At 74.8% G+C, this 57,671-nt stretch carries 36 protein-coding genes (1 of these 36 only partly in view); 17 read left to right on the forward strand and 19 right to left on the reverse strand.

Annotated elements, in window-relative coordinates; genetic code table 11:
- From ACIO5D_RS30175 to ACIO5D_RS30205, 7 genes are all read right to left on the reverse strand, one after another.
- Nucleotides 1-3,008: beta strand repeat-containing protein (locus ACIO5D_RS30175; protein ID WP_400799054.1), on the reverse strand; the 3,008-nt coding region annotated here is incomplete at its 3' end.
- 552 nt (nucleotides 3,009-3,560) lie between these two features.
- On the reverse strand, nucleotides 3,561-3,977 hold the full coding sequence (locus tag ACIO5D_RS30180; RefSeq protein WP_400799056.1) for a nuclear transport factor 2 family protein: 417 nt from the start codon (nucleotides 3,975-3,977) through the stop codon (nucleotides 3,561-3,563).
- A 28-nt stretch (nucleotides 3,978-4,005) separates the two neighbouring features.
- Nucleotides 4,006-5,115 (reverse strand): alpha/beta fold hydrolase, encoded by a 1,110-nt coding sequence (locus ACIO5D_RS30185; RefSeq protein WP_400799058.1) that lies wholly within the window; start codon nucleotides 5,113-5,115, stop codon nucleotides 4,006-4,008.
- Between the two features lie 10 nt (nucleotides 5,116-5,125).
- A complete protein-coding gene (locus ACIO5D_RS30190; RefSeq protein ID WP_400799061.1) occupies nucleotides 5,126-7,957 on the reverse strand; it encodes a type I polyketide synthase in 2,832 nt (943 codons plus the stop codon).
- A 50-nt stretch (nucleotides 7,958-8,007) separates the two neighbouring features.
- Nucleotides 8,008-10,293 carry a zinc-binding dehydrogenase gene (locus ACIO5D_RS30195; protein ID WP_400799064.1) on the reverse strand — a complete coding sequence of 762 codons (2,286 nt, stop codon included), beginning with the start codon at nucleotides 10,291-10,293 and terminating at the stop codon, nucleotides 8,008-8,010.
- Nucleotides 10,290-23,771: a type I polyketide synthase gene (locus ACIO5D_RS30200; protein ID WP_400799067.1), complete on the reverse strand. Its 13,482-nt coding sequence runs from the start codon at nucleotides 23,769-23,771 to the stop codon at nucleotides 10,290-10,292. Before ACIO5D_RS30200 ends, ACIO5D_RS30195 begins: the two co-directional genes overlap by 4 nt.
- Nucleotides 23,772-23,835: 64 nt before the next feature.
- Nucleotides 23,836-24,060, reverse strand: coding sequence for a DUF5988 family protein (locus ACIO5D_RS30205; RefSeq protein ID WP_363605143.1), 225 nt, complete (start codon nucleotides 24,058-24,060; stop codon nucleotides 23,836-23,838).
- A gap of 489 nt (nucleotides 24,061-24,549) precedes the next feature.
- Between ACIO5D_RS30205 and ACIO5D_RS30210 the strand changes: the two genes are divergently transcribed.
- Entirely contained in the window at nucleotides 24,550-24,819 is a 270-nt protein-coding gene (locus tag ACIO5D_RS30210) for a hypothetical protein (protein WP_363605141.1), read from the forward strand.
- Nucleotides 24,820-24,891: 72 nt separating this feature from the next.
- On the opposite strand, the gene ACIO5D_RS30215 is transcribed toward ACIO5D_RS30210, so the two are convergent.
- On the reverse strand, nucleotides 24,892-25,809 hold the full coding sequence (locus ACIO5D_RS30215; RefSeq protein WP_400799070.1) for an LLM class flavin-dependent oxidoreductase: 918 nt from the start codon (nucleotides 25,807-25,809) through the stop codon (nucleotides 24,892-24,894).
- A gap of 503 nt (nucleotides 25,810-26,312) precedes the next feature.
- Here ACIO5D_RS30215 and ACIO5D_RS30220 point away from each other — a divergent pair.
- The 4 genes from ACIO5D_RS30220 (at nucleotide 26,313) to ACIO5D_RS30235 (ending at nucleotide 31,277) form a co-directional block, all read left to right on the forward strand.
- Complete coding sequence (locus tag ACIO5D_RS30220; RefSeq protein WP_400799073.1) at nucleotides 26,313-27,815, forward strand: NAD(P)/FAD-dependent oxidoreductase; 1,503 nt, start codon at nucleotides 26,313-26,315, stop codon at nucleotides 27,813-27,815.
- On the forward strand, nucleotides 27,812-29,230 hold the full coding sequence (locus ACIO5D_RS30225; protein ID WP_363605137.1) for an aminotransferase class III-fold pyridoxal phosphate-dependent enzyme: 1,419 nt from the start codon (nucleotides 27,812-27,814) through the stop codon (nucleotides 29,228-29,230). The genes ACIO5D_RS30220 and ACIO5D_RS30225 overlap by 4 nt, the downstream gene beginning before the upstream one ends.
- Before the next feature lie 131 nt (nucleotides 29,231-29,361).
- Nucleotides 29,362-29,817, forward strand: coding sequence for a hypothetical protein (locus tag ACIO5D_RS30230; protein ID WP_400650691.1), 456 nt, complete (start codon nucleotides 29,362-29,364; stop codon nucleotides 29,815-29,817).
- The gene (locus ACIO5D_RS30235) at nucleotides 29,814-31,277 is read left to right on the forward strand and encodes a GMC family oxidoreductase N-terminal domain-containing protein (RefSeq protein ID WP_400799076.1); all 1,464 of its coding nucleotides are present in this window, start codon (nucleotides 29,814-29,816) and stop codon (nucleotides 31,275-31,277) included. The genes ACIO5D_RS30230 and ACIO5D_RS30235 overlap by 4 nt, the downstream gene beginning before the upstream one ends.
- 32 nt (nucleotides 31,278-31,309) lie before the next feature.
- Here the strand turns inward: ACIO5D_RS30235 and ACIO5D_RS30240 are convergent, their stop codons facing one another.
- The gene (locus ACIO5D_RS30240) at nucleotides 31,310-32,830 is read right to left on the reverse strand and encodes a hypothetical protein (RefSeq protein ID WP_400762216.1); all 1,521 of its coding nucleotides are present in this window, start codon (nucleotides 32,828-32,830) and stop codon (nucleotides 31,310-31,312) included.
- Between the two features lie 278 nt (nucleotides 32,831-33,108).
- Between ACIO5D_RS30240 and ACIO5D_RS30245 the strand changes: the two genes are divergently transcribed.
- The 3 genes from ACIO5D_RS30245 to ACIO5D_RS30255 all read left to right on the forward strand — a co-directional run bounded on the left by ACIO5D_RS30245 (nucleotide 33,109) and on the right by ACIO5D_RS30255 (nucleotide 35,800).
- The gene (locus tag ACIO5D_RS30245; protein WP_400650684.1) at nucleotides 33,109-33,708 is read left to right on the forward strand and encodes a hypothetical protein; all 600 of its coding nucleotides are present in this window, start codon (nucleotides 33,109-33,111) and stop codon (nucleotides 33,706-33,708) included.
- 252 nt (nucleotides 33,709-33,960) lie between these two features.
- Nucleotides 33,961-34,644 (forward strand): hypothetical protein, encoded by a 684-nt coding sequence (locus ACIO5D_RS30250; RefSeq protein ID WP_400799079.1) that lies wholly within the window; start codon nucleotides 33,961-33,963, stop codon nucleotides 34,642-34,644.
- A 199-nt stretch (nucleotides 34,645-34,843) separates the two neighbouring features.
- Complete coding sequence (locus tag ACIO5D_RS30255) at nucleotides 34,844-35,800, forward strand: sporulation protein (protein ID WP_400799082.1); 957 nt, start codon at nucleotides 34,844-34,846, stop codon at nucleotides 35,798-35,800.
- A 78-nt stretch (nucleotides 35,801-35,878) separates the two neighbouring features.
- Here the strand turns inward: ACIO5D_RS30255 and ACIO5D_RS30260 are convergent, their stop codons facing one another.
- Entirely contained in the window at nucleotides 35,879-36,385 is a 507-nt protein-coding gene (locus ACIO5D_RS30260; protein WP_400799084.1) for a DUF6328 family protein, read from the reverse strand.
- Between the two features lie 181 nt (nucleotides 36,386-36,566).
- Between ACIO5D_RS30260 and ACIO5D_RS30265 the strand changes: the two genes are divergently transcribed.
- Entirely contained in the window at nucleotides 36,567-37,751 is a 1,185-nt protein-coding gene (locus ACIO5D_RS30265) for an alpha/beta hydrolase (protein WP_400799087.1), read from the forward strand.
- A gap of 27 nt (nucleotides 37,752-37,778) precedes the next feature.
- Here ACIO5D_RS30265 and ACIO5D_RS30270 read toward each other — a convergent pair whose 3' ends face one another.
- Genes ACIO5D_RS30270 through ACIO5D_RS30290 form a run of 5 tightly spaced genes read right to left on the reverse strand, consistent with a single transcriptional unit; the run spans nucleotide 37,779 to nucleotide 43,744 of the window.
- Nucleotides 37,779-39,254 carry an MATE family efflux transporter gene (locus tag ACIO5D_RS30270; protein WP_400651144.1) on the reverse strand — a complete coding sequence of 492 codons (1,476 nt, stop codon included), beginning with the start codon at nucleotides 39,252-39,254 and terminating at the stop codon, nucleotides 37,779-37,781.
- A gap of 24 nt (nucleotides 39,255-39,278) precedes the next feature.
- On the reverse strand, nucleotides 39,279-40,307 hold the full coding sequence (locus tag ACIO5D_RS30275; RefSeq protein WP_400650674.1) for a cysteine synthase family protein: 1,029 nt from the start codon (nucleotides 40,305-40,307) through the stop codon (nucleotides 39,279-39,281).
- Nucleotides 40,308-40,352: 45 nt separating this feature from the next.
- Nucleotides 40,353-41,735 (reverse strand): Y4yA family PLP-dependent enzyme, encoded by a 1,383-nt coding sequence (locus ACIO5D_RS30280; protein WP_400799090.1) that lies wholly within the window; start codon nucleotides 41,733-41,735, stop codon nucleotides 40,353-40,355.
- On the reverse strand, nucleotides 41,726-42,718 hold the full coding sequence (locus ACIO5D_RS30285; RefSeq protein ID WP_400799092.1) for an ornithine cyclodeaminase family protein: 993 nt from the start codon (nucleotides 42,716-42,718) through the stop codon (nucleotides 41,726-41,728). Before ACIO5D_RS30285 ends, ACIO5D_RS30280 begins: the two co-directional genes overlap by 10 nt.
- A 36-nt stretch (nucleotides 42,719-42,754) precedes the next feature.
- The gene (locus tag ACIO5D_RS30290; RefSeq protein ID WP_400799094.1) at nucleotides 42,755-43,744 is read right to left on the reverse strand and encodes a TauD/TfdA family dioxygenase; all 990 of its coding nucleotides are present in this window, start codon (nucleotides 43,742-43,744) and stop codon (nucleotides 42,755-42,757) included.
- A 429-nt stretch (nucleotides 43,745-44,173) separates the two neighbouring features.
- Here ACIO5D_RS30290 and ACIO5D_RS30295 point away from each other — a divergent pair, with 429 nt between their 5' ends.
- From ACIO5D_RS30295 to ACIO5D_RS30310, 4 genes are read left to right on the forward strand one after another with little or no spacing between them, the layout of a single operon-like run.
- Entirely contained in the window at nucleotides 44,174-45,739 is a 1,566-nt protein-coding gene (locus ACIO5D_RS30295; RefSeq protein WP_400799097.1) for an ABC transporter substrate-binding protein, read from the forward strand.
- Nucleotides 45,724-46,740: an ABC transporter permease gene (locus ACIO5D_RS30300; protein WP_400799193.1), complete on the forward strand. Its 1,017-nt coding sequence runs from the start codon at nucleotides 45,724-45,726 to the stop codon at nucleotides 46,738-46,740. The genes ACIO5D_RS30295 and ACIO5D_RS30300 overlap by 16 nt, the downstream gene beginning before the upstream one ends.
- On the forward strand, nucleotides 46,737-47,642 hold the full coding sequence (locus ACIO5D_RS30305; RefSeq protein WP_400799099.1) for an ABC transporter permease: 906 nt from the start codon (nucleotides 46,737-46,739) through the stop codon (nucleotides 47,640-47,642). Before ACIO5D_RS30300 ends, ACIO5D_RS30305 begins: the two co-directional genes overlap by 4 nt.
- A complete protein-coding gene (locus ACIO5D_RS30310) occupies nucleotides 47,639-49,147 on the forward strand; it encodes an ATP-binding cassette domain-containing protein (RefSeq protein WP_363605122.1) in 1,509 nt (502 codons plus the stop codon). The genes ACIO5D_RS30305 and ACIO5D_RS30310 overlap by 4 nt, the downstream gene beginning before the upstream one ends.
- A gap of 33 nt (nucleotides 49,148-49,180) precedes the next feature.
- Here ACIO5D_RS30310 and ACIO5D_RS30315 read toward each other — a convergent pair whose 3' ends face one another.
- Both ACIO5D_RS30315 and ACIO5D_RS30320 read right to left on the reverse strand, forming a co-directional pair.
- Nucleotides 49,181-49,708 carry a universal stress protein gene (locus tag ACIO5D_RS30315; protein WP_400799103.1) on the reverse strand — a complete coding sequence of 176 codons (528 nt, stop codon included), beginning with the start codon at nucleotides 49,706-49,708 and terminating at the stop codon, nucleotides 49,181-49,183.
- A gap of 320 nt (nucleotides 49,709-50,028) precedes the next feature.
- The gene (locus ACIO5D_RS30320; RefSeq protein WP_363605120.1) at nucleotides 50,029-50,415 is read right to left on the reverse strand and encodes an SAV_915 family protein; all 387 of its coding nucleotides are present in this window, start codon (nucleotides 50,413-50,415) and stop codon (nucleotides 50,029-50,031) included.
- 371 nt (nucleotides 50,416-50,786) lie between these two features.
- Here ACIO5D_RS30320 and ACIO5D_RS30325 point away from each other — a divergent pair, with 371 nt between their 5' ends.
- Together ACIO5D_RS30325 and lysA are read left to right on the forward strand one after the other, a co-directional pair.
- Entirely contained in the window at nucleotides 50,787-51,008 is a 222-nt protein-coding gene (locus tag ACIO5D_RS30325; RefSeq protein ID WP_400799109.1) for a hypothetical protein, read from the forward strand.
- An 88-nt stretch (nucleotides 51,009-51,096) separates the two neighbouring features.
- The gene (gene lysA / locus ACIO5D_RS30330) at nucleotides 51,097-52,563 is read left to right on the forward strand and encodes a diaminopimelate decarboxylase (RefSeq protein ID WP_400799113.1); all 1,467 of its coding nucleotides are present in this window, start codon (nucleotides 51,097-51,099) and stop codon (nucleotides 52,561-52,563) included.
- Between the two features lie 40 nt (nucleotides 52,564-52,603).
- On the opposite strand, the gene ACIO5D_RS30335 is transcribed toward lysA, so the two are convergent.
- Nucleotides 52,604-53,263 carry an NADPH-dependent F420 reductase gene (locus ACIO5D_RS30335; RefSeq protein WP_400799115.1) on the reverse strand — a complete coding sequence of 220 codons (660 nt, stop codon included), beginning with the start codon at nucleotides 53,261-53,263 and terminating at the stop codon, nucleotides 52,604-52,606.
- A 213-nt stretch (nucleotides 53,264-53,476) separates the two neighbouring features.
- On the opposite strand from ACIO5D_RS30335, the gene ACIO5D_RS30340 reads away from it, so the two are divergent.
- Nucleotides 53,477-56,401, forward strand: a complete 2,925-nt coding sequence (locus ACIO5D_RS30340) for an NACHT domain-containing protein (protein ID WP_400799118.1) — start codon at nucleotides 53,477-53,479, stop codon at nucleotides 56,399-56,401.
- 189 nt (nucleotides 56,402-56,590) lie between these two features.
- Complete coding sequence (locus ACIO5D_RS30345; RefSeq protein ID WP_363605113.1) at nucleotides 56,591-57,484, forward strand: helix-turn-helix transcriptional regulator; 894 nt, start codon at nucleotides 56,591-56,593, stop codon at nucleotides 57,482-57,484.
- A 61-nt stretch (nucleotides 57,485-57,545) separates the two neighbouring features.
- On the opposite strand, the gene ACIO5D_RS30350 is transcribed toward ACIO5D_RS30345, so the two are convergent.
- Nucleotides 57,546-57,671, reverse strand: partial view of a PLP-dependent aminotransferase family protein gene (locus ACIO5D_RS30350; RefSeq protein WP_363605112.1) — the end only. Its footprint extends 1,302 nt past the window's final position; only the last 126 of its 1,428 coding nucleotides appear in the window; its start codon lies beyond the right edge, outside the window — the gene reads right to left on this strand; the stop codon is at nucleotides 57,546-57,548.

Consider the following 57,671-nt stretch of genomic DNA (forward strand, 5'->3'; position numbering starts at 1 on the left):
TCGACGTCGCCGGTGTTGGTGACCACGAAGCTGTAGTTGATGGTCTGGCCGGCGGCGGTGACGGTCGACGGCGTGGCCGACTTGGTCACGGTCAGGGTGGAGGTCTGGGCCAGGGGAACCGTCGCGGTGGAGGGCGGGCTGGTGACCGGGCTGCCGGTGGGTGGGGTGCCGGTTGCGGTGGCGGTGTTGGTGACGGAGCCCGCGTCCACGTCGGCCTGGGTGACGGTGTAGGTCGCGGTGCAGGTCATCGAGGCGCCGACGGCGAGGGTGGTGGAGGGGCAGGAGATCGAGGGTGGGGTGCCGGTGCCGGAGAACGCCGTCTCGGTGACGGTGACGTTGGTGAGGTCGACGTTGCCGGTGTTGGTGACCACGAAGGAGTAGTCGATGGTGTCGCCGGCTGCGCGGTTCGTCTTCAGCGCCGGGCGGGAGTTGCCGCCGCTGCTGCCGCCTCCGTTGTTGCCGCCGCCGTTGTTGCCGCCTCCGTTGTTGCCACCGCCGTTGTTTCCGCCGCCGCCTCCGCCGTTCACGCTGCCGGTCTTGGTCAGGGTGAGTGCGGGGTTCTGGGTGGCGGTCACGGTGGCGCTGGAGGGCGGGCTGGTGACGGGGGTGCCGCTGGGGGGTGTGCCGGTGGCGGTGGCGGTGTTGGTGATCGAGCCGGAGTCGATGTCGGCCTGGGTGACGGTGTAGGTCGCGGTGCAGGTGACCGAGGCGTTGGGTGCCAGGGTGGTGGAGGGGCAGGAGATCGACGGCGGGGTGTTGGTGCCGGAGAACGCGGTGTCGGTGACGCTCACGTTGGTGAGGTCGACGTCGCCGGTGTTGGTGACCACGAAGCTGTAGTTGATGGTCTGGCCGGCGGCGGTGACGGTCGACGGCGTGGCCGACTTGGTCACGGTCAGGGCGGGGGTTTGGGTGAGGGGAACCGTCGCGGTGGAGGGCGGGGAGGTGACCGGGCTGCCGGTGGGCGGGGTGCCGGTTGCGGTGGCGGTGTTGGTGACGGAGCCCGCGTCCACGTCCGCCTGGGTGACGGTGTAGGTCGCGGTGCAGGTCATCGAGGCGCCGACCGCGAGGGTGGTGGCCGGGCAGGAGACCGAGGGTGGGGTGCCGGTGCCGGAGAATGCCGTCTCGGTGACGTTCACGTTGGTGAGGTCGACGTCGCCGGTGTTGGTGACGACGAACGAGTAGTCGATGGTGTCACCGGCTGCGCGGTTCGTCTTCAGCGCCGGGCGGGAGTTGCCGCCGCTGCTGCCTCCGCCGTCGCTCACGCTGCCGGTCTTGGTCAGGGTGAGGGCGGGGGTTTGGGTGAGGGGGACGGTGGCGGTGGAGGGCGGGGAGGTGACGGGGCTGCCGGTGGGTGGGGTGCCGGTTGCGGTGGCGGTGTTGGTGACGGAGCCAGCGTCCACGTCCGCCTGGGTGACGGTGTACGTCGCGGTGCAGGTCATCGAGGCGCCGACCGCGAGGGTGGTGGAGGGGCAGGAGACCGAGGGGGGAGTACCCGTCCCGGAGAACGCCGTCTCGGTGACGCTCACGTTCGTCAGGTCGACGTCGCCGGTGTTGGTGACGACGAACGAGTAGTCGATGGTGTCACCGGCTGCGCGGTTCGTCTTCAGCGCCGGGCGGGAGTTGCCGCCGCTGCTGCCTCCGCCGTCGCTCACGCTGCCGGTCTTGGTCAGGGTGAGGGCGGGGGTTTGGGTGAGGGGGACGGTGGCGGTGGAGGGTGGGCTGGTGACCGGGCTGCCGGTGGGTGGGGTGCCGGTTGCGGTGGCGGTGTTGGTGACGGAGCCCGCGTCGACATCCGCCTGGGTGACGGTGTAGGTCGCGGTGCAGGTCATGGACGCGCCGACGGCGAGGGTGGTGGAGGGGCAGGAGATCGACGGCGGGGTGCCGGTGCCGGAGAACGCCGTCTCGGTGACGTTCACGTTGGTCAGGTCCACGTTGCCGGTGTTGGTGACTACGAAGGAGTAGTCGATGGTGTCGCCGGCTGCGCGGTTCGTCTTCAGCGCCGGGCGGGAGTTGCCGCCGCTGCTGCCGCCTCCGTTGTTGCCGCCTCCGTTGTTGCCACCGCCGTTGTTTCCGCCGCCGCCTCCGCCGTTCACGCTGCCGGTCTTGGTCAGGGTGAGTGCGGGGCTCTGCGTGGTGACCACGGTCGCGGTGGAGGGTGGCGAGGTGACCGGTGGGCCGGTGGGTGGGGTGCCGGTGGCGGTGGCGGTGTTGTTGATGGCGCCGGAGTCGATGTCGGCCTGGGTGACGGTGTAGCCGGCGGTGCAGGTCATCGACGCCCCCACCGCGAGCGAGGTGGAGGGGCAGGAGATCGACGGCGGGGTGCCGGTGCCGGAGAACGCCGTGTCGGTGACGCCCACGTTCGTCAGGTCGACGTTGCCGGTGTTGGTGACGACGAACGAGTAGTCGATGGTCTGGCCGGCGGCGCTGACGTTCGACGGCGTGGCCGACTTCACCACGGAGAGGGCGGCGCTCTGCGCGGCGGGCACGGTGACGGTGGACGGCGGAGAGGTGGCCGGGAGGCCGGCGCTCGGCTGCCCGGTCGCGGTGGCGGTGTTGGTGATGCTGCCGGCGTCGACGTCCGCCTGGGTCGTGGTGTACGACGCCGTGCAGGTCATCGAGGCGCCGGGTGCCAGGCTGGTGGACGGACAGGAGATCGATGGGGGAGTACCCGTTCCGGAGAACGCCGTCTCCGTGACCGCGACACTGAACAGGGGATCGGTGCCGTTGTTCGTCACCAGGAACGAGTAGTCGATCGTCTGGCCGGCCGCGCTGAAGGACGACTGCGCGGACGTCTTCACCAGTGCCAGGGACGGCGCACGGACCGCGGCCGGCACGGTCGTCGGGAAGACGACGACGAGTGCCGCCGCCATGGCCACGGTCGTCACCAGCGCCGCGAGGCCCCGGAATGTGGTGGTCGTGGTTCTGACCAGGCCCGCCAGACGCTCGGCCACGGCGGTGACGCCGTTCGCCGAGGCTCTTGACGACCCTCGCACCTTGCCGACTCTCATCGAGGTTCTCCTCAACTCGTCATGAACGCGGGGGCGGCCGGCAAGGGCAGCGCAACCCGCGTGGATTTCTATGAAGGCCGCCTTCGCGCCGACCGTTGGCGGCCCCCAGGAGTGCTCTGGGCCGGGTGCCTTCCCGTAGCGCGCGAAACGCCGATCTCAAGCCGCATCCACCCCGGCCGTACCAGTCGGCTGTCAGGGCGGAAAGAAGCACAGCGCATTAGCTATGGGCTTCTCGGCCTGCTGTGCTATCGCACCGGTGGGGTCGGGCCACCTATTCGGGCGCAGAAATTCATATCAACGGCGCTGGGGTGGGGCTGCTTGCCGTGCTTGCCGTGCTTGCCGCACCGGACCGGTCGGAGGGTTTGCCGAATGGCGGTACCGGGCCCACCCCGTCGGCCGACTGACGCTTCGTCGGCCCGGGGCCGGCCGGATGCCGGAGGCGTCCGAACGTGCGGCAGGGCCCCGCCGGCATTCGGCGGGGCCCTGTGGGGGTGGTGCTCGGCGGTGCGGCCCGGAGCAGGTGCGACTCCGGATCGCGCCGTCCGTGGCGGATCAGCCGGGAATCTGTCCGAGTTGGGAGAGCATGGTCATGGTGTCCCAGTGGTAGACGGCCTCTGACATGAGGCCGTCGGAGTCCAGCCTGGCGATGACCGCGACCGGTACCGAGAATGTCCGGCCGACGCTGTCGGCAGGCCACAGGCCGGCGATTTCCTTGACGACGGTGGCGGTCATGGTGAACACGAACGCGCCCCGGTCCCCGGCGGTGAAGGCGTCGTCAAGTCTGGCCTTGAGATCGGCGTTGGTGAGCCAGGACGTGTACAGCCGGTGGACCTGGTCGCGGCCGTGGAGGTTGCAGTTGATCCCGGGCTCCGCGTAGTGCACGTCTTCGCTGTAGCAGTTGGCCGCGCCATCGATGTCCTTGTCGTTGACGGCGTCCATCAGCCGTCCGAAGATGTCGGTGCCGGTCATCGGGGCTCCTCCTGGGAGGGGGCGGGGGTCAGATCCACTGGGCGGTGAGGTCCGCGGCGTCGGCCGCGTGGGCGACCATGATCGAGTAGTGGTCGGCCGCCACGTCGGCGCTCTTCAGGCTGTCGGGCCAGCGGTTGTTCAGCCGGACGCCGTCGGTGTACGGGAGGGGCTCGGTGGCCCGGATGGAGAAGACGGGGGTGGTGACCGCGGGGAGCGGTTGGCCCCGGAGCATGCTGTAGTGCCAGCCGAAGGCCGTGAGTGCCGGGGTCTCCAGCGAGACGACGTCCGGCCAGGAGGCCAGCAGGGACTTCGTCCCGCCGTTGAAGACCTCGTCGGAGAGGTCCTCGGGGACGGGGGTGTCGATCAGCACGATCGCCTCCGGCCCGGCGCCGCGGGATTCGAGCTCGGCGGCCACCAGCAGGGAGGCCCAGCCGCCGGAGCAGTACCCGACGAGCACGAACGGGGCGCCGTCGGCGCAGCGCTCCACCGCGGGGGCCATGGCCTTGCCCAGGGCGGCGGGCGACTCGGGTACCGGGTCCGGCCCCGCGTAGCCGGGGTAGCGGAGCGCGTAGAGGTCGTGCGTGCCGAGGAAGCGTTTGGCGAAGCGCCCGTAGGTGAAGTTGCCGAGGAACGGGCCCAGCGAGTCCAGGCAGATGATCTTCTTGCTCTCGGTGCCGCGGGAGAGGCGGGCCGGGGGTGGCGGAGGTCCCGCGTCGTCGGCGCCGGTGTACCGGGGGCGCAGCCGGGCGGCGGCGGCCAGGAAGTCGAGCGCCTCGACCGCTCGGCCCGCGTCGACGGTCTGCCGGAAGAGCTCGCCGATGCCGTCGGCCTGCGGTGGCGGGGCGGCCGGCTCGGGCTGCTCGCGCCGGGCGAGGGCCGCGCAGAGGAAGGCGGCGAGGTCGGCCGGGGTGGGGTTCTCGCTGACCACGCCGAGTTCGAGGGTGAGCCCGGTGGTCTGTTCGAGGCTGTTGACCAGCCGGACCGTCATCAGGGAGTCGAAGCCGAGTTCCGGGAAGAGCTGGTGGCTGTCGATCTGGTCGACCGGGAGGTCGGAGATGGCGGAGGCGTGTGTCTTCACCAGGGAGATCATCAGGTCCAGTTGCATGGGCGCGGACGTGGCGGCGGATTCCTGGTTCATGGTCTGCCTTCTATGCGGTCGGGGGCGGTGGCACGGTTGCGTTCAGGTGGCGGGGGGCTCCGGGGGTCAGCCAGTAGGCGTGGTGCTGGAACGGGTAGGTGGGGAGGTCCGCCGGGAGGACGGAGCCGCCGGGGAGCGCCGGGGTCCAGTCGACCGGGGCACCGGCCGCCCAGAGGGTGGCCAGGGCCAGCAGGAACTCGGCGGGTTCGTCGCTGTCGCGGCGCAGCGTGCCGGTGACGGTGACCGGATCGCCGCGCCCCGTCGTGGAGTGGGCGGCGCGGTAGGCGTGGTAGGTCTCGGTGACGGCCGGGACGAGGATGGGCTGGGGGCCGAGGTCGACGAAGTAGCGGTAGCCCGCGGTCAGCAGGGCGCGGATGCTCTCGTCGAACCGGACCGGTTCGCGCATGTTGGCGTACCAGTAGGCGGCGTCCAGGAGTTGGTGGTCGATCGGCTCGGCGGTGATGGTCGAGTGCAGGGGGACGGTGCCCTTGCGGGGGTGCAGGCCGGCCGCGGAGGCCAGCAGTTCGGGCCGGACGGCCTCGATGGCCGAGGTGTGCGCGGCGACGGTGACGAGGAGGCGCTGGGCGCCGATCCGTTCGGTCCGGCAGCGGTCGAGGAGTTGCTCCAGGTCGTCGTCGGGGCCCGCGACGACCACCGAGGCGGGGCTGTTGACCGCGGCGACGGACAGCGCGGAGCGCCACGACGCGAGCAGGGCCTCGGTCCGGTCGAGGGACAGCGGGAGCGTCACCATGCCGCCGGTGCCCGCGATCCGGCCGAGCGCCCGGCTGCGCAGGGCGACCAGCGCGGCCGCGTCGTCGAGGGTGAGGGCGCCGGCGGTGTACGCGGCGGCGATCTCGCCCTGGGAGTGCCCGATCACGAGGTCCGGCTCGACGCCGTGGCCGCGCCAGAGTGCCGCCAGCGCGACCATGGTGGCGAACAGCAGTGGCTGGACGATGTCGGGTTGCGCGAGGTCCACCGTGGGCGGGTCGGTGCCGAACAGGTCGCTCAGGTTCCACCCGATGTGCGGGCGCAGGGCCCGGTCGCAGGCCTCGAACTGCTCCCGGAACGCGGCCGAGCTGTGGAACAACTGCCGCCCCCCGGTGGAGGACTGGGCGCCCTGGCCGGGGAAGACGAAGACCGTGCCGCCGGGTTTGCGGCCGGCCGTGCCGATCACCAGGCGCCGGTGCGGGTGGCCCTCGGCGAGTGCGCGCAGGGCGCCGAGGAGCTGGGTGCGGTCCGCGGCGACGACGGTCGCCCGGTGCCGCAGCAGGGCGCGGGTGGTGGCGAGGTCGGTGGCGGCGTCCGCGGGCCGCAGCCCCGGGTGGGCCTCGGCGTAGTCGGCCAGGCGTGCGCCCTGGGCGTGCAGGGCGGCGGTGTTCCTGGCGGAGATCAGCCAGGGTACGGGGCCGTCGTGGTCGTGCGTCCGGGCGGCCGGGGCCCCGGCGGGCGGGGTCTCGACCGGGGGAGCCTCTTCGACGATGAGGTGGGCGTTGGTGCCGCTGATGCCGAAGGAGGACACCGCCGCCCGCGCGGGGTGGCCGCTGTCGGGCCAGGGCCTGGCGGCGGTGACGAGTTCCACGGCGCCGGCGGACCAGTCGATGTAGGCGCTCGGCCGGTCGGCGTGCAGGGTGCGGGGGACGGTCCGCCGCTGGATGGCCAGGACCATCTTGATGACGGAGGCGACCCCGGCGGCGGCCTGGGCGTGGCCGATGTTGGACTTGAGCGAGCCGAGCAGCAGCGGGCGGTCGGGCGGGCGGCCCTGCCCGTAGGTGGCGAGGACGGCCTGTGCCTCGATCGGGTCGCCCAGCTTGGTTCCCGTCCCGTGCGCCTCCAGGACGTCGACCTCTGCGGGGGTCAGCCCGGCGTCCGCCAACGCCCGCCGGATGACCCGCTGTTGGGCCGGTCCGTTGGGGGCGGTGAGGCCGTTGCTGGCGCCGTCCTGGTTGAGGGCGGAGCCCCGGAGCAGGGCGAGCACGGGGTGGCCGTGGCGCCGGGCGTCGGAGAGCCGCTCCAGGACCAGCAGGCCCGCGCCCTCGGCCATGCCCATGCCGTCGGCGGCGTCGGAGAACGCCTTGCAGCGGCCGTCGGCGGCCAGGCCGCGCTGGCGGGAGAAGCCGATGAAGGGGCGCGGGGTGGCCATCACGGTGACGCCGCCGGCGAGGGCGAGGGAGCACTCGCCCTCGCACAGGGCCTGGCGGGCGAGGTGGATGGCGACCAGCGAGGAGGAGCAGGCGGTGTCGACGGAGAGGGTGGGGCCCTCCAGCCCGAGCAGGTAGGCGATCCGGCCGGAGACGACGCTGACGGCGCTTCCGGTGACGAGGTGTCCTTCGACGCGGCTGTCGCTCCAGGAGCCCTCCCCGTAGTCCTGCCAGGACACCCCGGCGTAGACGCCGGTGTTGCTGCCGCGCAGTGAGGCCGGGTCGATGCGGGCGTGTTCGAGGGACTCCCAGGCCACTTCGAGCAGGATGCGCTGCTGTGGGTCCATGGCGAGGGCCTCGCGCGGGGTGATGCCGAAGAAGCTTCCGTCGAAGTCCTGCGGGCGGGAGAGGAAGCCGCCGTGCCCGGTGGAGGAGGTGCCGGAGTGGTCCGGGTCGGGGGAGAACAGCGTGTCGAGAGGCCAGCCCCGGTTGTCGGGGAACGGGGTGACGGCGTCGCGGCCGTCGACGACCAGCTGCCAGAGGTCGGCCGGTGAGGCGACCCCGCCGGGGAGTCGACAGCCGAAACCGATGACGGCCACCGGGTCGTCGCGGCCCGCCTCGGCGGCGCTCAGACGCTCGCGGAGCCGTTCGATCTCGGCGACGGCGCGTTTGAGGTAGGTGCGGATTTCCTCCTGCTCCGCCATGGTTCGGTCCTTTCCGGTCGCCGGGTGTCGGTGGGCGGCTGCTGGTGCGGTCAGCCGCCGTCGTGGGGGTCGCTCCGGGCGGTGGGCCGCCCGTCCGGTGCCGCCCCGGCCACGGTCAGCACGGGGGCGTCGGTGTGGCGGGCGGTGTCGTAGAGGGAGGTGAGGACGGTGGGCCGGGCCCCTTCGGGCGGCAGCACGACCAGGGTGGCGGCCAGGCCCAGCGAATGGCGGTGCCGGACCAGGGACTCCAGCCCGGGGTGGCCGCGGGTGGGGTCGCCCGGGTCGTGGCCCCGGCTGTCGGACCGCGCGGTGGCGATCAGCAGGAAGGTGTCCAGCGGAAGCTCCCCGGTCAGCCGGTGCAGCAGCTCGGCGGCCGCGTCGGACCCGTCGGACCCGTCTGGCTCATCGGGCTTGGCAGGCTTGTCGGCGGCCGGGGCCGGGTGGGCGTCGGCGGCGGTGTGGACGACGGCGGTCAGCGGAGCCTCGGCCGGCACGGCCTCGACGGCCCGCCGCAGCGCTTCGGGGTCGGCGGGGTCGGCGTCCACCGGGTGGAGCTCGACGGGCAGGCCCTCCAGCTGGGACCGGAGCCGCGCGAGGGCGCGGCCGTCCCCGTCCGGCGGCCCGACCAGCCAGAGGTGCCGGGCGCCCTGTCCGGCGGCGATGTGCCGGGCCAGCGGTGCGGTGCGGGCGAGCGGACCGGCGAGCAGGACGCTGCCCTGCCCGCCGTCGGGCGGCGGAATGCGCAGGACGAGCTTGCCGGTGTGCCGGGCCCGGCTCATGTGGTGGAACGCGGCCGCGGCGTCCTGGACGTCGAAGACGTGGACGGTGGGCGGGTGGAGCACCCGGGTGGCGAAGAGCCGTTGGAGGTCGCGCAGGATCCCGGCCAGCCGCTGCGGGCCGGCCGCCTCCCTGAGGTCGAAGGCGAGGTAGGCGACGCCCGGGTGGTCCCGGGCGATGTCGGCCGGGTCGCGCGGGTCGGTCTTGCCCATCTCCACGAACCGGCCGCCCGGGCCGAGCAGGCGCAGGGAGGCGTCGGTGGCCTCGTGGGCCAGGGCGTTGAGGACGACGTCGACGCCCTGCCCGGAGGTGGCGTCCCGGAACTCCCGCTCGAAGTCCGTGGTGCGGGAGGACGCGATGTGGTCGTCGTCCAGGCCCAGCCGCCGCAGCTCCGGCTGCTTGGGCGGGCTCGCCGTGGCGAACACCTCGGCGCCCGCGTGCCGGGCGAGCTGGACGGCGGCGCTGCCGACCCCGCCGGTGGCGCAGTGGACGAGGACGCGTTCGCCGGCCGTCAGCCGGCCGAGGTCGAACAGCCCGTAGGAGGCGGTGGCGAAGGCCGCCGGGACGGCGGCGGCCCGGGCGGCCGGCCAGCCCGGGGGAACGGGGACCAGCAGGTGTTCGTCGGTCACGGCGACGGGGCCGAAGGCGCCGGTCAGCAGGCCCGTCACGTGGTCCCCGGGCTTCAGGACGGTGGCGTCCGGGCCGGTGTCGAGCACGGTGCCGGTGCCCTCGGCGCCCAGCGGTCCCGGGTCGCCGGGGTAGAGCCCGAGGGTGTCCAGGACGTCCCGGAAGTTGACCCCGGCGGCCTGTACGGCCAGCCGGACCTGGCTGCCCACCAGCGGTTCGGCGACCTCGTCGCAGAGGTCCAGGGCGAGGTTCTCCAGCGTCCCCTTGCCGATCAGGGTGAGCCGCCAGGGCGGTGGGCCCGGCAGGGCGAGCCGGACGTGGCCGGCGGGCAGGGGCAGCAGCGCGGCCGGGGCGCTCTCCGGTGCGAGGACGGTGCCCGTCCTGATCGCCAGCTGGGAGCGGGTGGAGCCGAGGGCCGCGGCGACGGCCGTGAGGGAGGCCGGGTCCGCGTCAAGGTCGATCAGGGTGAACCGGCCGGGCCGTTCGGCGGCCGCGGCCAGCACCAGCCGCCGCAGCGCCTCCTGTTCCGGATCCGTCGCCGGGTCGGTGTCACGGGCGGACACCGCGCCCCGGGTGAGCAGGGCCAGCCGGGCGCCCGGCCGGTCCGGTGCGGCGAGCGCGGCCCGGACCAGGGCGAGGGCCTGCTCGGGCGCCTCGTCGGCCGGCACCGCCAGGACGGCCGGTGCGGCCGGTCCGGCGGGTGCGCCGGAGGCCGACAGGGGGATGCCCGGGTGGGCCGCGCGCAGTTCCTCGGTCAGGGCCGAGGGCGCGGCCGTCGGGGTGAGAACGGACCAGCCGGGTGGCGGTCCGGTGACCGGGACGGGTTCCCAGCGGACCTGGAGCAGCGGCGGCCCGGACAGCACGGGGTCTGCCGTGCCGACGGCGCCGGCGGTGGTGCCGAAGGGGCGGGCGCGGGGCGTGGTGGTGGTCATTCCTGGATCCCATCGATGGCGGCGAACAGCTCGGCGTCCTCGGCGGTGTCGGCCCAGTGGGCCGCCGGTTCGGGCTCCGGTTCGGGGGCGGGCGGCTCCGGCTCGGCGGCGTCGGGCAGCAGGTCCGCCAGGAGACGGGCGGCGAGCGCCGCGGGTGTCGGATGGTCGAAGACGGCGGTGACCGGCAGGGTCGCCCCGGTGGCCCGGTTGATCCGGTTGCGCAGCTCGACGGCGGTGAGCGAGTCGAAGCCGAGGTCGGCGAAGGCGGCGTCGGGGTCGATGTCGTCCACCGAGGAGTGGCCGAGCACCTGGACGACCTCGCCGCGTACCAGGTCGGTGAGGATCGTCCGGGCCTCCTGCGGCCCGGCCTCGGCGAGCCGGCCGGGGAGCTGCCGCTCGTCGGCCTCGGTGACCGCCGCGGACCGCTCGGACTGCTGCCTGGGCCGGATCAGGTCGCGCAGCAGCGGCGATGTGTCGTTGCCGTGCAGGGCGGCCCCGCTCAGCCGCAGCGGCAGCAGGACGGCCTCGTCGAGGCGCTGGGCCTCGTCGAGCAGCGCGAGGTTGTGTGCGGCGGGCAGTTCGGCGATGCCCAGGTGCTCCAGGCGGCGCAGCGCGGTGGCGTCCAGGTGGCCGGTCATGGCGCTGCGTTCGGCCCACAGGCCCCAGGGCAGCGAGAGCGCGGGGAGGTGCCGGGCACGCCGGTACTCGGCGAAGGCGTCGAGGAAGCAGTTGGCCGCCGCGTAGTGGGCCTGCCCCGGTGTCCCGAAGGTGCCGGCGGCGCCCGAGAAGAGGAGGAAGACGGCCGGGTTCCGGGCCAGCGTGGCCAGATGGAGGTTGAGCGCGCCGTCGGCCTTGGGCCGCAGCACCGCGTCGACCTGACGGTCCGTCAAGGTGGTGACGGTGCTGTCGTCCAGGGTGCCGGCGGCATGGACGACGGCGCTGAGCGGCCGGTCGCCGAGGTGGGTGGCGAGGACGGCGTCCAGGGCGGCGCGGTCGGCGGTGTCGCAGGCGGCGACGGTGCACTGCGCGCCGAGCGCGGCGAGCTCGTCCCGGAGGGTGTCGGCGCCGGGGGCGGCCGCACCGCCCCGGCTGAGCAGCAGCAGGTGCCGGACGCCGTGCTCGGTGACGAGGTGGCGGGCGAGCAGCCGGCCGATGGTACCGGTGCCGCCGGAGATCAGGACGGTGCCGTCCGGGTCGTAGGGGAGTGGCGCGGGCGGCGGGGTGGCGGCCCGGGTGAGCCTGGGCGCGTACAGCAGGCCTTCGCGCAGGGCGAGTTGGGGTTCGGTGCCGAGCGGGAGCGCGGCCAGGGCCGGTGCGTCGGGTTGTTCGGGGCCGGGGTCGGCGATGTCGAGGAGGGTGAACTGGCCCGGGTTCTCGCTCTGTGCGGAGCGGACCAGCCCCCAGAGCGCGGCGCCGACCGGGTCGGGGGTCTCGCCGGGAAGCGCCGCGACGGCCCGGTGGGTGAGCAGGACCAGCCGGGTGGTGGCCAGTTTCTCCTGGGCGAGCCAGCTCTGCAGCAGGGCCAGGGTGCGCTGGACGGCGGCGTGCACGGCCGGGGCGAGGTCGTCCGGGCCGGGGGCCGGGTCCTCGGCCGGGGTCAGGGTGTGCAGCACGAGGTCGGGGGCGGGCCGGTCGGGGCCGAGGCTCTCGGCGAGCGCGGCCGGGTCGGCGTACAGCGGCCACGGCCGGTCGCCGTTCGGCGGCTGGGCGGGACCGGTGCCGAGGCCGGCCGGGCGGAGCGGCCGGGCGGGTGCGGGGCCGGTGGCGACGGGCTTCCAGGAGAGGCGGTAGAGGCCCTCGCCGCCGAGCAGGTGACGCGGCGCCTGGGTGCCGGCCGACCGCATGGTGAGGGTCTCGATCCGGGCCACCGGGCGGCCGCCCCCGTCGGTGATGTCGACGGTGACGCTCTGCTGGTCCAGCGGCCGGATGCGGGTGCGCAGGGTGGTCGCGCCGCTGCCGTGGAACTGGACACCGCCCCAGTGGAAGGGCAGTTCGACGGTGGTGGGGCGGCGGACCAGCAGGCCCTGGAGGGCCGCGTCGAGCAGCGCGGGGTGGAGGTCGAAGGCCGGGTCCTGGTGGTCCAGCCCTTCGGGCATCCTGGCCTCGGTGAAGATGTCCTGGCCGCGCCGCCAGATGCCGGTCAGCCCCTGGAAGGCCGGGCCGTAGCCGTAACCGCGCACGCCCGCACCGGCGTAGAACTCGTCGACGTCCACCGGGACGCTGTGCTCGGGCGGCCAGGGGGCGGCCGCCGGGGTGTCGGTCGCCGGGGTGTCGGCCGAGGGGGCGGAGGGGGCGGACGGGGAGAGCAGGCCGCGCGCGTGCAGGGCCCACGGCTCCCCGGTGAGGGCGGTGTGCGGGCGCGAACGGATGGTGACGTTCCGCCGGCCCGCCGGGTCGGGGCCGCCGACGGTGAGGTGCAGCTGGGTGCCGTCCTCCTCGCCCAGGTGGAGCGGGGCGAGCAGGGTCAGCTCGGCCAGGTGCGGGCAGCCGGTCTCGCGGCCCGCGCGCAGGGCGAGGTCGACGAACGCGGTGCCGGGCAGCAGGAGGTCTCCGCCGACGGCGTGGTCGCGCAGCCAGGGGTGGGTGCGCGGGCTCGCCCGGCCGGTCAGGACGATGCCGTCGTTCTCGGGGTCGGGCAGGCCGATGTCGAGGATCGGATGGTCGGCGGAGGTCGCGCCCAGGGTGGCGGCCAGCTCCTGCCGGGTGCCGCCGCGGGAGGTGTCGACCCAGTAGCGCTGGCGCTGGAAGGCGTAGGTGGGCAGGGCCGGCGGCTCCTCCCCGGGGCGGTGGGGGTTGAGCGCGCCGGTGTCGACGGGGACGCCCTCGACGTGGGCCCTGGCGAGGGCGGCCGTGAAGTGGCGCAGCCCGCCCTCGTCGCGGTGCAGGGTGGGCAGGGCGGCGGCGGGCCGGGCCTCGGCGTCCGCGGTCTCCAGCACGGCGCCGCACAGCAGCGGGTGGACGCTGGGTTCGACGAAGAACCGGTGGCCGTCCTGGAGGAGGGCCCGGGTGGCCAGATCGAACCGGACGGGCTCGCGCAGGTTCCGGAACCAGTAGGCGGCGTCCAGCGTGCTGGTGTCGAGGGCGGCTCCGGTCACCGAGGAGTAGAACTCCTGCTCCCCGGCCCTGGGGGCCACCGGGGCCAGCGACTCCAGCAGGGCGGTGCGCAGTTCGTCGACCTGCGGCGAGTGGGCGGCGTAGCTGACCCGGATCCGGCGGGCTCTGACCTGCTCGGCCTTGCACTCCCCGTACAGGGCGTCGAGCGCGGCCGCCGGACCGGCGACCACCACGGCCCGGGGGCTGTTGACGGTGGCGACGGTGAGCGCGGGGTACCGGTCGAGCCGCCGCAGCACCTCCTCGTGGGAGAGCTGGAGGGCGAGCAGACCGTGATCGCCCTCCAGCCTGGTCAGCACCTTGCTGCGCAGCGCGACGACGCGGCAGGCGTCCTCCAGGGAGAGCGCCCCGGCGAAGCAGGCGGCGGCGATCTCGCCCTGGGAGTGGCCGACCACGGCGGCCGGCCGGACCCCGGCCGCGGACCAGAGCCGGGCCAGTGACAGCTGGACGGCGAAGAGCGCGGGCTGGACCACGTCGACGCGGTCCAGCGCCTCGGCACCGGCCCCGGGCCGCAGGACGTCGTCCAGCGACCAGTCGGTGTGCGGGGCCAGGGCGCGGGCGCAGTCGGCGATGCCGGCGGCGAAGACCGGGCTCTCCTCGATCAGCCGGGCCGCCATGCCGGGCCACTGGGAGCCCTGCCCGGCGAAGACGAACGCCGTCCGGCCCTCGGCGGCGCGGCCGGTGATCAGGTCCGGGTCACCGGCTCCGTCGGCCAGCGCGCGCAGCGCCCGCAGGCAGCCGTCCAGGTCGGGTGCGGTGATGGCGGCCCGGTGGGTCAGCTGGGCGCGGGTGGTCGCCAGGGCGTGGCCGACGGCCTCGGCGGAGGGCGGCGGCGAGGCCGTCAGGTGGGCGTACAGGCGCTGTGCCTGGGCGCCCAGGGCGGCTTCGGTGTGCCCGCTGAGGAGCCAGACGGGCGGCGCCACGACGGGCCGTCCGGCGGCCGGTTCGGAGGCGGACCCGGGTGCGGGTCCGGGGGTCTCCGGGACCTCTGCGGCCTTGGGGGCCTCGGGGGCCTGCTCCATGATCACGTGGGCGTTGGTGCCACTCACCCCGAAGGCGGAGACGGCGGCCCGGCGCGGCCGGCCGGTGTCCGGCCAGGGGGTGGTGGCCGAGAGGATCCGGACGGCGCCGGTGCCCCAGTCGACGTGCGGCGTGGGGGTGGCGGCATGCAGGGTCATCGGCATCGTGGCGTGCTGGAGCGCGAGGACGGTCTTGATCAGCCCGGCCACCCCGGCGGCGGCCTGGGTGTGGCCGATGTTGGACTTGAGCGAGCCGAGGTGGACCGGCCGGTCGGCGGCGCGGTCGCGGCCGTAGGTGGCCAGCAGGGCCTCGGCCTCGATCGGGTCGCCCAGGGTGGTGCCGGTGCCGTGGGCCTCGATCAGGTCGACGTCGCCGCTGCCCAGCCCGGCCCGGCCCAGCGCCTGGCGGATGACCCGCTGCTGGGACTCGCCGTTGGGGGCGGTCAGGCCGTTGCTCGCGCCGTCCTGGTTGATCGCGCTGGCCCGGATCACCGCGAGCACCGGGTGGCCGTGGCGGCGGGCGTCGGAGAGCCGCTCCAGGACGACCATCCCCGCGCCCTCGGCGAACCCGGTGCCGTCGGCCTCGGCCGCGAAGGACCGGCAGCGGCCGTCGGGGGAGAGCGCCCGCTGCCGGGAGAACTCGATGAACAGGCCCGGGGAGGCGATCACGGTGACCCCGCCGGCCAGCGCCAGGGAACTGTCGCCCTGGAGCAGCGACTGGCAGGCCAGGTGGACGGCCACCAGGGAGGACGAGCAGGCGGTGTCGACGGAGACGGCCGGACCCTGCAGCCCGAGAACGTAGGCGACGCGCCCGGAGATGACGCTCAGCGGCTTCCCGGTGGTGAGGTAGCCCTGCATCTCCGTGGGCGCCTCGTGCGAGCGTGCGCCGTAGTCCTGGTAGACCGCCCCGGCAAAGACGCCGGTGCTGCTGCCGCGCAGCGAACCGGGGTCGATCCCGGCCCGCTCCAGTGCCTCCCAGGACGTCTCCAGCAGCAGCCGCTGCTGTGGGTCCATGGAGAGCGCCTCGCGGGGCGAGATGCCGAAGAACTCGGCGTCGAAGTCGGCGGCGGCGTCCAGGAACCCGCCCGTGGTGGCATAGCTCTTGCCGGGCACGGCGGGGTCGGCGTCGTACAGCTCCGTGAGGTTCCAGCCGCGGTCCTCCGGGAACGGCGAGATGGCGTCGGTGCCGGCCGCCAGCAGTTCCCACAGCTCCTGCGGGGTGTCGGCGCCGCCGGGCAGCCGGCAGGCCATGCCGAGGACGGCGATCGGCTCGTCGGCGGGCCGCGCCGTGGCGGTCGCCCGCGGGCCCTGCTCGGCCGGCTGCTCGGACCGGCCCGCGGCGGCCAGCCGGGCGTGCAGATGGGCGGCCAGGTCGGTGGGGGTCGGGTGGCTGAACGCCAGGCCGGTCGGCAGATGGAGGCCGGTCGCGTGGGCCAGCCGGGTGCGCAGCTGGACGGCGGCCAGCGAGTCGAGGCCGAGCTCCTTGAACGGCCGGTTCGGGGCGACCGAGTCGGGCGCGTGGTGGCCGAGGACGGCCGCGGCGGTGGAGCGGACCAGCTCGGCGAGGACCTGCCGCTGCCGGGCGGCCGGCAGCTGCGGGAAGTCGGACGGCAGGCCGGCCGCGGGCCGGGCGGTGTCGCCCGCCTGCTCCTGCTGGTCCTGCCGGGCCTGCTGGACGGGCGGGAGGTCGTCCAGGAACGGGATGGGGCGGTCGGCCGCCCGGCCGGACAGGAAGACCGGCCAGTCGAAGCGGGACAGGACGATCCGGGGTTCGCGGCCGGCGGTCAGCGCGGGCAGCTCGGCGACGGCCCGGTCGCTGTCCAGCGCGAGCAGTCCGTGCTCGGCCGTCCAGTCGCCGCCGCCGGCACCGAGGCCGCCGGGGAAGTAGCCCCAGGAGACGGAGGTGGCGGGCAGGCCGCGGGCGCGGCGCCGGTCGGCGAGGCCGTCGAGGTAGGTGTTGGCCGCGCAGTAGGCGGTGTGGCCGCCCATACCGACGGTGCCGATGACGGAGGAGTAGAGGACGAAGGCGTCGAGGTCGTCCCCCTCGGTGAGGTCGTGCAGATGGCGGGCGCCCAGCGTCTTGACGGCCAGCACCCGCTCCAGGTGGTCCGCCGTCAGGTTGTCGATGGTGGCCGTCTCCAGCACACCGGCGGTGTGCACCACGCCGGTCAGCGGCTCGTCCGGGGGGACGGCGGCGAGCACGGCGGCGAGCGCGTCCCGGTCACGGATGTCGCAGGCGGCGAAGGTCACCCGGGCTCCCCGGTCGGTGAGTTCGGCCGCCAGCTCGGCCGCGCCCTCGGCGTCCGCGCCGTGCCGGCTGAGCAGCAGCAGGTGCGGTGCCCCGGCGGCGGCCAGGGTCCGGGCCGCGTGGGCCCCGAGGAAGCCGGTGCCACCGGTGACGAGGACCGTCCCGCGCGGCCGCCAGCCGGGCCCGGGCGGCACGGCGGCCTCCCGCAGACGGCAGGCGTACGTGCCCCGGGCCCGGACCGCGAGCTGGTCCTCGGCACCCGGCAGGGTCAGGGCGGCGCAGGCCCGGCGCAGGCTCTCGGGGTCGGGCTCGGCGGGCAGGTCGAGCAGCCCGGCCCAGCGGTCGGGATACTCCTGGGCGGCGGTGCGGCCGAGGCCCCAGAGCGCGGCCTGCGCCGGATCGGTGTCGGTGTCGTGCGCGTCGACGCGCACGGCGTCCCGGGTGACGCACCAGAGGGAGGTCTCCCAGTCCAGGTCGTCCAGCGCCTGGAGCAGCGCGGCGGTGTCGGCGAGGGAAGGCTCCGGCTGTCCGTCGCCGTCGGTGTCCGGCCGGTGGGAGAGGAGCGAGACGATGCCGCCCGGGCGCCGGCCGTCGTCGCCGCCGACCAGCCGGGCGACCCCGGCGCGGTCCGTCCCCGGTGGCACGGCCACGGTGCGGACCTCGGCGCCGAGGGCGGCCAGGGCGGTGGCCAGGGCCTGCGGCCACGGCCCGGCTCCGGGTCCGGTTCCGGTTTCGGGGGTGACCAGCAGCCAGTCGGCCCCGGTGGTCGGCGCGCTGTGCTCGACCAGCGGCGTCCAGGCGGTGGTGAAGCAGAGGCCGGTCAGCCGGGCGCGGCTGCGCCGGGCACTGCGCCAGGCCGCCAGCGCCGGGAGCACCTCGCGGACCGGCGCCTCGTCGGCCAGGCCCAGCGTGGCGGCCACGGCGGCGGTGTCCTGCCGTTCGACGGCCTCCCAGAGCGGGCGCTCGGCCTGGTCCTCCTGGCGCCGGGCGCCGTCGCCACCGGGCTGGGGCGAGGCGGACAGCCAGTAGCGGCTGCGCTGGAAGGCATAGGTGGGCAGCGCGACCGGCCGGGCTCCGCCGAGCACCGGCGCCCAGTCGACGGGCAGGCCGTGGCACCAGGCCCGGGCCAGTGCGAACAGCAGGTCGGCCGGCTCCCCGGTGTCCCGGTGGAGCGAGGGGAGCACGGTGATCTCCCGGGGCGGCTCCTCGCTGTCGGCGGTCTCCTGGATCCCGAGGGTCAGCAGCGGGTGCGGGCTCATCTCGACGAAGGTGTCGTGCCCGGTGGCGAGCAGGGCCCGGACGGTCGGCTCGAAGCGGACCGGGCTGCGCAGGTTGGTGAACCAGTACGCACCGTCCAGCAGCCGCGCCGGGTCCGTGTCGGCGGTGACGGTCGAGTAGAACGGGATCCGGGCCGGCCGCGGGGCGAGGCCGGCCAGGGCCTCGGCCAGCGGCTCGCGCAGGACGTCGACGTCGGCGCAGTGCGAGGCGTAGTTGACGGCGATCCGGGCGGTGCGCACGCCGTCCTTCTCGCACCGGGCGAGCAGCCGCTCCAGTTCGTCCCGCGGCCCGGAGACCACGGTGGCCGAGGGGCCGTTGAACACGGCCACGCCGAGACCGGGGTAGCCGTCCCGCAGCAGGCGCTCGACCTCGGCCGCGGGCAGCCGGAAGGAGGCCATCGCGCCGTCCGTGGCCAGCGTGCCGACCAGACGGCTGCGGGTCACGGTGGCGAGGACGGCATCCTCCAGGGTGAGGGCCCCGGCGGCCCAGGCGGCGGCGAGTTCGCCCTGGGAGTGCCCGACCACCGCGTCGGGCGTCACCCCGTGCGCGCGCCAGACCTCGGCGAGCCCGGTCATGACGGCGAACAGGGCGGGCTGCACCACGTCGTCCCGGTCCAGCGAGGGTGCCTGCGGCTCCTGGGCCAGCACCGACCGCAGCGACCAGCCGCAGTGCGCGGACAGGGCACGGTCGCAGGCCTCGATGTGCGCGCGGAAGACCGGGGAGGCGGCCAGCAGGCCGCGGGCCATGCCGGGCCACTGGGAGCCCTGCCCGGGGAAGACGAACACCGTCCGGTGGCCCGGGCGGGCCTCGGCCCGGATGGCCGTCCCGGTCTCGGGGGGGTCGGTCGGGGCCGAGCGGGCCAGGGCGTCCAGACTGTCCAGCAGCGCCTCCCGGGTGTCGCCGACCACGGCCGCGCGGTGGTCCAGCGCGGTCCGGGTGGTGGCCAGCGACCAGCCGACGTCCCGGGGGTCGAGGGCCGGACCGTCCCGCAGGGCCCGGGCCAGCCGCTCCGCCTGGGCCGGCAGTGCCTGCGGGCTCCCGGCGCTGAGCGTCCACGGCACGGCGGGCGCGTCCCAGGCCCGGGCGGGGGGCTCGGCGGCGTGCTCGGCGGGGTGGCCGTCCGGCCGGTCGGTGGAGTCGTCCGGGGCCTCTTCGTCGTCCGGGGCCTCTTCGAGGACGAGGTGGACGTTGGTGCCGCTGATGCCGAAGGAGGAGATGCCGGCCCGGCGGGCGGCGGGTCCGCGCGGCCAGCGGACGCTCCCGGTCAGCAGCCGCAGGCGCGCCGCGTCCCAGTCGATCCGCGTCGAGGGCGCGTCGATGTTCAGGCTGGCGGGCAGCTCCTCGTGCTGGAGCGCGAGTACCATCTTCACCAGGCCCGCGGCTCCGGCGGCCGCCTGGGCGTGGCCGATGTTCGACTTGAGCGAGCCCAGCAGCAGCGGGCGGTCCGCGTCCCGGCCCTCCCCGTAGGCCCGGCCCAGCGCCTGGGCCTCGATCGGGTCCCCGAGCGTGGTGCCGGTGCCGTGGGCCTCGACCACGTCCACCGAGGCGGCGCTCACGCCCGCCTCTGCGAGGGCGCGCCGGATCACCCGTTCCTGCGCCGGTCCGTTGGGGGCGCTGAGGCCGCTGCTCGCGCCGTCCTGGTTGACGGCGCTGCCCCGGATCACGGCCAGCACCGGGTGGCCGTGGCGGCGGGCGTCGGAGAGCCGCTCCAGCAGGACCAGGGCGGCGCCCTCGCTCCACGCCGTCCCGTCGGCCGCGGCGGCGAACGGCTTGCACCGCCCGTCGGGGGCCAGCCCGCGCTGGCGGGAGAACTCCACCCACATGCCCGGCGAGGACAGCACCGCCACACCGCCGGCCAGCGCCAGTCCGCACTCGCCCGCGGCGAGCGACCGGCAGGCCAGGTGCACGGCCGCGAGCGAGGAGGAACAGGCGGTGTCGACGGTCAGGGCCGGCCCGGTCAGGCCGAAGGTGTAGGCCAGCCGGCCGGAGGCGACGCTGGTGGTGGTCCCGGTCAGGGCGTAGCCGCCGGACTCGGCGGGCGCCTGGTGCATCCGCGGGCCGTACTCCTGGGCGGTCGCCCCGATGAACACACCGGTGGCGCTGCCCCGCAGCGAGTCGGCGGGGATGCCGGCGCGCTCCAGGGTCTCCCAGGCGATCTCCAGCAGCAGGCGCTGCTGGGGGTCCATCGCGCGCGCCTCGCGCGGGGAGATGCCGAACAGGTCGGCGTCGAACTGCGCGGCGTCGTAGAGGAAGCAGCCCTGGCGTACGTACGTCTTGCCGGGTGCGTCGGGGTCGGTGGCGAACAGTTCGTCGATGTCCCAGCCCCGGTCGCGGGGGAAGTCGCCGACGGCGTCCCGGCCGGCCTGGAGCAGCGACCACAGCTGCTGCGGGGAGGTGATGCCGCCGGGCAGCCGGCAGCCCAGCGCGACGACCGCGACCGGGTCCTGGCGCAGGTCCGGGGGAGTGGCGAACTCGCCGTCATCGGTGGGGAGTCGTTCGCTCCTGGCGGTGAGGAGCCCGGCCACCTCGGCGGCTGCCGCGCGCGGGGTCGGGTGGTCGTAGGTCAGTGTGTCCGGCAGCGGCCGTCCGACGGCCGCGCCGAGGGCGGTGGACAGCTGGACGGCGGTGAGGGAGTTCACCCCGAGGTCCTCGAAGGAGCGGCGCGGGTCGATCCGGTCCTCCGCCTCGTAGCCGAGGAGCGTGGCGGCGTGGCTGAGGAGCAGCTCCAGGACGGTCCGCTCCAGCTCCGGGCCGGAGAGGCCGGCGAGGTCGGAGGGGCCGGAGGGGCCGGAGGGGCCGGCGAGGTCCGGTGACGGCTGCGGTTCGGGCCGCGGCGCTTCGGGCTGCCGCGGTTCGGGGCGCGGTTCGGCCTGCGGCCCGGGGACGGGCTCGGGCCGGGTCCCGGGCCCGGTGCCGGCGGCGCCCGCGACCGGTGGCGTCAGCCAGTGGGCCCGGCGCTGGAAGGCGTACGTCGGCAGCGCGGTCCGCCGGGCGGGCAGCTGCTCGAACACCTTCGGCCAGTCCACCGGGACCCCGTGGACGAACAGTTCGGCCAGCGCGCCCGACAGCGCGGCCGGCTCCGGGACGGTGTCGCTGAGCAGTGCCAGCGTGCTCCGGTGCGGCTCGTCCTCCGGGGGCAGGCAGCGCCCCGCCATCGTGGTCAGGGTGGCGTCCGGGCCGAGCTCCACCAGGTGGGCGGCCCCGCCCTCGGCGGCGGTGCGGACCGCGTCGAGGAAGCGCACGGTGCCCCGCAGCTGCTCGACCCAGTAGTCGGCCGTGCACAGCTCCTCGGGGCGCGCCCGGACGCCGGTCAGGGTGGAGATCATCGGCACCTCGGGCGGCCGGTAGGAGACCGACCGGGCGACCTCGGCGAAGTCCGGCAGCACCGCGTCCACCTGGGGGGAGTGGAAGCCCCGGCTCACCCGGAGGATCCGGGTACGGGCGCCGCGCCGCCTGAACTCCGCGGCCACCGCCCGCACACCGTCCGGCTCCCCCGAGACCACCACGGCCCGCGGGCCGTTCACGGCGGCGAGCGAGACCAGCCCGCCCTGCTCCGCCAGCAGGGGGGCGACCTCCTCCTCGGTCGCCTCGATCGCGGCCATCGCCCCCGTCGGGAGGCCGCTCATCAGCTGCCCGCGCCGCGCCACCAGCAGCGCCGCGTCCGGCAGGGACAGCACACCCGCCGTGTGCGCCGCCGCCAGCTCGCCGATCGAGTGGCCGAGCAGGACGTCCGGGCGGATCCCCCACGTGGTCAGCAGCCGGTGGAGCGCGACCTCCAGCGCGAACAGGGCCGGCTGGGTGTAGGCGGTGTCGTCCAGCAGCGCGGCCCCGGCGCTGCCCGCGTCGGCGAACACCACGGACTTCAGCGGGCGCGGGAGGTGGCGGTCCAGGGCGGCGGCCACCTCGTCGAAGGCCGCCGCGAAGACCGGCTGGTGCCGGTGGAGCTCCCGGCCCATGCTGGGCCGCTGGGTGCCCTGCCCGGCGAAGAGGAAGGCGGTGCCCGCCCGGTCGCACACCTCTCCCTGGTGCACGCGGGGGGACGAGGTCCCCTCGGCGAGGTGCGACAGCCCTTCGCGGAGCGCGTCGCGGTCCCCGGCGACCACGCCCGCCCGCCGGCCGAACCGCGTCCGGGTGGTCGCCAGCGAGTACGCCAGGTCGAGCGGCTCGGGCGGCCCATCGTTCGAGCCGTCGGGCCCGTTCGAGCCGTCGGGCCCGGGGTCGGCCCGGTCCGTGGTGCCGGTCCCGTCCGTGACCCGGGCCGCCGAGGTGAGCCGGCCGAGCAGGGCGCGGGCCTGTGCCTGCAGCGCCTCCCGGGTGCGCCCCGAGACCACATGGACGTGCTCGTCGTGGATCCACTCCGCCCGGGGCTCCGGCTCCGCCGTCCTGGGGGCCTCGGCGAGCACCACATGGCAGTTGGTGCCGCCCAGCCCGAAGGAGTTGACCGCCGCGACCAGCGGCGCGTCCCGTCGTGACCAGTCCTCGAAGGCGAGCGGCACCCGCAGGTTCAGCTCGTCCAGCCGGATCCGCCGGGACGGCTCACGGTAGTTCGGCTGGGGGACGATCGCGTGATGCCAGACGGAGAGCGCGGCCTTGATGAAGCCCGCGATCCCGGCGGCGGCCTCCAGGTGCCCGATGGCCGCCTTGACCGAGCCGACCACCACCGGGTGCCCGCTGTCGTGGGCCGCACCCAGCGTGCCGCCGACGGACCGCGCCTCCACCGAGTCGCCGGCCGGCGTCCCGGTCGCGTGGAGTTCGACGAACTGCACCGCGTTCAGGGTGCCCGCCCGGTCGTTCACCCGGCGCAGCAGCTCCTGCTGCGCCACGACGCTGGGGTGCGTCAGACCCGGCCCGCCGCCGTCGTTGTTGACGCCGCTGCCCCGGATGACGCAGTAGATCCGGTCCCCGGCCGCCAGCGCGGCGGTCAGGGGCTTGAGCAGGACGACGCCCGCGCCCTCGCCGGGCACGAAGCCGTTGGCGGCCTCGTCCAGCGGGCGGCACCGGCCGTCGGGCGACAGGGCTCCGAAGGACCCGGCCCCCGCGGCCCCGTCCTGGTCGAGCAGCAGATTGACGCCGCCCACCAGGGCCGCTTCCGACTCGCCGCGCAGAATGGACTCGCAGGCCAGGTGGAGGGCGACCAGGGAGGAGGACTGCCCGGTGTCCACCGTCATGCTGGGGCCGCCCAGCCGGAGCGCGTAGGACACCCGATTGGCGATCATGCTGCGTTGCAGCCCGGCGAACGTGTGCAGGCTGTAACGGTCCTGGCCGTGACGTCGGGTGAGCACGGCATAGTCGTCGCGCATGGCACCGAAAAAGACCCCGGTGTCGAGTTCACTCAGGGCGGCCGGCAGGATTCCGGCGTCCTCGACGCTTTCCCAGGCCACTTCGAGGGCCAGGCGCTGCTGCGGGTCGAGTGCGGCCGCCTCTTTCGGGGAGATGCCGAAGAAATCGGCGTCGAATTCCTCGGGGTTGGCGATGAACCCGCCCGAGGGCGGTCGGTCGGAAAATTCTGCGAAGGAATTCTTGGGTGGTCCGGAAATTGCGCTGGTGCCGCCGGTCAGAAGAGACCAGTAGGATCGGATGTCAGGTGCGGAAGGAAAGCGGCAGCTCATTCCCACGACCGCTATGCTTGCGTCCACGAATTCGTCCTTCTCTCCCTGCGGCCCGGTTCCCGGGGAACCGGCCCGGGCGGGTGCCGTCTTGTTGTCCCGGTCGGGCCGGAGCGCGCGGTTGGGCGCGCGGACAGCCGGCGCGGCCCGGGCCGACCCGCACCGGCTCCCGCCGGGATCCGGTCGTCCGTCTCTTCCGGCCGGCTGTCGGGTCATCCGGTTCCGGTTCTCCGGCGGGGCGGACAGGGCCCGCCCCGCCTCAGGCGTGGTGCGGTGCGCGCTACTCGGCGATCGCCGTGCTGTAGCTCCAGCGGAACACCGGCAGCAGCTGACCGTCCACGTACTCGGTTCCGCCGCTGCGCTCGAAATGGTGGTGCTGCCCGCAGCGGGTGACGACCACCTGGGCCCCGCCCGTGGCCGGGTCGACGTCCGAAGGGTCGGTGGGCAGGCTGTCGGGCCGGCCTTCCAGAACGACCGACCGCTCGGCTCCTGCTGAATCGGTCACAAAAATTCGCGTTGACATACCGTAGCCATCCTCCGGTGAGGAGCGCCGGTGCACTGCTACGCAGGGTGATGATTTCCGGGTTTTCGGAGGACATCCGATGGGGGCCTCCTCCGTCTGCGAACACGCACGGTGAGAGCCTTCCGGTCCGCATGCGAAAGCCATTCCAGTGTGCCTGGAGTGCATCGAGGGAATATCCAGTTGGATTCAGTAGACCATGCCCGAATCGGGCATGCAACAATTCCCGGACGAGGCGGTTGGTGGAAAATTACACGACCGTACGGACCGGTTCGGCCGCATCGTCCGGGGCCTGGATATCGCCGCTCGCACGGGAATCCGCGGGGTGCCGCGCGGGCGCGGCCGCGGGCGGATCCACGGATGGCACACTCCGGTAGCGCTCCGTGTGGGCGCGTGTGTAGATGGTGACGGGCCGCCATGCCGCGGTGGCCTGCTGAACCACGAACTCCACAGCCTTGGAAGGGCGCTTCCCTCATGCGTACTGCTCACCGCGTACTCGCCGTCTCCGCGCTCGCGCTCCCGCTCGTCATCGGCGGGGCGACGGTCGCCTCCGCGACCGAGTCCGTCCACGTCCCGAACGCCAACTTCACCCAGGGGGCGTTCGCCGTCGGCCCGAACGGCAGCGCCATCCACTTCACCGATGTCGACTTCGGCCCGAACGGTGCCACGTTCTTCGAGGGCACCCTGGTGATCGGTCCGACGGGCGTGGCGGGCAACTTCACCGAGACCGGCATCGGCGGCTGACCGGTCCCGCTCCACGACCGCCCCGGGCCGACGGTCCGGGGCGGTCGTGCGTCGTCAGGGCGCCCTCAGGCCTCAGGCCCTCGGCGGTCCCGAGCGGACGCGGGCGCGGACGAGGTCGGCCGGGCCGCGGAACCAGCCGAGCTTCTCCACCCACCAGGTCAGCCCGGCCGCCCGGTACGGGGCGACGACGGCGGCGTCGGCCGCCGGCTCCAGCCCGGCGGTCTGCCCCTCCATGACGACCTCGAACGGCCGCCGGTCGCCGTCCGGCCGGTCGCTGTCCGTCGGGTCGCCGTCAGGCCGGTCGCCGTTCCGGTGGGCGCGGACGTACCCGACGACGGCCTCCAGGTCCGCCGGAGGCATCATCTCGGTGTGGCCGACCCCGGCCCGGGTGGGGAAGACGCCGTCCCAGCGAGCGGCCCGGCGCATCGGGCGCCGTGCGGGCCAGGTCCCGGCGATCCACACCGGGATCCGCGGGCGCTGCGGGCTGACCGGCTGGAACGCCTGGTCCGCGACGGTGAACCAGCGGCCCTGGAACGTGAAGGGCCGGCCGGTCCACAGTCCGTCCAGGACCTGGAGGGCCTCGTCGAGCCGGTCGGCGCGCACCCGCGGATCCGGGTCCTCGCCCAGTGCCTCGAACTCCCGCGCGGAGGAGCCGAGACCGGCACCGAAGACCAGGCGGCCGCCGCTGAGCAGATCGAGGGCCACCGTCGCGCGCGCGACCTCGGCCGGGCGCTTCAGGGCGAGCACGCTGACCATGACGCCGAGGCGCAGCCGCGCCGTGTCGGCGGCGACCGCGGCCAGGGTGGTCCAGGCGTCGGTCATGTGCTCGCCGGGGTGTTCCGCGACCTGCCCGTCCCAGAGGAAGAACCCGTCCCAGCCGGACTGTTCGGCCAGTACCGCCAGTTCGCGCAGCAGCCGGGGGTCCGCGTACTCGCGCCGGTTGGGGAGTCCGACCGCGTACCGCAGGGGCGGCTGAGGGGTGGCGTCCATCGGGTGCCGCCTTCCTGGCGTCGGCGGGCGCTTCGGTGGGCGCTTCGGTGGGCGCTTCGACAGGTGTGCCGCCCTGCCCCCGCCGGAGGGGGTGACCCGGCGGTGTTCCGGGGCCGCACGGCCCCGCTCACCCGGGGTGGTCCACGCCCTCATGATGTCCGGCGCCCGACGGCGGGGCAACAGGGGCCGCGCGCCTCGTCGCGCACGGTGACGCGGCGTTCGAAGCGGTCGGTCCGACGTGCCGATGGCCGGACCCGCCGCTACGGTCGGATGGCGGGGTGCCTCCGCCGTAACCGGCTCCGGTGCCCTCGCTCAGGCGCCGCCTCCCACGACGCGGCGCACGTCCGGACGCGAGCGGCCGGCGCCCCCTGGCGGGCGTACGGCGCGAACCGGTGGCTGGCGCCTCGGAGCGCCTCCGGCCCCGCCGCGGGCCGTCGAACCCGCCGGGTGCGCGACCACCGTCCCGGGCGCCGGCCGAACCCCCGAGGTCCCGAGGAGTGGCGATGTCCGACAGCGGCTCGGCCCTGTCCCGGCTTCACCCGAACGGCCCGCCCGGCCTCGGCCCGCCCGGCGGTGAAGTCCTGGTGATCGGCGGCGGGTTCACCGGCCTGGCCGCCGCGCACGAACTCGCCCTGGCCGGCGTGGCCTGCCGGGTGCTGGAGAGCGAGCCCTTCGTCGGCGGCCTGGCCGGGTCGTTCGAGGTCGAGGGGGCCAGACTGGAACGCTTCTACCACCACTGGTTCTCCTCCGATCTGGAGATCCGGCGGCTCTGTGCCGAACTCGGCTGCGCCGAACTGCTGGAGCAGCACCGGACCCGGACCGGGGTGTACTACGCCAACACCGTGTACCGGCTGTCCAGCCCCTGGGACGTGCTGCGCTTCGCCCCGCTGCCGCTGCCCGACCGGGTCCGGCTGGGCTGGTCGGCGGTACGGGCCGGGCGGGTGCGGCACTGGCGGGAGCTGGAGGCGCTCACGGCCCGCGAGTGGCTGCTGGCGCTGAGCGGTCCGCGCGTCTACGAGACGGTCTGGAAACCGCTGCTGGAGGGCAAGTTCGGCCAGTACGCGCCGGAGGTCGGCGCCACCTGGATGTGGACCAAGCTCCATCTTCGCGGCGGCAGCCGGTCGCGTTCCGGCCGGGAGGTCCTCTACTACCTGCGCGGCGGCTGCGCCGCCCTGCTGGACGCCTGGGTCGCGCGCCTCACCGGCCTCGGTGTCCGGATCTCCACCGGCACACCGGTGCGGGAGGTGCTGACCGACGAGTCCGGCGTCCGCGGAGTCCGCACCGAGAGTGAAGTCCTGCCCGCCCGGCGGGTGCTGGCCACCACGGCGCCGGACCTGCTGGCCGGACTCCTCGCCCCGGGCGCCACCCCGGGCTGGGCGGCGGCCCACCCTTCGGTGCCCGCCGTCCGCCGGCAGCTGTCCGCGATCCCGTACCTGGCCAATCTCTGTCTGGTGCTGGAGAACGACCGGGCGCTGTCGGACACTTACTGGCTCAATGTCACCGACCCCTCGTTCCCCTACGTCGGCGTCATCGAGCACACCAACCTGGAGGCCTCCGACGCCTACGCCGGGCGCCACCTGGTCTACCTCTCCGCCTACCTGCCGACCGGCGCGGAGCTGTACCGGATGGACGACGAGGCCGTGTTCCGCGCCAGCCTGCCGCATCTGACCCGGATGTTCCCGGACTTCCACGAGGGGTGGGTACGGCGCCACCACGTCTGGCGCGCCGATCACGCCCAGCCGGTCATCACCCCGCACTACTCCGAGCGCGTCCCCGCGATGGAGACCGAGCTGCCCGGGCTCTACCTGGCCGGCATGGCCCAGGTCTTCCCGCAGGACCGGGGCACCAACTACGCGGTGCGGCAGGGCCGGCACGCCGGCCGGCTGATCGCCGACCGGATCCGCACCGCCCGGCCCGCCGCCCACCACCCAGCCACCGAAGCGCAGTTGACCGATCTCACGGGCACCGCGGGCCCGCGACCCGTACCGCAGGAGGGAACCGAATGAGCGCACTGATCAGTGCCGAGGAGTGCGAGCGGATGCCCATCACGCGGGTGCACGAGCTCTACCGGCGCCATGTCAGCCGCGGGCAGGTGACGCTGCTCGGGGCGTTCGGCTTCGGCCGCGACACCGTGGACAGCGCCTCGGGCTGCTGGATCACCCTGAGCGACGGCCGGCGCGTCCTGGACTTCACCGGCGGCATCGGCGTGCTGAACCACGGCCACAACCACCCCAGGATCCTGGCCGCCCGCCGCCGCTTCCAGGAACGGCGGCGCATGGAGGTGCACAAGAACTACCTCTCGCCCTATGTGGCCGCGCTCGGCCACAACCTGGCCCAACTGCTGCCCGGGGACCTGGACATCAGCTACTTCCCGAACTCGGGCGCGGAGGCCGTCGAGGGCGCCCTCAAGATGGCGTACAAGTACCACCGGGGGCACCGCGGCACCGTTCTGCACAGCGACATCGCCTTCCACGGCAAACTGCTCGGGGCCGGCAGCCTGACCGCCTCGCCCGAGGTGCACTTCGCCTTCCCCCGGATCCCCGGCACGGACCGCTTCGCCTACGACGACCTGGCCTCGTTGCGGCTGGCCCTGGAGCGGCACACCACCCCCGAGGGGACGAGCGACGTCTACGCGCTCGTCCTGGAGCCGTTCAGCGCCTCCAGCCTGCGCGAGTGCTCCGAGGAGTTCCTGCGCGAGGCGCGGCGGCTCTGCACCGAGCACGACATCGTCCTGATCTTCGACGAGGTCTACACCGCCTGGGGCCGGACCGGCTCGCTGTTCCACTTCATGCGCCACCGCGGCCTCGTCCCCGACGTGGTGACCACCTCCAAGTCCTTCGGCGGCGGCAAGGCCTCCATCTCCGGCTATGTGGCCCGGGAACCGGTGTTCCGCCGGGCCTACGACGCACTGCCCGACGCCACCCTGCACAGCACCACCTACTACGGTTTCGGGGAGGAGACCGCGACCGCGCTGGAGGCCGTGGCGATCGCCGTCGAGGACGACTACCCGGGCCGGGCCCGCCGCATCGGCGAGCGGCTGCGCGGGGGCCTCACCGCCCTCGCCCGCGCACACCCCCGGGCCGTCGCCGAGGTCCGGGGGAGCGGCGCCCTGCACGGTGTGGTGCTGCGGCCCGGCCCGAGCTCCCTCGACCACCTGCTGCGGCTGCTGCCGTCCGCGTTCGCCCGCGATCCGCAGGCCCAGGCCAAGCTGGCGACCGCCGCCGTGGTCGCCGCGCTCTACCGCGACCACGGCGTGCTCACCTACTACGGCTCCAGCCGGGACCTGCCACTGATCGCCGCGCCCCCGCTGATCGCCGGGGACGCCGAGATCGACCGTTTCCTCGACGGGCTGGACGCCGTCCTGGCGAAGGGGATGCCCCGGCTGCTGGCCGGCCTGGTCCGGGAGAAGGTCGCCTCGTGAACGGCCTGGTGAGGCGGCTGGTGACCGCCTTCGCGGCCGCCTTCGGGGCCGGCTTCGTGACGGGTCTCGTGAGCCGTCTGATGGGTCGCCCGGTGAACCGTCCGGTGGTTCGTCGCCCACCGCGGCCTTCCGTGGACGGTGACCGCCGCTGGGAGCGGCGGGTGCGGGGCGGCGGCCTCCCGCCGATCTGGGCGGCCCGTTACGCCGTCCTGGCCGAACCGTCCCGGCAGGCCGCGGCGGTGAGGCACACCGCCGCGACGTTGGCCGCGCTCCCCGGGCCGTACCGGACGGTGTTCGCCGCCCTGCTGCGGGTGTTCCCGGCGGCCGTCGCCCTCGCCGCCCTGCCGGCGATCCCGGGCCGCAGCCGGGACCGGGCCCGGCTGCGGCGCGCCGCCGACCGGCTCGCCGCGGTGCCGGGCTGCGCCGAACTGCTCAGGGTGAGCAGCGTGCTGGCCCTGCACGGAGCCCTGGACGGCGCTCTTGACGGCGGCCTGGTCGGCGGCCCGGTCGGACCGGGCGCCGCCGGGTCGCCGACCGCCGGTACGGCCTCCACCGGTGCGGCGGGCCCGGCCGGAGGCCCCCGATGACGGCCGCCGTGCCCGCCACCCACTGCGACGCGCTGGTGATCGGCTCGGGCGCCGGAGGCAGCGCCGCCGCGCTGGAGCTGGCCGGGGCCGGCCGGGAGGTCCTGGTGCTGGAGGAGGGCCCGCGCGTCGCACCGGAGCGGATCGCGCGGGCGTCCCCGGCGGAGAACCTGCGCCTGCTCTACCGCCAGGGCGGACTCGTGCCCATCCACGGCAGGCCCACCATCCCGTTCGGGGAGGGCCGTTGCGTCGGCGGCACCACCGTGGTCAACGGGGGGCTCTTCTGGCGGCCCCCCGACCGCCTGCTCGACCGCTGGGCGGCGGCCGGGGTCGACGGCTACCGGGCGCACCACCTCGCGCCCCAACTCGCCGACATGGAAGGGCGCCTGGGCGTGACCGACCAGCCGCCCGGCGCGGGCAACCGTGACTCGCTGCTGCTGGCCCGGGCCGCCGACCGGCTCGGCTGGCACTGGGCCCCGGCCCGCCGGGTGGTGCGCGGCTGCGCGCACGCCAACCGGTGTGTCACCGGCTGTCCCACCGGAGCCAAACAGAGCATGCTGGTCAGCTACCTCCCCGCCGCGGAACGGCTCGCGGCGGTCGTCCAGCCGGACACCAGGGTCGTCCGGCTCGAACACGACGGCGCCCGGGTGACCGCCGTGCACGCCGTGCGGGACGGCCGGCGCCTGCGCTTCCTCCCCCGGACGGTGTTCCTGGCCGCCGGCCCGGTCGGCAGCGCGCTGCTGCTGCGCCGCAGCGGTATCGGTGGCCGGGGCCCGGGCCGGAGCATCGCCTTCCACGTCAACCTCCGGACGGTGGCCCGGTTCCGCGAGCCGGTCCTGGCCGTCGAGGGCACCATCTTCACCGCGCAGCTACAGGAGTTCGCCGACCGGGGAGTCCTGGTGATGCCCGGGAACCTCACCCCGGGCTCGCTCGCGGCGGCGCTGGCCGCCCACCCGACGGGAACCGTGGACCGGATGCTGGCCCAGCTCGACCGGGTCGCGGTCTACACCACCCAGGTGCGCGTGCGGGCCGCGGCCCGGCTGACCGCCGTCCCCGGCCTCGGCGCCGTCCTGCGCCACCGGCTGGCCGACGAGGACGTCGGTCTGCTGCGGTTCGCGTTCCGCCGGACGGCCGAACTCCTGCTGGCGGCCGGCGCGGTCGAGCTCCTGCCACCCGCGCCCGTCACCCTCACCGGCGCCGGGCCGGCGGCCGACTTCGCCCGCCGGAGCCGGCCCGAGACCTGGGACCTGCTCTCCGTGCACGCCATGGCGTCCTGCCCGATGGGGCCGCCCGCCACGGGCGGGGTGTGCGACGCCGGCGGCCGGCCGTACGGCTTCACCAACCTGCGGCTCTGTGACGCGAGCGTGCTGCCCGGCGCGACCGGTGTCAGCCCGCAGGAGACCGTCATGGGCTTCGCCCACCTGATCGCCGCCCGCTATCTGGAGGGCCCCGCCGCGGGGTGACGGCGGCCCCGGGGCGGTCGCGGCCGGTCCGGTCAGTGCCGGTTCTGCACCTGGGGGTCGGTGAATCCGACGGCGAACACCGTGCGCAGGGAGGTGATGGTGGTCGCGGTCCGGTCGGTGCAGACGCCGGTGTCGTCCGCGCCCGCCGTGAAGTGCGGGTGGCCCTTGGGGCGGCAGATGCCTTCGGTGAGGCCCCACAGTTCGTCGACCCGGGTGGTGCCCAGCACGGGCCAGTAGCTCAGGGCCTGGGGCGAACCGGCGCCCCAGTTGCCGGTCCGGGCGTCGCCCGAGCCACAGGTGGTGACGGGGCGGGTGTCGCCGGTCCAGGTGTGGGAGAAGACGGCCGGCTTGGTCCCGCACCCCTTGGAGAAGGCGAAGTTGAGCGCGCCCTGGTCGTCGGTCCAGGTCATGCCGCCCTGGAGGCCGCGGTAGCCGTCGGCGGTGAAGGCGTCCTGGACGACCGTCCGGCCGCCGGACGTCTTCAGCAGCCCCGGCCCGGTCGCCGCACTGGCCGGGTTGAGCTGGTAGCGGACCACCCGGGCACCGGAGGCCTGGCCGTACCACTCGCCGGTGACCAGCTTGAAGGTGGAGCCGCCGCCGGTCTTGTCGAGGGAGAGCCAGGAGAAGCAGAGGGACTGCGCGTCGATCGGCCCGGTGGCGGCGCACGAGGGCGCGGCCTTGGCCTGGAAGTAGCGGTGGACCTCCGGCAGGACGTACGGGTAGCCGCAGGCGCTGGACTTCCCGTTGCTGATGCCGACCGTCGAGACGTCGGACCCGTAGGTGTCCACCTTGGCCAGCTTGTTGATGTCGAAGACGCGGATGCCGTGGGCGGTGTCGGTGACGTAGATGTAGTTGGCGTACCACGCGATGCCGCCGCCGTGGCCCTTGACGAAGGTGAAGTCGGAGGCGGTGGCCGAGGTGCTGGTCGGCTCCGCCAGCAGGACGTGGCGGTACTTGCGGGTGGTGCGGTCGATGAAGGTGAGCTTCAGCAGGTTGTCGGTCTTGCAGCCGGCGGAGGTCTCGTCGCCGTACGCCTTGTAGTGCCAGCTGACGGCGGCGACGCTCTGCCCCTGGATGGCCCCGTCGCCGCCGTCGGCCGTGCCGGTGGTGCTGAGGCCCTGCGGGTACCAGTGCTCGGTGGTGTCGTCCGCGTACGCGCTCGACCAGCACCAGGCGGTCTTCTTCGCCACGTCGGCCGGCGGCAGGCCGGCGGTCTCGGTGCCCGCGCACGCCCCCATCTGCCGGAGGTTCAGCCAACCGTCCGTCCGTCCGGCCGAGTTGGTGGTGAAGTTCGTGCTGATGACGTCGCCCAGGCCGACGGGCTTCCCGAGGTGGTTCTTGAGGAGGCTGTCGGTGGCGGCGGCGTAGCTGGTGTCCGTCAGCTGGAACTGGCCGGCGGTCGGGGACAGCGGGTTCACCACGGGTGCGGCGGCCGGGGCGGTCGGCTCGTCCGCCGCCGCGGCGGACGGCGCCGGGCCCGCCAGGGCGGTCATCCAGACGGCGGCCAGGGCGGCGAGGGTGGACTTCCACCGTAATGTGCGGGACTGTCCCATGCGTCTCTCCTCGGTGCTTGGTGCAGGGTTGGACTGGGCAGATGATCGCAACAGGGTATGACATGTTCAGGATTGCTCCCAGGGGTCGCGGCGCACTCGCCCGGCTGTCCTCGGTGGCGAACCGCGGCGCCGGCCCGCCGGGCGGACCGTGATCTTGACGAGTTGTTAACACCCGGTCGCCGTGGGTAGCTTGTGCACTTCGCCGCCCGGGGGAAGTGGCGTCGGCGTGGCCCGGCGCGACCGCGGTGGCCGAGGAGCTTGTCCGGAAGGCGTGTGCCGTGGACCTGACCGAACTCGCCGAGCAGCTCGACGGCCGCGCCGCCGTGGCGGTGCGCCCGCACCTGTTCCGCGCCGCCGACGACGAGGCCCGCTGGGTCTGCTGGCTGTACGGCTACCGGATAGCGGAGGTCCGGCGCGCCGGACCCGACACCGAGCTGCTGGCCGTCGCCGACCCCGACCCGGGCGCCCGTGCCCGCGGCGCCTGGATGCGCCGGCCCGACCTGGACCCCGGCGGCGATCCGCCGGTGCCGTGGACCCGGGTGACCGCGGCCCGGCCGAACGGGGCCGGGGCGCCCCCGGTGTGGACGCCGCCGGGCTGGCCGCCCGGCCACGCCCCGGTCCGCCCGGCGCCCGGCCGGATGCCCGGGCCCACCCCCGGCCAGGCCGGCGCCGGCCCCGAGCCGTCGCTGCTGCTGCTCCTCGCCGCCCTCTTCGGGGTGCTCGCGGCGCTGTTCGCCGCCACCCGCCCCGCCGGCGCCGTCCTCCTGCTGTTCTTCGCGGCCGGGAGCCTGGCCGCCTACCCGTTCGCGCGGCACCGCCGGGAGCGCCTGGTGCGGCGGGCGGTGGCGGAGTGGCCGCCGGGGGAGCGCGCCGGATAGCCGGCCGGTCCGACTTCACCGCCGGCCCCGGTGGCCGCCGGCCTGACGCCTTGCCAAGCCCCTGGGTGCCGTGTGCTGCTGGCGGACGCCGCGATGCTCTACAGTGCTGTAGAACTAAGGGTCGGCGGGGCCGCCGGCCGCGGTCCGGCGTGGGCGCGGGCGGCCGGGGAGGGCGGTGGGGGCCGCCCGCCACGCGGAGGCGGGCCGGGGGGAACCGTGGCCGGCCGGTGAACAGCGAACGGGGAAGACACCATGGACAGGCCGCTTCGACTGCCGCAGCAGGACCGGGCCGACTTCGAGACCGCCCTGAGCCGGGCGCTGGAACTCCCGCAGGTCCGCGCCGCCCTCCAGCAGTCCGGCGACGGCGCGCACGGCACCGAGCGGCTGCGGCGGCAGGCGCGTGAACACGCCGAGTACGTCCTCGCGGCGGCGTCCCCGGAGTACGAGCGGTACGCGGCCCTGCGGGCGGACGCCGACGCGCTGGCCCGCCTGCCCGTGGACGCCCCGGGGCGCGAGCGGCTGTCCGGCTGGCTCGGGGTGCTGGCGCTCATCGTGCCGATCGTCGCGGGCAGCGCCGCCGCCGTCTTCCTCCTCCTCGGCTACGGGCTCCGGCTCACGGACTCCCTGGAGGTGCTCGGCGAGGCGCTGAGCGGCGCCGGGTGGATCGCCGCCGCCGTCGCGCTGGCCAGCGCGCTGGCCGGTGGGCTGGGGCTGCTGAGGGCGGCCGCCCGGCCGCGCCCGGCCGAGAGCCCCGGCGGTGCCGGTGTGGTGGACGGCGGCCTGGAGGAGGCCAGGAGCGCCTGGCGGGCCGCGCTCACCGAGCGCGGCCTGGTGCCCTTCCTCGTCGCCCGGGCCGGAGCCGGGGACGGCGGCGGCGAGGCGGTGTCGGGCTTCCGCCCGCGCTACACCAGCCCGGACTTCGAGACCGACGTGTAGGCCGCGCTGTCCGGATCGCGGTGGGCGCGCGGCGGGGGTGCTGACGCTTCGGCAGGTGACTCCGCGCCACGGCGGGTTTGCCAGCCCTTTACACTTCGATGGGCGCCGAATTCCGGTCCGTACCCGCTCGTTCCGGTCCGTTCCGTCCGTTCCGTCCTGCGGTGTCCCGCCAAGAACCGAACACGAAGGAGAGCACCCGATGGTGTTCAAACGGCTCCTCGGCGCCCTCGGCGTCGGCGGCCCCAGGGTCGACACGGTCCTGTCCACCCCGACCGTCCGCCCCGGCGGTCAGGTCCTCGGCCGGGTCGAGCTGGTCGGCGGCGGCCATGACGCCGACATCGCCGGTATCACGCTGCACCTGGTGGCGCGGGTCGAGGTCGAGCACGACGACCAGGAGGGCACGGCCCCGGCCCCGTTCGCGACCGCGGTCGTGGCCGGCCCGCTGACGCTGCGGGCCGAGGAGCGGCGATCGGTCGAGTTCTCCCTGCCGGTGCCCTACGAGGCCCCCGTCACCGCCATCGCGGGGCAGCCGCTGCACGGCATGACGGTGGGCGTGCTCACCGAGGTCGACGTCGACGGCGGCCGCGACAAGAGCGACGCCGACGCGCTCACCATCGAGCCGCTGCCGCTCCAGCAGCAGGTGCTGGACGCGTTCACCGCCGCCGGGTTCCGGTTCAGGCGGGCCGACCTGGAGTCCGGGTACATCCGCGGCACCGGTCAGACCCTGCCGTTCTACCAGGAGATCGAGTTCGCCGCGGCCCCGCAGTACGCGCACGCCTGCAGCGAGGTCGAACTCACCTTCCTCAGCACGCCGTTCCAGACCGAGGTGGTCCTGGAGGTCGACCGGCGGTCCGGCGGCTTCGGCCACGGCGGCGATGTGATCAACCGTCATGTGCTGGACGAGACGGCCGCCCGGAAGGACCTCGCCGCCACCGTCGACGAGTGGATGCGCCAGGCGCTCCAGCGCCACACCGCCCACGACGGCTCCCACCACTACGGCTCCCACCACCAGGACGGCGACCACCGGAGCGGCCCCGGCATGGGCGCCCTGGTCGGCGGAGCCGTCGCCGGTGCCGCGGTGGGCTTCGTCGGCGGCATGATCGTCGACGAGGTGGTGGACGAGGTCGTCGACGAGTTCTTCGACGACGAGGACTGACCCCCGCCCACGGCTCGGTGCGCGCCCGGTGCCCGGCCCGCGACCTCCCGGCGGGCCGGGCACCTCGGGGCCGGGCGCTCAGGACGATCGCTGGCGCAGCCCCCAGGGGAGGGCGAACCACAGGACGGCGAACAGCACGGTGGTCGCGCCGGCGATCACGGCGGCCGCGGTGCGGTTGAGCACGACGTCCATCAGCAGCAGCACGGCCGCGTTGAGTGCCAGGGCGAGGAAGGCCAGCCCGATCTCGGTGAACCGGGCGGACAGCTCGACGATGCGGCGTTTGGCGCCGCGGTGGAACAGCGCCCGGTGCAGGGCGACGGGCGTGGACAGCACGGCGGCGGACACCACGGTGAGCAGGAACGTGGCGACGTAGAGGGTCTGCTGGGTGTTGTCCAGCGTGCCGAAGCGCTCGGTGAAGGCCATGCCGAGCAGGAACGCGAACAGGATCTGCACACCGGTCTGGACCACCCGCAGCTCCTGCAGGAGCTCGACGAGGTTGCGGTCGGCCCGCTGCTCCGGTGTCTCCGGGCGTGTCCACGCGGGCTCCGGCTCCGGCGGTGTGGGGGGTGTCGGCGGCGTCTGCATGCCCTTACTGTCCACCGGGCCGTCGGCCGCCCGACCGCGCCGCGCCGCCCGCCACCGCCGCCCGCCACCGCCGCTCCCGGCCGCGCCCCACCGGCGCACCCGCCGGCCGTGCCCCGCTGCCCGACGGGTGCGCCGACCGCCGGGTGGGGGCCACAGTGGTAGGGGAGACGGAGCACGATTGGTGGCGAGCCGGGACATGGGACTCACCGGTCACAGGCTGTTGGCACTGATGGTGCTGTTCGCGGTGCTGACGGTGCTCGGCACGCTGTGGGTCTGGCCGAAGCTGGCGGTCCGCAGCTGGCCGGCGATGTTCCTGCGGCTCGGCACCATCGCGCTGACCCAGACCGTGCTGCTCTGCACGCTCGGTCTGGTGGTCAACGACTATTTCGTGTTCTACAGCAGCTGGTCGGACCTGCTGGGCCACAACCGGGGCCAGGGCGTGATCCAGGGCGGCCCGGTGACGCCGGGCATGAGGGAACCGGGTACGAGGGCACCGGGCGCGGGGGCGCCGGCGCCCGGTGTGCAGGTGCTCGGCACGGCCGAGGTCACCGGCGCCGGGGGATTCGGCTCCGACCCGGCCCGGGCCGGCCGGCTCGACCGGGTGCACATCCCCGGCCCGGCCACCGGCCTGTCCACCGACGGCTACGTCTACCTGCCGCCGCAGTACTTCCAGCCGTCCTTCCAGGACCGGAGATTTCCTGCCGTGATCGTCATGACGGGGTTCCCCGGAGAGGCCGAGAACCTGGTCACCAAGCTGAGGTACCCGGCCACCGAGCTGAAACTGCTCAGGAACGGGACGATGCGGCCCACCGTCCTGGTGCTGATGCGGCCCTCCCCGTCGATGCCCCGGGACAGCGAGTGCGAGGACATCCCGAACGGCCCGCAGGCGCAGACGTACTTCACCGCCGACGTGCCGCAGGACCTCAGGGCCTCGTACCGGGTGCTGCCCGGGCCGGGCGGCCTGGGGGTGATGGGCGACTCCACCGGCGGCTACTGCGCGGTCAAGCTCGGCATGGAGCATCCGCAGGTCTTCTCCGCCGCGGTCTCGCTGTCCGGCTACCTCAAGGCGGCGGAGGACATCACCACGGGTGATCTCTTCGGCGGCAGTCAGCAGCGCCGCGACCAGGCCGACCTCGACTGGCGGCTCGCCCACCTGCCCGCCCCCGCGCTGGCGGTGCTGCTCGCCGACAGCAAGGAGGACGGCCGGACCTACGCCGACTCCCGGGCCTTCGCCGCCGCCGCCCATGCCCCGATGACCGTCACCCAGGCCACCGTCGACTCCGGCGGCCACAACTTCACCACCTGGATCCGGCTGCTCCCGCCCTCCCTCGGCTGGCTGAGCACCCACCTCGCCGACCCCGCCTGACGGCCGGCGGACGGGGCCGGCGAGTGGTCACACCGCCGGGGTGGCGACGGCCGGGGCCGCGCCCGCCCGGGCGGTGAGGGCCCGGCCGTAGCGGCGGAGCAGCAGGACCGCGGTGGTGGCGAGGCCGATGAGGAGGCCGAACCAGAGGCCGCGGGTGTCGCCGCCGAGCGGGTAGGCGAGGAGCCAGGCGGCGGGCAGACCGACGAGCCAGTAGCCGACGAGGGTGATGCGGAAGCCGCTCCCGGTGTCGTCGAGGCCGCGCAGCAGCCCGACGCCGATGTTCTGGGCGCAGTCGAAGAACTGCAGCACGGCGACGACGGCGAGCAGTCCGGTGGCGATCTCCAGGCCCTGCCGGTCGGCCGCCGAGCCGGGGTCGAAGTAGGGCCGCAGCACGAGGTCCGGCAGGGTCAGGTAGACCGTGCCGACCACCGCCATCACCACCGCGCCGCAGGCGAGCGCGGTGTTGCGGATGCGGCGCGCGGCGGCGTACGCGCCGAGCGCGAGTTCCCGGCTGACGTTGATGGACGCGGCGTGCGAGAGGCCGACGGCGACCTGGAAGACGATGTAGATCAGCTGGTTGACGGCGGTGTGCGCGGCGAGCGCGGCCGCGCCGAAGCTGCCGGCCAGCAGGGCGGTGACGGAGAAGAAGCCGGCCTCGGAGCCGTAGGTCGCGGCGATCGGCGTGCCGAGGCCCAGCAGCCGTCGCACGGTCGCCGCGTCGGCCCGCCAGAAGTCCAGGCCGAGCAGCGGGGCGAGCTGCGGGTCGCGGCGGGCGGAGCCGTACAGGGCGAGGAAGGAGAGCAGGTGGACACAGCTGGTGGCGACGCCGATGCCGGTGAGGCCGAGTGTCGGCATGCCCCAGGTGCCGTGGATGAACGCCCAGTTGAGCGCCGCGTTGACGGCGACCGAGACGATGGTGATCCGCAGCAGGGCCTGCGGGCGGCGCATGCCGACGGTGAACTGGCGGATCGCCTGGAACCAGAGGCAGGGGAGCAGCCCGGGGGCGAGTGCGAGGAGCATGCCCTGGGCGCGGTCGGCGACGGTGGCGTCCTGGCCGAGGAGGGTGGCGGCCTGGCCGATCAGGACCATCAGGGCGGCTCCGGCGACGCCGGCGAGGGTGGCGACGGCCATCGCCGCGCGGACCAGGCCGCGGACCTCGTCGCCCGGCCCGGCAGCGGTCGCGGCCTCGGTACCGGCCTCGGCAGTGGTCGCGGTGTCGGCACCGGCCTCGGCGTCGGGATTCCCGGTGGACCGTTCGGCCCGGGCGGCCGCCGCCGCGACCTGGTTGCCGACGGAGGTGACCAGACCGACCCCCATGGTGCGGAGCTGGTTGAAGATGACCAGGGCGAGGCCGCCGGCCGCGAGCGCCTCGGTGCCCAGCACGCCCATCATGATGGTGTCGGTGGTGGTGAGGGCGACCTGGGCGAGCTGGGTCAGCGCGAGCGGGACGGCGAGCGCGGCGAGCGCCCGGCCGTCGCGGACCAGCGTGGTCAACTGCTGCATGGTGGTGGTCACGTGTTCCTGCTGTCAGGGCCTGCGGAGCTTGGTCAGGACCTCGTCGATCTCGGCCTCGACGGCGTGGTCGACGAGTTTGCGGGCGTTCATCCAGTCGTCGTCGAAGACGGTGTCCAGGTACTTCTCGCCGCCGTCGTTGACGAATGCGACCATAACGGCGTCCGGCGGGAGGGCGGGCAGCCGGGTCAGGGCCTCGTGGACGACGCCGCCGGCGGAGCCGCCGATCAGCAGCCCGGTGCGGCGGGCGACGACGCGGGCGGTGGCGAAGGCCTCGACGTCGCCGACCTTCACCCCTTCGTCGATGAGGTCGAAGTCGACCAGCAGGCCGATGGTGGCGCCCTCGGGGGTGCCGGTGCCGGACTGGTAGTAGTCGTGGGCGGGCGGCCCGAAGGCGATGGAGCCCTTGGGCTCGACGCCGATGACGGTGAGGCCGGGGACGGCCTTCTTCAGCTCCCGGGCGGTGCCGCAGAGCCCGCCGCCGGTGCCGACGGCGCCGATCAGGACGTCCACCCGGTTGTCGAGGGCCTGGGCGATCTCGCGGCCCACGGCGTAGTAGCCGACCGCGTTGCCGGGGTTGTTGTGCTGCTCGGTGAAGAAGGTGTTGTCCTTCCCCCGGGCGAGCTCCTCGGCGAACTCCTCGCGGGCGGCGGTGTTGAGCTCCTCGCCGCCGTCCTCGGCGACGTAGACCAGCTCGGTGCCCATGGCCCGCATGCCGCGGAGCTTGTCGACGGCGGCGTGGTTGTCGACGACGGCGGTGAAGCGGTAGCCGCGTTCGGCGGCGACGACCGCGAGGCCCAGGCCGGTGTTGCCGGAGGTGGACTCGACGACGTGGCCGCCGGGGCGCAGGTCGCCGCGCTCCTCGGCGTCGAGGATCATCTGACGGGCCATCCGGATCTTCGCGCTGCCGGTGGGGTTGTACATCTCCAGCTTGAGCAGCAGCCGGGCGCCGTGGTCGGCGCGGGCCAGCTCGAACAGCGGGGTGTATCCGATGAGGTCGGAGATCCGGCTGACCACCGGGGGTCGGTGGAGGGCGTCGGTCATGGCAGGGGCTCCTCGGGGCAGAGCGGTGGGGGCGGGTCGGCCGGGTCAGACGGCCGGGCGCTGGTCGAGCCGCCAGCGCAGTCGGCCGCCCCGGCCGTGCAGGACGACCTTGGGCGGGAGCGGCAGGTCGTGGAACGGGGACTCGTTGGAGTCCATCTGGTAGCCGGCGGTGTTGGGGTAGACGAGCAGGTCGCCGATCCGGGGCCGGCGGGGGAAGGCGATCTTGCGCCAGCTGAGCAGATCGGAGTCCAGGCAGCTGGCGCCGCCGACGCAGGCCCGGTAGGGCCCGTCGTCGGTGGTGGGCGGCCCGGTCGGTCCGGCCGGGCTTTCGCCGTCGGCCGGTTCGGCCGGCAGCAGCGCCGGGTCGGGCAGGTACTCGCTGTTGAACCACTGCTCGGACAGGCTCAGGCTGGTGCCGTCCACGGTGACGATGCCGTACCCGGCACGGTCCTTGACGCCCTGGACGCGGAACACCGAGGAGCCGGCCCGGTCCAGCAGGGCGCGGCCGGGCTCCAGCAGGAGCGCCACCCCGGCCTCGCGCAGCCGCTCGGCCAGGGTGGCGCCGGCCCCGCCCGGGCGGGCGGCGAGGACGGCGCGCAGCGCGTCGGCGCCGGCGACGGGGGAGTGGTACGGGTAGAAGTCACCGGGCGTGAAGGACCTGTCGGCGTGGTAGTGGCCGGGGCCCTGTTCGGCGAGGAAGGCGGCCCAGTGCCCGGCGGCGGTGTAGTCCACGGCGAAGCCGCCGCCGATGCTGATCCGGTCGGCCCGCAGACCGAGGGCGCGGGCCCGGCGGCAGAGGTCGACCAGCTCGCCCGCGAGGTCGGCACGCGGCCGCACCTCGTACCCGGAGAGGTGGAAGCTGAAGCCCTCCATCCGGAGCCGGTCCCCGGCCGCCGCGCAGCGCAGCAGGGCCGCGTCCAGCTGTTCGCCGTCCAGGCCGAAGCGGCTGCGGGGCTGGGCCGGCGGGTGGCGGCGCAGCAGGACGCGGACCGGCCGGGGCGCGTCGAGCTCCAGGACGCGCTCCAGTTCGTCGGGCGAGTCGACGGCGATCAGCGAGCCCTGCAGGGCGGCCGTGCGCAGCAGCCGGTCGGCCTTGGCCGGCCCGGTGACCACGAGGTCCTCGCCGCGGACGCCGTGGCCGAGGGCTTCGCGCAGTTCGCCGTGGCTGGCCACGTCCACCCCCGCGCCGGTGCCGGCGCAGCGCTCGGCGAACACGGCGGCCTTGTTGGCCTTCTTCGCGTAGTACACCCGCCCCTCCACCCCGGCCTCGGCGAGGGCGGCGCGGAAGGCGGCGAGGTTGGCGTCGAAGCGCTCGGGCAGCAGGTAGTGGAACGGTCCGCCGAAGGCGTACGAGAGGTCGTGCAGCAGGCCGTCGCGGTGGATGCGGCCGGCGAGCGGGTCGGGGTGGGGCGGGAGGGTCAGCGCCACAGGGCGACCTCGGTGCCGAGGCCCTGTGCGGCGGCGAGCTGGGCGAAGCGGTGGCCGAGGGCGATGTCGGTGACGACCAGTCCGCTGTTGTAGGCGAAGATCCGCTGCCCGGGCGCGGTCCGGCCGGGGGCGGCTCCGGAGAGGACGGCCGGCAGTTCGGCGTCGACGGCGGGCAGCGCGCCGTCGGCGTCCGCCAGGTCGGTGCCGGTGACCCGCATCTGGGCCTCGCTGGTGGCGATCACCCGGTCGGCCCGGTGGAGGGTGGAGGGGGCCAGTCCGTGGCCGACCAGGATGCCGAGCGCGCCGGGCCTGAGCCAGTCGGCCTCGACGGCCGCGGCGGTGTGACCGCCGGCGGTGGCCACGATCAGGTCGGCCTCGCCCGCGGCCCGGCGCAGGTCGGTGACCAACTCCGGTTCCCGGCCCGGGAAGTACCGGGTGAGCCGGGCGCGGACGGCGGCGATGCCGTCCGGGTGGGTGCCGGCGAGGAGCAGGCGCTCCAGCTTCGGCAGGGCGGTGAGCAGGAAGGGCAGGGCGAGGCGCCCCTGGGTGCCGGTGCCGATGACCAGCGCGGTGCGGGCGTCGGGGGAGGCGCACTCGCGGGCCAGCAGGGCGGAGACGGCCGGGGTGCGCAGCGAGCCGATCCGGCCGCAGTCCATCATCGCCACCGGCAGGCCGGTGACGTCGTCGTAGAGGGTGAGCGTCGTGTAGTAGTGCTGCCGGTCGCGGCTCTCGTGCAGGCCGTGCTTGTACGAGGTCTTGACCGCCACGACCTCGCGCACGCCGTCGCGGCCGAGCATGGCGTAGGAGACGGAGTGGCCGTCGGTGGGTTTGACGGTGAGTTTGCGCGGGTTGTCGGAGCGGCCGGCGGCGAGGGTGCGGTAGGCCTGCTCGACGGTGTCGAGGACGTCGGAGAGGCCGATGTCGATGCCGGCGAGGTCGCTGGTGCTCAGTACGCGCAGGGTGGTGTCGTCCCGGTGGTCCACGGGGGTCCCTTCGATGGCGGAGGCGGGGCGGAGGGTTCAGACGGCCCAGGCGGTGACGGCGGCCTGGCCGTAGCCGTGTTCGTCGTGCTCGGCGAGCGGCCGGGTGGGGCGGCCCTCGACCCGGACCGAGGCGCGCTTGAGCCACCGGTCGGTGCCGTCGTAGCGGGCCCGGAAGGGGACCCTGCCGTGGACGACGATGTCGTTGTCGACGACCAGCACGTCACCGGGTTCGAGGCGCACCGCGACCGAGACCCGGGCCAGTTCCTCCGCCAGCCGCCCGTACGCGGCCCGCCAGGGCCGGTCGGCGGTGTCGAGCGGGGTGTAGGCGGGGTCGAAGCGCAGGGTCAGGCCCTCGGGGGAGTCGAAGAGGGTGGGCACCGGCGCGAGGCGGCCGGCGAACCGCTGGGCCCCGCTGTAGGCGTCGTCGGGCAGGATCGGCGCCACGGGCCGCTTCAGCCGGTCGAGGTCCGCCTCGGCGAGTGCGGTCCGGCGGACGCTGGCCGCGGTGGTGGCGACGCGGTCGTGGTTGCGCAGGCAGCACAGCAGCAGCAGGTGGGCGCGGCCGGGGTGGAAGGCGTCCTCGGTGTGCGGGGTGAGCAGGACGCTGCTGGAGGCGCCGGTCTGCTCGTTCTCGTGCCCGGGCGAGGGGAGGATGTCGTGCACGAACCGGCCGTCCTGCTGGCCGTCCCAGGCGATCGGGGTGCCCATCAGCGTGGAGACGAGCAGCAGGACGACGTCCCAGACCGCGCCGGCGCCGCCGACGGTGGACCAGTGACCGGGCGTCGGGCCCAGCCGGTCGTCGTCGACCCGTAGACCGCGCAGGACGAAGAGGCCGTCGTCGGTGTCCACCGGGCGCAGCGCGTGGCGGAGTCCGGCGCCGAGCCGGGCGCCGGCCGTGGGGAGTGCGGCGAGCAGGCCGGGGCTGGTGGCGGAGCCGTGGCGGGTCAGCAGTTCGGCCGCGGCGGCGGTGAGTTCGTCGACGTGGGCGGCGTCGAGTGGGCGTACCGGGGCGGGGGTGGTGGACACGGGGGCACCTTCCATGGCGCGGGCAGGCGGCGGGGCGGGGCCGGCTCGGGTACGGCGCGGGGCATGGCTCGGGCAGGGCGGGGAGCGTGGCTCGGGTGCGGCTCGGTGCGGCCCGGGGGCGGCGGGAGCCGGGGACTCGGCCCGGCGCGGCGACGGCGGCCGGGCGACGACCGAAACGTAGCAACCGATCTTAGGTAAGGCAATCCTTACTTGAAACTCTGGCGCAGTTCCGCAGGGCCTGATCGGGCGAGGGGGTGCACGAAGGGCCCCTTGGGTGCTGCGGCTTCGCGCGGTGGGGTGAGTTGACCTGCCGTCGGCGCGGGGGTTGCCCTTGCGTTAATTGTTCGATGCCGGGTTGCGCGATGGGCAGTTTTTAGGATAGGCAACCCTAAGAAAATCCTGCTTGACCTGGAAACGAGGAACAACGACGTGAGCGTCACCAGACGAGAGCTGCTGTGGGCCACCGCCGGTATCGGCGCGGCCGGGGCGCTCGCCGCCTGCGCCGGCAGCAAGGGCGGGTCCGGGTCCGCGGCGGGTGTGGCGTCCGGCTCCGCGAACGAGCAGCCCCGCACCGGCGGCACCCTGAAGGTCGGTGCGCTCGGCCGTGCCTCCGCGATCACCCGCGACCCGCACGGCACCCAGGCCAACGAGAGCGACTACCTGATCATCAGTCTGCTCTATGACACCCTGACCGTCCCCGGCGACAAGACCAACACCGCCGCCCGGCTGGCCGCCTCCTGGAAGCCGTCCGAGGACCTCAGGACCTGGCGCTTCACCCTCGCCGACGGCGCCACGTTCCACGACGGCACCCCGGTCACCGCCGAGGACGTCGTCTGGTCGCTCAAGCGCCTGCGCGCCACCCCCTCCGGCAAGAGCCGCCTGCCCGGCATCCAGCCCGAGGGCATCCGGGCCGAGGACGCCCGGACCGTCGTCCTGGTCTCCGACTACGCCAACGCCGACCTGCCGCTGCTCACCCGGCTGACCACCTTCGTCCTGAAGAAGGACACCAAGGACGACGCGCTCGCCGGCGCCCCCGGCACCGGACCGTTCACCCTCGACTGGTACCGAGACGGCAACGCCCGCCTGGTGCGCAACGACAACTGGTACGGCGGCAAGGTCCTGCTCGACGCCGTCGAGGTACGGATCTTCGAGAGCCCGCAGGCGATGGCCAACGCCCTGCTCGCCGGCCAGATCGACGTCGCGTCCAACGTCGGCGCCGTCGCGGCCCGCACCGCCGAGACCCGCAAGGACATCCAGATCCTGCGCCGGCCCAACGACATGGCGATGCCCATCGTGATGCGCGCCGCCGACGGGCCGTTCGCCGACGCGAAGGTCCGCGAGGCCCTGCGGCTCTCGGTGGACCGCGACGCCATGGTCAAGCAGGTGCTCTCCGGCTACGGCACCGTCGGCAACGACATCCTGGGCACCGGCGACCCGGCCTACGCCAAGGACATCCCCCAGCGCAAGCGGGACCTCGACCGGGCCAGGCAGCTGCTCGCCGAGGCCGGCTTCGACACCGCCAGGACGTACGACCTCATCACCACCGAGGACATCGCCGGCCTCGCCGAGTCCGCGACGCTCTTCGCCACCCAGGTCCGCGAGGCCGGGGTGAGGATCAACGTGGTCAAGCAGGACTCCAAGGTCTTCTGGGACGCCACCTGGCTCAAGGCCCCCCTCTACACGAGCTACTGGGGCACCAACGACTCGGTCGTCTTCTTCGCCTCGAAGACGATGCTCTCCGACGCCGGCCAGAACGAGGCCGGCTGGCAGGAGCCCTCCTTCGACGAGGCCTACCGCACCGCCATGGCCACCGCCGACGAGGCCGCCCGGACCACGCTGCTGCACCAGCTCCAGGAGATCGAGTACGCCAGGTCCGGCTACCTGCTCTGGGGCATGGCGGACGGCATCGACCTGGCCGGCTCCGCCGTGCGCGACCTGCCCAGGCTCCCCGGCTACGGACGCGTCCAGCTCGAGAAGACCTGGCTGGCCCGTTGACCCCGGCCCCGACCGCCGGGGGCGCCGCCGCGCCCCCGGCACCGCCCCGGGCCGCCGGGCCGCTGCCCGGGCTGGGCCGGGCCGCCTGGCTCGCCGCCCGGCGGCTCGCCATGCTCACGGTGCTGCTCGCCGCGGTCTTCGCCGCGATCGAACTCCTGCCGGGGGACGCGGCCAACGCCACCTCCGAACGCGGTGAGACCGCCGCCGACATGGCCGCCCGCCGCGCCGCCCTGGGCCTCGACCGGCCGGTCGTCGAACGGTTCTGGGACTGGATGACCGGCCTGCCCGCCGGCGACCTCGGCACCACCGCCCACGGACAGCCCGTCACCTCCGTCCTGGCCGGCCCGTTCCCCAACACCCTGCTGCTCGGCACCCTCGCCCTGACCGCCAGCATCCTCGGCGCCCTCGCCCTCGGCAGCTGGGCCGCCCTGCGCCCCGGCGGCCGGACCGACCGGACCATCGCCGTCCTCTCGACGGCCGCCTTCGCGCTGCCCGAGTTCGTCCTCTCCGTCGCCCTGCTGCTGGTCTTCTCGCTCTGGACGGGCTGGCTGCCCGCCGTCACCCTCACCGGCGCCGACGGCACACCCGTCTCCTGGGACATGCTGCTGCTGCCCGCGCTGGCCCTGGCCGTCCCGCAGATCGGCTGGAACACCAGGATCGTCCGGGGCGCCCTCGCCGACCAGGCCGCCCTGCCCCACGTCCGGGCGGCCGTCCTCGACGGCCTGCCGCGCCACCGGATCCTCACCCACCACATGCTGCCCGGCGCCCTGCCCGCCATCGCGGTGAGCACCGCGACCTCCGCCGGGATGCTGCTCGGCGGCGCGGTCGTCGTCGAGACGCTCTTCAACTACCCCGGCATCGGCGCCGTCCTGTCCGGTGCCATCGCCGACCGTGACACCCCCCTCGTCGCCGGAGTCGTCGCGGCGACCGGAGCCGCCATCAGCATCCTGCTGCTGCTCGCCGACCTCGTCCGCGAGCGCGTCCTGCGAGAGCGCCCATGACCGTCGAGACCTCGTCACCCCTCCGGCCCCGTCGGATCCGCCGGGCCCCGAAGACCGTGCGGGCCCCCGGGGCCCCGCCGGCCCCGAAGCGCCGCGGCCGGCGCTCGCACGCCCTGGTCAGGGCGCTGCCCGCCCTGCTGCTGACCGCCCTGGCGCTCACCGGCCCGCTGTGGGCCCCGCACCGCGTCGACGTGCCGGTGACCGCCCCCTACGCCGCCGCCGACGGCGCCGCCGCGCTCGGCGGCGACCAGCTCGGCCGGGACGTCCTCAGCCGGCTGCTGCACGGCGGCGCGCCGCTGATCGCCACCGCGCTCGCCGTCGCCGTCCTGGTCACCGGCGCCGCCACGGTGATCGGCATCCTGGCCGTCCTGCGCCCCCGGCTCGGCCGGTGGGTGGAGCGCGCCGCCGACCTCGCCATCCTGCTGCCCGCCGTCCTCGGCATCATGCTCATCGGCCTCGCCTGGCCGGCCGGCGGGCGCCTTCCCGTCGCCGCCGCGGCCACCGTCCTCGGCATCCCCTACGCGGTGCGGGTGGTGGCCGCCGCGGCCGCGCCCGTCGCCGCCAGCGGCTATGTCGAGGCGGCCGCCGTCGGGGGCGAACGCCTCTGGTACCTGATGGTCCGCGAGGTGCTGCCCAACCTGCGCGCGACCGTCCTCGCCCTGTTCGGCCTGCGCTTCGTCGAGGGCGTCTACGTGGTCTCGGTCGCCGCCTTCCTCCAGCTCGGCCCCCAGCCACCCGAAGCCGACTGGGCGCTGATGATCCGTGAGAACGCCCCCGGCATCATGCTCAACCCCTGGGCCGTCGGCGCCCCCTGCCTCGCCATCGGCCTGCTCGCCGTCAGCGTCAACCTCGCGGCCGACGCCCTCGCCCCCGCCCGGACCACCCCGGAGACCGCCCTGTGACCGCGACCGACCCCACGGACCGGGTCACCGCCCGGGTCGCCGCACTGTCCATCGCCCTCGACGACGGCACCCCGCTGCTCGCCCCCACCAGCCTCACCCTCGGCCCCGGCCGCGTCCACGCCGTCACCGGGCCCTCCGGCGCCGGCAAGACCACCCTGCTCCGGGCCCTGGCCGGCGCTCTGCCACCCGGCGCCGCCCCGCCCGGCGGCACGCTCACCGTCCTCGGCCACGACATCCTCGCCCTCCCGGCCGAGGAGTTGCGCCGGCTGCGCCGCCACCGCCTCGCCTACCTCGGGCAGGACCCGGGCTCCGGGCTCAACCCCCGGATGCGCGTGGCCCGTCTGATCACCGAGACCGCCGTCGACCGCAGCGCCGAGGCGCTGCGCGAACTGCTCACCCAGGTCCGGCTGCCCACCGACCAGCAGCTCGAACGCCGCCGCCCCACCGCCCTCTCCGGCGGACAGCAGCGCCGCGTCGCCCTCGCCCGCGCGCTCGCCCGCCGACCCGAACTCCTGCTCCTGGACGAGCCCACCGCGGGCCTCGACCCGGCCCTGCGCGACGAGATCGCCGACCTGCTGCGCGAACTCGCCCGCCGCCACGGCATCGCGGTCGCCCTCTCCAGCCACGACGCCGCCTTCGTGGCCCGCTGCGCCGACGAGGTCCTCGTCCTCCGTCCGGCGGGCCGGGCCCCCGTGGGCGCGGCCTCCGTGCTGTCGGCCGTCGGCGGGACCGTCAAGCCTGGCCCTGGGGCCGCGGTTCCGGTCGGCGCGGTTCCGGTCGGCGCGGGTTCGAACGGTGCCGGCCCGGACCGTGGTCTCGGCGCCCACCGGATCGACGCCCATGTCGGCGACGGCCGCGGGCGCCGCCGGATCCTGGCCGGCCTCGACCTCCACCTCGCGCCGGGTACCTGCACCGGCATCACCGGGCCCTCCGGCGCCGGGAAGACCACCCTGGTCCGCGTCCTCGCCGGCCTGCACCCGCCCACCGCGGGCACCCTCACCCTCGACCGCGCCCCGCTGTCCGGCTCCCACCACACCCGCACCCGCGACCAGCGCCGCCGGATCCAGCTGGTGCCGCAGAACCCGCTCGGCGCCCTCAACCCGGCCCGCACCGTCGGCGCCACCCTCACCCGCCCGCTGCGCCTGCACCACGCCACCCCGCACGAGCAGTGCGCGGACCGGGTCGCCGAACTCCTCGCCGCCGTCGACCTCCCCGCCGAGCTGGCCGCCCGTCACCCGCACGAGCTCTCCGGCGGCCAGCGCCAGCGCGTCGCGATCGCCCGCGCCCTCGCCGCCGAGCCCGACGTCCTGCTCTGCGACGAGGTCACCTCCGCCCTCGACGAGGCCACCGCGGAGGGCATCATGGCCCTCCTCGGCCGCCTGCGTGCCGACCGCGGCCTCACCCTCGCCCTGATCAGCCACGACCTGCCCCTCGTCCGGCGGCACGCCGACGCCGTGGTCATGCTGGGCGACGGGCGGCCCGAACCGGTCGGCGCCGGCCGGTGAGCCCGGCCCGCCCCGGGCCGGCGGGCCCGGCACTCAGCCGGTGGTGGCGGCGGGCGCGGCGGTCCTGGCCGGCCGGTGGCCGGCGGCGAGGGGGAGCGGGGCGCCGCTGCGGGCGGTGAACTCCAGCCGCTCCAGCAGCTCCGACGGTGGGACCGCGACGACCCGGCAGGCCGCGTGGCCGCGGCAGTGGCGGGTGACCGAGCCGTGCAGCAGACGGTCGAGCCGGCCGTGGCCGCCGGTGCCGACCACGAGCAGGTCGTCCGGGCCGGTGACGGCCGCCACCAGGGCCGGGCCTGCGTCGCCCCGGACCACCAGCGGGCGGATCACCAGGTCGGCCGGGTAGCCGCCGAAGGTCTGCTCGAAGGCGGTGTCCAGGCGCCTGCGGGCCGCGTGTTCCAGCTCGGAGAGCGGCCGCAGACCGCCGCCGTCGGCCGGCGTCCAGGCGGCGACCGGGACGAGGGCGGCCCCGCGCCTGGCCGCCTCGCCGACCGCGCGGTACAGGGCCGCGAGGCTGCTCAGCGACCCGTTCAGTCCGACGATCACTCGGGTGGGGTCGGCCATGGCCGCTCGCCTCCGTCTCGATGGTCCGGTATGTCCGGTGCTTCCGGTGACTCCAGTGAACCCGGGGCCGGGCGCGCGGGCGCCGCCGCTGACGGCACCATGACGCCGGGCACCGGGTTCTTGACGGGCCTTTGACAGGGGCTTTGGCGTGGACGCGGGCCCGGCGTGTCCGGCCCGGGTACGAACCGGGCCGGCAGGTCGATGGCCTTGATGCCGAGGGGCGGCAGGACCGGCGCCGTCCTTGAGGGCACCCCCGTGGACGGGCTCCGGGCCGGGCGGCTCCCCGGGGACCGCGCCGGGTGGACTCAGACCGGGTGGACTCAGACCGGGTGGGCGGCGCGGCGCGTGGCGGCCGGTGCGGGCGTGGAGGGCGTGGGGCGCTCGTCGGCGACGGGCGCGGCGTACGGCAGCGGCACCGGTTTCGGGGCGGCGGCGGCCAGTTGGGGGTCGACGGTCAGGATGGTGACGCCCAGCGGTTCGGCGAGGGCGCGCAGGGCGGGCTCGGCGAGCGCGATCCAGGGCTGGTCGGGACCGAGGACGGCGGTGAGCCGTTGCTCGGTGGTGAAGGCGACGGCGGTGCGATCACCGAGCGGCGTGCGGAAGAGCCGGGCGGTGTGGCCGAGCCGACCCGGCCGGACGGGGACCAGGAGCCGTCCGGCCGGGCCGGGTCGGGAGGGTTCGGGATCGTCGGGGAGCTGGCGGTACATGGCGGCCTCCGGTCGGAAGGGGCGGTCTGGGCGAGATACTGCGGGCGGGCCGCGGCGGGCGGGCTCCGCCCGCCACCGTGGATCGCACGACGACCGTATGCCCGCCCGGTCGGGGGCCGCGCCAGGCCTGACACGTTCTTGATCCCCACGGACCGGGCCCTGACGGGGCGCTGACACCGGAGAGCATCGCGCACCACCCGCTCGGGCAGGGCCGGGGCGGGAAAGCCGCCGCCGTGTCAGGAAGCCGTCAAGGACGGCCGCCGACGCGTAGGTCACGCGTCAAGGCCGGGTGCGGTTGGTGTGCGCAGGGTCTCCACTGGAACCGCGGGTCCGGGACCGGGTCCGCGTCCCCGTGGAAGGAACCGTTCGCCATGAGTGACACCCAGGTCGTCGTCGCCGTCGAGAAGCCGCAGCTCCGGACCGTGCGGGAGACCGTCCCGCCGCGCCGCCGGATGCCGGTGGCCGCCTTCGCCGGGCGGTCGGAGGAGCCGGACGAGCTGGCCGAGCCGAGCCCGGCCCCGGCCTGGTCCGAGGCCGACCGGCGCCGGACCAGGGCGGCACACTGCCGGATCGCGATGCGGTACGAGGACTGACCGCGTCCTTCCCGTCCCCGCCGCGTGGGGCGGCCGGTGCCGTCCGGTTCCGCGACCGCCCCTTCCGTTCCCAGCAGGAGCACCCGCCATGCCGCAGCTTTCCGCCCGCCCGACCGCCGTTCCGACCACCGTCTCGGCCACTGTTTCGACCCCGGCTTCGACCCCGACCGCCGCCTCCGCCCTGGTACCCGTACCCGCTCCCGTACCCGTCGCCTCCCGACCGGACGGCCCCGGCCTCCCCGGCGGCTCCACCGGTCTGCTCGGCGGCCCCTGGCCGGCCTCGGCACGGGACGGCTCCGACGGGGAAGTGCTGGTCGGCGGCGTCGGCCTCGCGGAGGCCGCCGAACGCTTCGGCACCCCGCTGTACGTGCTGGACGAGGGCGAGGTACGGGCCCGCGCCCGGGCCTACCGGCGGGCCCTGCCGCACGCCGACGTGCTCTACGCCGCCAAGGCGTTCCTCTGCAGCGCGATGGCCGACTGGGTGGCCGAGGAGGGCCTCGGCCTGGACGTCTGCTCGTCGGGTGAACTGTGGCTGGCCACCGCGGCCGGGTTCCCGGCGCAGCGGATCGTGCTGCACGGCAACGCCAAGTCCCCGGAGGAGCTGCGGCTGGCCCGCCGGATGCGGGTCGGCCGGATCGTCATCGACGGCCCGGCGGAGATCGCGCGGCTGGCGGCCCTGGTCGCCGGGGACACGCCCCAGCGGGTGCTGGTCCGGGTCGTGCCGGGCATCGCGGCCGGGCACCACGCGGCGGTCCGTACGGGCGTCGGCGGCCAGAAGTTCGGCTTCCCGGTCGACGGCGGCGACGCGGCCGACGCGATCGCCCGCGTGCTGGCCCAACCCGGGCTCGAACTCGCCGGCCTCCACTGTCACCTGGGCTCCCAGATCACCGAGGTCGAGCCGTACCTCACCGCCGTGGACGCCCTGGTGCGGCTGCTGGCCGAGGTCCGTGAGCGGCACGGTGTCGAGCTGCCCGAGCTGGACCTCGGCGGCGGCCACGGCATCCGTTACCTGCCGGAGGACCGCGAACTCGACCTGGCGGACTTCGCGGCCCGGGTGACCGACCGGCTCTCCGCCCGCTGCGCCCGGGCCGGTCTCGCCGTGCCGCGCCTGGTGGTCGAGCCGGGCCGGGCCGTCGCCGGCCCGGCGGCGGTCGCCGTCTACCGGGTGCTCTCGGTGAAGCACACCGCCGACGGCCGGTACTTCGCCGCCGTCGACGGCGGGATGAGCGACAATCCGCGGCCCGCCCTGTACGGCGCGCCGTACACCGTCCGGCTGGTCGGGCGCCGCTCCGCCGCCGAGCCGACCCGGATGGACGTGGTCGGCCGGCACTGCGAGGCCGGTGACGTACTGGTCCGCGACGCCGGGCTCCCCGCCGACCTGCGGGCCGGCGACCTGCTGGCCGTCCCGGCCGCCGGCGCCTACCAGCTCTCCATGGCCTCCGGCTACAACCTGGTCGGCCGCCCGGCCGTGGCCGCCGTCCGTGACGGCCGGGCCAGGCTGCTCATCCGCCGGGAGACGGTGGAGGACTTCCGGGCCCGTGAGGTCGGCCGCTGACCGGCGCGCGGGCCCGGCCGGATCCGTCGCTCCCGCCGGGCTACCCCCGGAACGCCGCCGGCCGCTCCGGGGACGCCTCGGCCAGGGCCTTGGTGACGCCCCCGACGTCGGCACGCAGGCCGTAGACGGGCGTGTCGGGCTGCTGGCGCCAGGACTCGTCGATGCCGCCCGCGTCCACGGTGTCGAAGCCGAGCTCGTCGATCAGCGCGCGGACCACCCGCTTGGCGGCCTCGTCGTCGCCGGCCACCGGCAGCGCGATGCGTTCCGGGTCGCCCTGGGGGCGGGGCCGGTCGAGGATGTCCTGGGCGTAGGTGCCGTTGAAGGCCTTGACGACGGCGTGGCCGATCTGCCGCTCCGTCCAGCGGCTCTCGGTCAGGCCCTCCTCGATGGCGGCGATCCGGCCGTCGCGCTGCTGCGGGTAGTAGTTGCCGGTGTCGATCACGGCGACGTTCTCCGCGGCCTCGTCGAACAGCCCGGACGGCAGGTCGGGCACGTTCTTCAGGGGCACGGTGACCACCACGACCTGGGCGCCGCGCGCCGCCTCGGCCGCGGTGACCGCCGTCGCGCCGGTCTCCTCGACGAGCGCGGCCAGGGTCTGCGGCCCGCGCGAGTTGGCCACCGAGACCTCGTGCCCGAGGGCGCTCAGCCGCCGGGTGAGGTTGCCACCGATGTTGCCCGCGCCGATGATGCCGATCTTCATGGGACGTCCTCCGGGAGATGGGTGTGATCCGGTCTCGCCTCAGGCCCAACCACACGGGCGGCCCGTCCATTTCCGCCCGGCACGATTCGTTCGGGAGCCCGTCGGTGAGCCCGGGCCGCCGCGCCGGGGCGGCGGCCGGCACTCCCACCCGGCGTCCGCGGCCGGCCACCGTGGACCGATCCACCCACACCACAACCGACTTCCCTTGAACCGGTGGAATCCGGCCGGGTGATCCGGAACGATGGCGCGATGGACCACGATCTCGGCCGCCTGGGCCACCGGGAGTTCGAGCACCTCGTCCAGGCGCTCGCGAAGCAGGTGCTCGGGCCCGGGGTCAGGGTGTTCGGCGACGGGAAGGACGGCGGCCGGGACGCCGCGTTCCATGGCCCGGTGGCGTACACGTCCCACGGCGGCGCCTGGGACGGCTACGGGGTCGTGCAGGCCAAGTACCGCGGGCGTTCGGGCGGCAGGCCCTCGGACGCGGCGTGGCTGGAGGGCGAGATCCGCAAGGAGCTCCGCGACTGGACGGCGCCCGGGTCCGCACGGGGCGCGCTCCCGGAGTACCTCCTGTTCGCCACGAACGTCCTCCTCTCGGGGGTGCCCGGCAGCGGCGGCATCGACCGCATCGACCGCTTCATCGGAACGGAGGCCGCGCGGAGGGGCATCCGGCTGACCGGCTGGGCGGTCTGGCACCACGACGAGATCTGCCGTTTCCTCGACATGTATCCCGGAATCCGCCAGAGCTTGGGCGGATTCGTCGTCCCGGGTGATGTCCTCGCCCACCATCTGATGGGTCGACAGAAAGTCTACAGGGAATCAGAGTTGACTGAGCTGATGAGGACTCAGGTGGCTGCGGGACTGGTGGCCGACCGATGGGTGCAGCTGGGGCAGGCCGGAGCCGGGCCCGACCGGGGCAAGATCGGCCTGGGCCCGGTGGCGGTCGATCTGCGGGCAGACCGGGTGGGCATCGTCGACGGCGACCGGACCGTCCTGGCCGCCGGGCATGTGATCGGGCGGGGCGACGCGCCCCTGCGGCCCTCCGTGCGGACCATCGGGGAGGCGCGGCATGTCCTGCTGGTCGGCGGCCCCGGCCAGGGCAAGAGCACGCTGGGCCAGTTGATCTGCCAGGCCTATCGGGTCGCGCTCCTGGACGGGGACGACGACCTGCTGCCGGCGCCGGCCTGCGAAGTGCTGCAGTCCCTGCGCCAGGACCTCGCACGGATCGGCCTCCCCGTGCCGCGTACCCGCCGCTGGCCGTTGCGGATCGCTCTGCGCGACTACGCGGAGGCCCTGCTGCGCGATGCGCGTCTCGGTCTGCTGGAGTTCCTGGTACGGCAGTTGAAGCAGCACTCACCGGATGTTACGGAGGCGGTACTCGTTCGTTCGCTGCGCGTCGTGCCCTGGATCCTGGTTCTCGACGGTCTCGACGAGGTGGCGCCGCGGCGGACGCGCGAGACCGTTATGGACCGCGTCCTCGAATTCCTCGTCATGGCCTGCTCCTTGGACGCGGACCTCCTGGTGGTGGGAACCACGCGGCCGCAGGGGTACAACGGTGAGTTCCACCAGGGCGACTTCGAGACCCTTGAACTACGGGAACTCACGAGAGAGGAGTCGCTGCACTACGCGGGCGGACTCGCCCGGGTGCGTCACCACGACGATCCCGACATGTACGACACTGTGGTGAAGCGCATCGAGTCAGCCGCGAGCGATCAGGACACCGTGCGGCTCATGCGGTCGCCGCTCCAGGTGACGATCATGTCCTTGCTGGTCGAGAAACGCGCCAGGATGCCCCAGAACCGCTACGAGCTCTTCGACGCCTACTACCAGACCATCTACGACCGGGAGGCCGGGAAACCCGGGCCGACCGGTCGATTGCTCGCCGAGAACAGACTTCATGTGGATTGGCTGCACCAACACGTCGGTCTGGTCCTGCGGTCAAGGGTGGCGGTCACGGAGCCCGGGGAGTCGCTGACGCTGCCGGAGGCGGAGCTGCAAGTCCGTGTTCGGCAGCGACTCCTGGAGGAGACCTGCGATCCCGACCGGTCGCGGTCGCTGGCGACGGAGCTGATCGAGGCGGCCACCGATCGGCTCGTCCTGCTGGTCGCCCCCCAGCCCGGTGTCGTCGGCTTCGAGGTCACGAGCCTTCAGGAGTACTGTGCTGCCCGCGCGCTCCTCTTCGGTCCGGACGCGGAGATCGTCCCACGTCTCGGCGATCTCGCCACGGACCAAACCTGGCGCGACGCTTGGCTGTTGGCCGTAGCGGGTCTCTTCACCCACCGGCAGCACCTGCGTGCCGACCTCATCACCGCCCTGCGTGAGCTGGACGCGCGCGACCAGGTGACCATGGCCCTGCGTCCGGGAGCCTGCCTCGCACTGGACCTCCTCGACGAGGACCTTGCCCGCCAGCACCCCCGTCACCACAATCTGCTGGCGCAACACGCAGCCGAACTCATCGGCGGCCCAGCCGGCTTCACGTCCTCCTTCAGGAACGTGTCGCGCAGCCTGGCGAAGGCCGCGGCCCGCAGCGAGCAGGCTCGGCTCTACCTGGAGAACGCCGCCAGGATCGCACTCGTCGGGCGGGGCGTCCACACGATCTTCGCCTTCCGTACTGTCGCCCTGTGGGCGCACCTGACCGGCCCACTGCGGCCGGTGGCGCGGAGTCTGCTGTCGGAAGCGGTCCTGAGGATGGCCCCTGAGCAACTGGCGGCGGCCAGGACCCTCGTCGCGCGGGAACTGCCATGGCTGTCCCTGCCGGGGCTCTCCGGGTACACCCCGTCCGGTGCCGATGGCCGCACCAGCCTCGCCGCCTTTCTGGTGGATGCCCCGTCGTCTGCCGCGCGGGGCGATGCCGAAGCCGGGAAGATCCGTGAGTGGATCACCAACTGGCTGGCGGGGGAGTGGTTGTCCGTCGAGGTCGTCGACGGCGTTCCTGTGCCGCTCGTCTGCGACGAGTACGGCCTGGGGCTGGAGTACTACGGGGACTGGCGGTGGCTTCCCGACGTACAGCAGGCCTGTGTCGATGCCGCCGCCGCGCTGTCGGAGGCGGGGTGGAGCGTGGTGGCGGCGTTTCACGAGGTCCTGGAGATGACCTTCTCGTTCGAGGTCGCCCTGGAGCCCGTTGTTGACGGCATCAGCTGAGTGCGTCCGAGTTCCTGCTCTCCCCGCGCTCCTCGTACATCACCGCCCAGGACTTCGTGGTGGACGGTGGCCTGGTGACGGCCGTCCCGGCAGCCTGACCGGCGACCGGCCCGACCGCCGGGGCCGTGGGGTGCAGCCTGGTCCTGACAGGGCCAGGCTGCACCGGCGGCCGGCGGGGACAATCGTCGTATGAGTACCGCGATCAGCCTGAGCGAGTTCCTCCGGACGCGCCGCGCCCGGCTCCGGCCCGAGGACGTCGCCCTGCCGGACTTCGGCGGCCGCCGCCGGGTGGCCGGACTGCGCCGGGAGGAGCTCGCCCAGCTCGCCGGGGTGAGCGTCGACTACTACACCCGGCTGGAACAGGGCCGGGTGGGCAACCCGTCGGACGCCGTGCTCGACGCGCTGGCCCGCGCGCTGCTCCTCGAACCGGACGAGGCCCGCCATCTGCACCGGCTCGCCCGCCCCCGGCCCGCCCGCCGGGCGGGCCGTACGCCGTCCGCCCCGCAGCGGGTCCGGCCGATGCTGGCGCGGCTGCTGGCCGAGCTGTCCGACGTGCCGGCCATGGTGATGGGCCGCCGGATGGACGTCCTGGCCTGGAACCAGGCCGCCGTCTCCCTGTTCGGGGACTACGGCGCGCTCGCCCCGGCCGAGCGGAACATCCCCCGGATCACCTTCCTGGACCCGGCCTCGCGGGAGCTGTACGCGGACTGGACGGCCTGCGCCCGCGAGAACGTCGCCTTCCTCCACCTGGAGGCCGGCCGCCGCCCCGACGACCCCCGGCTGGCCGAGCTGATCGGCGAACTGTCCATGCGCAGCGCGGACTTCCGCCGCTGGTGGGCGGAGCATCCGGTGCAGGACAAGACCTCGGGCCGCAAGCGCTTCCGGCACCCGCTGGTCGGCGAGCTGGACCTGGTCTACGACACGCTGCGCCCGGCCGACGACCCGGACCAGGCCCTGATCACCTACGCCGCCGAGCCGGGAACCCCGTCCGACGACGCTCTGCGGCTGCTCCTCTCCTGGGCCGCCGCACCGGAGGTCCCGGGCCCGGTGAGCGGGGCGGGGGCCGATCCGCGCCGACGCTGACCGGCTGCCCGGCCGCCCGGCCGCCCGGGCGGCCAGGGCGTGGCGGGTCGGCGTCGGCGGGTCAGCGCGCGGAGCCGGAGCGCTCCGCGCTGCGAAGGAGGACGGGGAGGGCGGCGGCCAGGTTGCCGTGCTGGTCGGCGAAGGGGAGCCGGAGGTGGTGGCGGAATCCGTCGACGGCCGAGAAGGC

Origin of the sequence: Kitasatospora sp. NPDC087315 (genome assembly GCF_044744345.1) — a bacterium.
Classification (GTDB): Bacteria; Actinomycetota; Actinomycetes; order Streptomycetales; family Streptomycetaceae; genus Kitasatospora.

Bases quoted from the DNA above. Each gene is read 5' to 3' on its own strand.
- ACIO5D_RS30180 (WP_400799056.1), bottom strand. From the start codon at position 3,977: ATGACCGGCACCGACATCTTCGGACGGCTGATGGACGCCGTCAACGAC.
- ACIO5D_RS30185 (WP_400799058.1), bottom strand. From the start codon at position 5,115: ATGAACCAGGAATCCGCCGCCACGTCCGCGCCCATGCAACTGGACCTG.
- ACIO5D_RS30190 (WP_400799061.1), bottom strand. From the start codon at position 7,957: ATGGCGGAGCAGGAGGAAATCCGCACCTACCTCAAACGCGCCGTCGCC.
- ACIO5D_RS30195 (WP_400799064.1), bottom strand. From the start codon at position 10,293: ATGACCACCACCACGCCCCGCGCCCGCCCCTTCGGCACCACCGCCGGC.
- ACIO5D_RS30200 (WP_400799067.1), bottom strand. From the start codon at position 23,771: ATGACCCGACAGCCGGCCGGAAGAGACGGACGACCGGATCCCGGCGGG.
- ACIO5D_RS30210 (WP_363605141.1), top strand. From the start codon at position 24,550: ATGCGTACTGCTCACCGCGTACTCGCCGTCTCCGCGCTCGCGCTCCCG.
- ACIO5D_RS30215 (WP_400799070.1), bottom strand. From the start codon at position 25,809: ATGGACGCCACCCCTCAGCCGCCCCTGCGGTACGCGGTCGGACTCCCC.
- ACIO5D_RS30220 (WP_400799073.1), top strand. From the start codon at position 26,313: ATGTCCGACAGCGGCTCGGCCCTGTCCCGGCTTCACCCGAACGGCCCG.
- ACIO5D_RS30225 (WP_363605137.1), top strand. From the start codon at position 27,812: ATGAGCGCACTGATCAGTGCCGAGGAGTGCGAGCGGATGCCCATCACG.
- ACIO5D_RS30235 (WP_400799076.1), top strand. From the start codon at position 29,814: ATGACGGCCGCCGTGCCCGCCACCCACTGCGACGCGCTGGTGATCGGC.
- ACIO5D_RS30240 (WP_400762216.1), bottom strand. From the start codon at position 32,830: ATGGGACAGTCCCGCACATTACGGTGGAAGTCCACCCTCGCCGCCCTG.
- ACIO5D_RS30250 (WP_400799079.1), top strand. From the start codon at position 33,961: ATGGACAGGCCGCTTCGACTGCCGCAGCAGGACCGGGCCGACTTCGAG.
- ACIO5D_RS30255 (WP_400799082.1), top strand. From the start codon at position 34,844: ATGGTGTTCAAACGGCTCCTCGGCGCCCTCGGCGTCGGCGGCCCCAGG.
- ACIO5D_RS30260 (WP_400799084.1), bottom strand. From the start codon at position 36,385: ATGCAGACGCCGCCGACACCCCCCACACCGCCGGAGCCGGAGCCCGCG.
- ACIO5D_RS30270 (WP_400651144.1), bottom strand. From the start codon at position 39,254: ATGCAGCAGTTGACCACGCTGGTCCGCGACGGCCGGGCGCTCGCCGCG.
- ACIO5D_RS30275 (WP_400650674.1), bottom strand. From the start codon at position 40,307: ATGACCGACGCCCTCCACCGACCCCCGGTGGTCAGCCGGATCTCCGAC.
- ACIO5D_RS30305 (WP_400799099.1), top strand. From the start codon at position 46,737: ATGACCGTCGAGACCTCGTCACCCCTCCGGCCCCGTCGGATCCGCCGG.
- ACIO5D_RS30315 (WP_400799103.1), bottom strand. From the start codon at position 49,708: ATGGCCGACCCCACCCGAGTGATCGTCGGACTGAACGGGTCGCTGAGC.
- ACIO5D_RS30320 (WP_363605120.1), bottom strand. From the start codon at position 50,415: ATGTACCGCCAGCTCCCCGACGATCCCGAACCCTCCCGACCCGGCCCG.
- ACIO5D_RS30325 (WP_400799109.1), top strand. From the start codon at position 50,787: ATGAGTGACACCCAGGTCGTCGTCGCCGTCGAGAAGCCGCAGCTCCGG.
- lysA (WP_400799113.1), top strand. From the start codon at position 51,097: ATGCCGCAGCTTTCCGCCCGCCCGACCGCCGTTCCGACCACCGTCTCG.
- ACIO5D_RS30335 (WP_400799115.1), bottom strand. From the start codon at position 53,263: ATGAAGATCGGCATCATCGGCGCGGGCAACATCGGTGGCAACCTCACC.
- ACIO5D_RS30345 (WP_363605113.1), top strand. From the start codon at position 56,591: ATGAGTACCGCGATCAGCCTGAGCGAGTTCCTCCGGACGCGCCGCGCC.